Annotated in this window: 54 protein-coding genes and 1 tRNA gene (1 of these 55 running past the window's edge); 12 read left to right on the top strand and 43 right to left on the bottom strand. The window is 62.9% G+C overall.

Annotated elements, in window-relative coordinates:
- Positions 1-32 carry the 3' end of a tRNA 2-thiouridine(34) synthase MnmA gene (gene mnmA, locus JI748_RS01085; protein WP_201634064.1) on the top strand. 1,120 nt of this gene lie to the left of the window's left edge, so only the last 32 of its 1,152 coding nucleotides appear in the window; its start codon lies off the left edge, out of view; it ends in the stop codon at positions 30-32.
- Positions 33-248: 216 nt separating this feature from the next.
- Here the strand turns inward: mnmA and JI748_RS01090 are convergent, their stop codons facing one another.
- Positions 249-434, bottom strand: coding sequence for a hypothetical protein (locus tag JI748_RS01090; RefSeq protein WP_201634067.1), 186 nt, complete (start codon positions 432-434; stop codon positions 249-251).
- A 92-nt stretch (positions 435-526) separates the two neighbouring features.
- On the opposite strand from JI748_RS01090, the gene JI748_RS01095 reads away from it, so the two are divergent.
- Both JI748_RS01095 and JI748_RS01100 read left to right on the top strand, forming a co-directional pair.
- Positions 527-1,090, top strand: a complete 564-nt coding sequence (locus tag JI748_RS01095) for an RNA polymerase sigma factor (RefSeq protein WP_201634071.1) — start codon at positions 527-529, stop codon at positions 1,088-1,090.
- Positions 1,087-3,102 carry a vWA domain-containing protein gene (locus JI748_RS01100; RefSeq protein WP_201634074.1) on the top strand — a complete coding sequence of 672 codons (2,016 nt, stop codon included), beginning with the start codon at positions 1,087-1,089 and terminating at the stop codon, positions 3,100-3,102. Before JI748_RS01095 ends, JI748_RS01100 begins: the two co-directional genes overlap by 4 nt.
- A gap of 473 nt (positions 3,103-3,575) precedes the next feature.
- Here JI748_RS01100 and JI748_RS01105 read toward each other — a convergent pair whose 3' ends face one another.
- The 3 genes from JI748_RS01105 to JI748_RS01115 form a co-directional block, all read right to left on the bottom strand.
- The gene (locus JI748_RS01105; RefSeq protein WP_201634077.1) at positions 3,576-3,833 is read right to left on the bottom strand and encodes a hypothetical protein; all 258 of its coding nucleotides are present in this window, start codon (positions 3,831-3,833) and stop codon (positions 3,576-3,578) included.
- Positions 3,834-4,204: 371 nt separating this feature from the next.
- On the bottom strand, positions 4,205-4,546 hold the full coding sequence (locus JI748_RS01110) for a hypothetical protein (protein WP_201634080.1): 342 nt from the start codon (positions 4,544-4,546) through the stop codon (positions 4,205-4,207).
- A 54-nt stretch (positions 4,547-4,600) separates the two neighbouring features.
- Complete coding sequence (locus JI748_RS01115; RefSeq protein ID WP_201634083.1) at positions 4,601-4,918, bottom strand: hypothetical protein; 318 nt, start codon at positions 4,916-4,918, stop codon at positions 4,601-4,603.
- A 137-nt stretch (positions 4,919-5,055) separates the two neighbouring features.
- Here JI748_RS01115 and JI748_RS01120 point away from each other — a divergent pair, with 137 nt between their 5' ends.
- Positions 5,056-5,667, top strand: a complete 612-nt coding sequence (locus JI748_RS01120) for a zinc metalloprotease (RefSeq protein ID WP_201634086.1) — start codon at positions 5,056-5,058, stop codon at positions 5,665-5,667.
- On the opposite strand, the gene JI748_RS01125 is transcribed toward JI748_RS01120, so the two are convergent.
- The 11 genes from JI748_RS01125 to JI748_RS01175 form a co-directional block, all read right to left on the bottom strand.
- Positions 5,653-6,474 carry a substrate-binding periplasmic protein gene (locus JI748_RS01125; protein ID WP_201634089.1) on the bottom strand — a complete coding sequence of 274 codons (822 nt, stop codon included), beginning with the start codon at positions 6,472-6,474 and terminating at the stop codon, positions 5,653-5,655. The genes JI748_RS01120 and JI748_RS01125 overlap by 15 nt on opposite strands.
- Positions 6,475-6,536: 62 nt before the next feature.
- The gene (locus tag JI748_RS01130) at positions 6,537-8,315 is read right to left on the bottom strand and encodes a pyrroloquinoline quinone-dependent dehydrogenase (protein ID WP_201634092.1); all 1,779 of its coding nucleotides are present in this window, start codon (positions 8,313-8,315) and stop codon (positions 6,537-6,539) included.
- A 42-nt stretch (positions 8,316-8,357) separates the two neighbouring features.
- Positions 8,358-9,002, bottom strand: a complete 645-nt coding sequence (locus tag JI748_RS01135; protein ID WP_201634095.1) for a c-type cytochrome — start codon at positions 9,000-9,002, stop codon at positions 8,358-8,360.
- A 160-nt stretch (positions 9,003-9,162) separates the two neighbouring features.
- Positions 9,163-9,975, bottom strand: coding sequence for a substrate-binding periplasmic protein (locus tag JI748_RS01140; RefSeq protein WP_201634098.1), 813 nt, complete (start codon positions 9,973-9,975; stop codon positions 9,163-9,165).
- Positions 9,972-10,781 (bottom strand): ABC transporter permease, encoded by an 810-nt coding sequence (locus JI748_RS01145; protein ID WP_201634101.1) that lies wholly within the window; start codon positions 10,779-10,781, stop codon positions 9,972-9,974. The genes JI748_RS01140 and JI748_RS01145 overlap by 4 nt, the downstream gene beginning before the upstream one ends.
- A complete protein-coding gene (locus tag JI748_RS01150; protein WP_201634104.1) occupies positions 10,781-11,755 on the bottom strand; it encodes an ATP-binding cassette domain-containing protein in 975 nt (324 codons plus the stop codon). The genes JI748_RS01145 and JI748_RS01150 overlap by 1 nt, the downstream gene beginning before the upstream one ends.
- Positions 11,756-12,293: 538 nt before the next feature.
- Positions 12,294-12,370, bottom strand: a tRNA-Met gene (locus tag JI748_RS01155).
- Between the two features lie 64 nt (positions 12,371-12,434).
- Complete coding sequence (locus tag JI748_RS01160; protein ID WP_201634107.1) at positions 12,435-13,886, bottom strand: UdgX family uracil-DNA binding protein; 1,452 nt, start codon at positions 13,884-13,886, stop codon at positions 12,435-12,437.
- On the bottom strand, positions 13,886-15,121 hold the full coding sequence (locus JI748_RS01165) for a putative DNA modification/repair radical SAM protein (protein WP_201634110.1): 1,236 nt from the start codon (positions 15,119-15,121) through the stop codon (positions 13,886-13,888). The genes JI748_RS01160 and JI748_RS01165 overlap by 1 nt, the downstream gene beginning before the upstream one ends.
- Positions 15,122-15,277: 156 nt before the next feature.
- Positions 15,278-16,798 (bottom strand): PQQ-dependent sugar dehydrogenase, encoded by a 1,521-nt coding sequence (locus JI748_RS01170; protein WP_201634113.1) that lies wholly within the window; start codon positions 16,796-16,798, stop codon positions 15,278-15,280.
- Positions 16,791-17,204: a DUF2231 domain-containing protein gene (locus tag JI748_RS01175; RefSeq protein ID WP_201634116.1), complete on the bottom strand. Its 414-nt coding sequence runs from the start codon at positions 17,202-17,204 to the stop codon at positions 16,791-16,793. The genes JI748_RS01170 and JI748_RS01175 overlap by 8 nt, the downstream gene beginning before the upstream one ends.
- A gap of 181 nt (positions 17,205-17,385) precedes the next feature.
- Here JI748_RS01175 and JI748_RS01180 point away from each other — a divergent pair, with 181 nt between their 5' ends.
- Positions 17,386-18,336 carry a ring-cleaving dioxygenase gene (locus tag JI748_RS01180; protein WP_201634118.1) on the top strand — a complete coding sequence of 317 codons (951 nt, stop codon included), beginning with the start codon at positions 17,386-17,388 and terminating at the stop codon, positions 18,334-18,336.
- A 41-nt stretch (positions 18,337-18,377) separates the two neighbouring features.
- On the opposite strand, the gene JI748_RS01185 is transcribed toward JI748_RS01180, so the two are convergent.
- Positions 18,378-19,133, bottom strand: a complete 756-nt coding sequence (locus JI748_RS01185) for a Crp/Fnr family transcriptional regulator (RefSeq protein ID WP_201634121.1) — start codon at positions 19,131-19,133, stop codon at positions 18,378-18,380.
- A gap of 143 nt (positions 19,134-19,276) precedes the next feature.
- Here JI748_RS01185 and JI748_RS01190 point away from each other — a divergent pair, with 143 nt between their 5' ends.
- A complete protein-coding gene (locus JI748_RS01190) occupies positions 19,277-19,552 on the top strand; it encodes a DUF6894 family protein (protein ID WP_201634124.1) in 276 nt (91 codons plus the stop codon).
- Positions 19,553-19,558: 6 nt separating this feature from the next.
- Here JI748_RS01190 and JI748_RS01195 read toward each other — a convergent pair whose 3' ends face one another.
- From JI748_RS01195 to JI748_RS01240, 10 genes are all read right to left on the bottom strand, one after another.
- Entirely contained in the window at positions 19,559-21,265 is a 1,707-nt protein-coding gene (locus JI748_RS01195; protein WP_201634127.1) for a hypothetical protein, read from the bottom strand.
- A complete protein-coding gene (locus JI748_RS01200; RefSeq protein WP_201634130.1) occupies positions 21,262-22,398 on the bottom strand; it encodes a protein-glutamate methylesterase/protein-glutamine glutaminase in 1,137 nt (378 codons plus the stop codon). The genes JI748_RS01195 and JI748_RS01200 overlap by 4 nt, the downstream gene beginning before the upstream one ends.
- 7 nt (positions 22,399-22,405) lie before the next feature.
- Positions 22,406-23,272, bottom strand: a complete 867-nt coding sequence (locus JI748_RS01205) for a CheR family methyltransferase (protein ID WP_201634132.1) — start codon at positions 23,270-23,272, stop codon at positions 22,406-22,408.
- 12 nt (positions 23,273-23,284) lie between these two features.
- On the bottom strand, positions 23,285-23,743 hold the full coding sequence (locus tag JI748_RS01210; protein ID WP_201634135.1) for a chemotaxis protein CheW: 459 nt from the start codon (positions 23,741-23,743) through the stop codon (positions 23,285-23,287).
- A gap of 156 nt (positions 23,744-23,899) precedes the next feature.
- Positions 23,900-25,984: a HAMP domain-containing methyl-accepting chemotaxis protein gene (locus tag JI748_RS01215; RefSeq protein WP_201634138.1), complete on the bottom strand. Its 2,085-nt coding sequence runs from the start codon at positions 25,982-25,984 to the stop codon at positions 23,900-23,902.
- A complete protein-coding gene (locus JI748_RS01220; RefSeq protein WP_201634141.1) occupies positions 25,981-26,475 on the bottom strand; it encodes a chemotaxis protein CheW in 495 nt (164 codons plus the stop codon). Before JI748_RS01220 ends, JI748_RS01215 begins: the two co-directional genes overlap by 4 nt.
- Positions 26,472-28,439 (bottom strand): chemotaxis protein CheA, encoded by a 1,968-nt coding sequence (locus JI748_RS01225; RefSeq protein ID WP_201634144.1) that lies wholly within the window; start codon positions 28,437-28,439, stop codon positions 26,472-26,474. The genes JI748_RS01220 and JI748_RS01225 overlap by 4 nt, the downstream gene beginning before the upstream one ends.
- Positions 28,436-28,804, bottom strand: a complete 369-nt coding sequence (locus tag JI748_RS01230) for a response regulator (RefSeq protein ID WP_201634147.1) — start codon at positions 28,802-28,804, stop codon at positions 28,436-28,438. The genes JI748_RS01225 and JI748_RS01230 overlap by 4 nt, the downstream gene beginning before the upstream one ends.
- Before the next feature lie 12 nt (positions 28,805-28,816).
- A complete protein-coding gene (locus JI748_RS01235) occupies positions 28,817-29,137 on the bottom strand; it encodes an STAS domain-containing protein (protein WP_201634150.1) in 321 nt (106 codons plus the stop codon).
- A gap of 407 nt (positions 29,138-29,544) precedes the next feature.
- The gene (locus JI748_RS01240; RefSeq protein WP_201634153.1) at positions 29,545-30,594 is read right to left on the bottom strand and encodes an HD domain-containing phosphohydrolase; all 1,050 of its coding nucleotides are present in this window, start codon (positions 30,592-30,594) and stop codon (positions 29,545-29,547) included.
- A gap of 112 nt (positions 30,595-30,706) precedes the next feature.
- On the opposite strand from JI748_RS01240, the gene JI748_RS01245 reads away from it, so the two are divergent.
- On the top strand, positions 30,707-31,891 hold the full coding sequence (locus JI748_RS01245; protein WP_201634156.1) for a TIGR03862 family flavoprotein: 1,185 nt from the start codon (positions 30,707-30,709) through the stop codon (positions 31,889-31,891).
- Here JI748_RS01245 and JI748_RS01250 read toward each other — a convergent pair.
- The 3 genes from JI748_RS01250 to JI748_RS01260 form a co-directional block, all read right to left on the bottom strand.
- Complete coding sequence (locus JI748_RS01250) at positions 31,879-32,850, bottom strand: cation diffusion facilitator family transporter (protein ID WP_201634159.1); 972 nt, start codon at positions 32,848-32,850, stop codon at positions 31,879-31,881. The two genes, JI748_RS01245 and JI748_RS01250, sit on opposite strands and share 13 nt — an antisense overlap.
- A 331-nt stretch (positions 32,851-33,181) precedes the next feature.
- Positions 33,182-33,493, bottom strand: a complete 312-nt coding sequence (locus tag JI748_RS01255) for an ArsR/SmtB family transcription factor (RefSeq protein WP_201634162.1) — start codon at positions 33,491-33,493, stop codon at positions 33,182-33,184.
- On the bottom strand, positions 33,493-35,370 hold the full coding sequence (locus tag JI748_RS01260; RefSeq protein ID WP_201634165.1) for an ABC transporter ATP-binding protein: 1,878 nt from the start codon (positions 35,368-35,370) through the stop codon (positions 33,493-33,495). Before JI748_RS01260 ends, JI748_RS01255 begins: the two co-directional genes overlap by 1 nt.
- A gap of 96 nt (positions 35,371-35,466) precedes the next feature.
- Here JI748_RS01260 and JI748_RS01265 point away from each other — a divergent pair, with 96 nt between their 5' ends.
- Entirely contained in the window at positions 35,467-35,838 is a 372-nt protein-coding gene (locus JI748_RS01265) for a VOC family protein (protein WP_201634168.1), read from the top strand.
- A 98-nt stretch (positions 35,839-35,936) separates the two neighbouring features.
- Here the strand turns inward: JI748_RS01265 and JI748_RS01270 are convergent, their stop codons facing one another.
- The 3 genes from JI748_RS01270 to ilvA form a co-directional block, all read right to left on the bottom strand.
- Positions 35,937-36,638, bottom strand: coding sequence for a pyrimidine 5'-nucleotidase (locus tag JI748_RS01270; protein ID WP_201634172.1), 702 nt, complete (start codon positions 36,636-36,638; stop codon positions 35,937-35,939).
- A gap of 81 nt (positions 36,639-36,719) precedes the next feature.
- Positions 36,720-37,952: a hypothetical protein gene (locus JI748_RS01275; RefSeq protein WP_201634175.1), complete on the bottom strand. Its 1,233-nt coding sequence runs from the start codon at positions 37,950-37,952 to the stop codon at positions 36,720-36,722.
- 173 nt (positions 37,953-38,125) lie between these two features.
- On the bottom strand, positions 38,126-39,643 hold the full coding sequence (ilvA, locus tag JI748_RS01280) for a threonine ammonia-lyase, biosynthetic (protein ID WP_201634178.1): 1,518 nt from the start codon (positions 39,641-39,643) through the stop codon (positions 38,126-38,128).
- Positions 39,644-39,790: 147 nt separating this feature from the next.
- Here ilvA and JI748_RS01285 point away from each other — a divergent pair, with 147 nt between their 5' ends.
- The gene (locus tag JI748_RS01285; protein WP_201634181.1) at positions 39,791-40,393 is read left to right on the top strand and encodes a TetR/AcrR family transcriptional regulator; all 603 of its coding nucleotides are present in this window, start codon (positions 39,791-39,793) and stop codon (positions 40,391-40,393) included.
- Between the two features lie 9 nt (positions 40,394-40,402).
- Positions 40,403-41,884, top strand: coding sequence for a DHA2 family efflux MFS transporter permease subunit (locus JI748_RS01290; protein WP_233280586.1), 1,482 nt, complete (start codon positions 40,403-40,405; stop codon positions 41,882-41,884).
- Positions 41,885-41,937: 53 nt separating this feature from the next.
- Here JI748_RS01290 and argB read toward each other — a convergent pair whose 3' ends face one another.
- Positions 41,938-42,840 carry an acetylglutamate kinase gene (gene argB, locus JI748_RS01295; RefSeq protein ID WP_201634184.1) on the bottom strand — a complete coding sequence of 301 codons (903 nt, stop codon included), beginning with the start codon at positions 42,838-42,840 and terminating at the stop codon, positions 41,938-41,940.
- 155 nt (positions 42,841-42,995) lie between these two features.
- On the opposite strand from argB, the gene JI748_RS01300 reads away from it, so the two are divergent.
- Positions 42,996-43,547, top strand: coding sequence for a sigma-70 family RNA polymerase sigma factor (locus tag JI748_RS01300; RefSeq protein ID WP_201634187.1), 552 nt, complete (start codon positions 42,996-42,998; stop codon positions 43,545-43,547).
- A complete protein-coding gene (locus JI748_RS01305) occupies positions 43,544-44,248 on the top strand; it encodes an anti-sigma factor (RefSeq protein WP_201634190.1) in 705 nt (234 codons plus the stop codon). The genes JI748_RS01300 and JI748_RS01305 overlap by 4 nt, the downstream gene beginning before the upstream one ends.
- Positions 44,249-44,333: 85 nt before the next feature.
- Here the strand turns inward: JI748_RS01305 and tilS are convergent, their stop codons facing one another.
- The 10 genes from tilS to JI748_RS01355 form a co-directional block, all read right to left on the bottom strand.
- A complete protein-coding gene (gene tilS, locus JI748_RS01310) occupies positions 44,334-45,608 on the bottom strand; it encodes a tRNA lysidine(34) synthetase TilS (protein ID WP_201634193.1) in 1,275 nt (424 codons plus the stop codon).
- Positions 45,593-46,537, bottom strand: a complete 945-nt coding sequence (gene ybgF, locus JI748_RS01315; protein ID WP_201634197.1) for a tol-pal system protein YbgF — start codon at positions 46,535-46,537, stop codon at positions 45,593-45,595. Before ybgF ends, tilS begins: the two co-directional genes overlap by 16 nt.
- Before the next feature lie 152 nt (positions 46,538-46,689).
- Complete coding sequence (gene pal, locus JI748_RS01320; RefSeq protein WP_407644932.1) at positions 46,690-47,187, bottom strand: peptidoglycan-associated lipoprotein Pal; 498 nt, start codon at positions 47,185-47,187, stop codon at positions 46,690-46,692.
- Between the two features lie 188 nt (positions 47,188-47,375).
- The gene (locus JI748_RS01325) at positions 47,376-48,401 is read right to left on the bottom strand and encodes a peptidoglycan -binding protein (protein WP_201634200.1); all 1,026 of its coding nucleotides are present in this window, start codon (positions 48,399-48,401) and stop codon (positions 47,376-47,378) included.
- A 3-nt stretch (positions 48,402-48,404) separates the two neighbouring features.
- On the bottom strand, positions 48,405-49,391 hold the full coding sequence (locus tag JI748_RS01330; protein ID WP_201634203.1) for a flagellar motor protein MotA: 987 nt from the start codon (positions 49,389-49,391) through the stop codon (positions 48,405-48,407).
- A gap of 208 nt (positions 49,392-49,599) precedes the next feature.
- On the bottom strand, positions 49,600-50,394 hold the full coding sequence (locus JI748_RS01335) for an inositol monophosphatase family protein (protein ID WP_201634206.1): 795 nt from the start codon (positions 50,392-50,394) through the stop codon (positions 49,600-49,602).
- Positions 50,395-50,519: 125 nt separating this feature from the next.
- Positions 50,520-51,650, bottom strand: a complete 1,131-nt coding sequence (locus JI748_RS01340) for a tetratricopeptide repeat protein (RefSeq protein WP_201634209.1) — start codon at positions 51,648-51,650, stop codon at positions 50,520-50,522.
- Positions 51,647-52,252 (bottom strand): thiamine phosphate synthase, encoded by a 606-nt coding sequence (locus JI748_RS01345; protein WP_201634212.1) that lies wholly within the window; start codon positions 52,250-52,252, stop codon positions 51,647-51,649. Before JI748_RS01345 ends, JI748_RS01340 begins: the two co-directional genes overlap by 4 nt.
- Positions 52,253-52,406: 154 nt before the next feature.
- A complete protein-coding gene (locus JI748_RS01350; protein WP_201634215.1) occupies positions 52,407-53,435 on the bottom strand; it encodes a class I fructose-bisphosphate aldolase in 1,029 nt (342 codons plus the stop codon).
- An 82-nt stretch (positions 53,436-53,517) separates the two neighbouring features.
- The gene (locus tag JI748_RS01355; RefSeq protein ID WP_233280587.1) at positions 53,518-54,720 is read right to left on the bottom strand and encodes a phosphoglycerate kinase; all 1,203 of its coding nucleotides are present in this window, start codon (positions 54,718-54,720) and stop codon (positions 53,518-53,520) included.
- Positions 54,721-55,255: the final 535 nt, after the last annotated feature.

Genomic DNA, 55,255 nt, shown 5'->3' on the forward strand with positions numbered 1-55,255 from the left:
CCGAGGCCGTGCCGCAGGCGCTGGTCGCCTAGGGCCTCCTCATCCGCCCTTCGGGCAACTTCTCCCGCGAGGGGAGAAGGCGATGGTGCACCATCTCGAACAATCTTCGCTTCTCCCCTTGCGGGAGAAGGTGGCGCGGAGCGCCGGATGACGGGGATATTCCCGCAATTTCAGTGTTGTGGAGGATCCCCCTCACCGACTCGGCTGCGCCGAGCCACCTCTCCCCGAGGGGGAGAGGAATAGAGAGTTCAATTCCCGCCGAGCTGTTCCGCCGTCGGGTTTTTCGCGGCATTCGACGCTTCCTTGAGGGCGTTGTAATCGCCCAAACCCCCCATCATCATCGAAATGGTGATGAGCAGCACCAGCGCGCCCATGCAGAGCAGGAAAATGCGGGTGCGGTTGAGGCCAAGTGGGCCTTTGGGGTCGTCGCTCATAGGGGCCTCTAAGAAAATAGCCTGCCCACCCAAAGGAAGGGCGCGGCAGGGGCGTCTTAGGCTTAAGAATAGCCCGTCGAGCAAACAAGTGCATGCATGAAGTGTTGGGACTGACCGCCGCACCCAAGCCGGACCCTGAGGCGCTCACCCGAGCGCTGCTTACCCGCGCGTGCGGCGGCGATGGCACGGCTTTCGGCGAGCTGCTTGCCGGGCACTATGACCTTATATTCCGCGCCGCTTTTCGCTGGTGCGGCGACCGCAGCGACGCCGAAGATATCGCGCAGGATGTGTGCGTGAAGCTCGGATCAGCCATTGCCGGTTTTGATGGGCGAAGTGCCTTCTCCAGCTGGCTCTACCGGATTACGCTTAATGCCGTGCGTGATTTCCAGCGTGCCCGCAGCCGGCGCGGGCGCCACGCAGATGCCTTTGCCGAGATCACTTCGGCGGAGCAGGCGGCCGATCAGGAATCGACGGTGACCCATGGGCAGCTTTGGGCTGCGGTGCGGCGCTTGCCCGAGAAACAACGAGACGCGGTGCTCCTGGTTTATGCCGAAGAGCTCAGCCATGCCGAAGCCGCCACCATCATGGGCATCAAAGAAGCCACGGTCGGCTTTCATGTGCACCAAGCCCGCAAGACCTTGAGGGGGCTGTTATGAGCTTTCCCGACGACCACGATCCGTTCGACAGCCTGCGCAACGGGCCGGTCCCACCCGCGAGCGAAGCGGCGCGTGCGCGTGCCCTTGCACAAGGACAGGCGGCCTTCGAAGCGGCAAGAAAATCTGACGAGCCAACCAAAGAAGCAGCATGGGGCACGCGTCTAACTTCCATCATCACGTCCCTTAGGAGGATTTCGATCATGGAAATGCGTGTTCCCGTTGCCACGGCGGCAATTGCTCTTCTGGTGTTGCCGCTCGGCTGGCAGCTCTACAACTCAACGGCGCTGACCCCGGCCGGTGACCGGAGCCAACAGGTGGTTGTGCCGGCAGCCGAGGTCACGGAAGCGGAGGCGCCGGTTGCGGCAAAGCCAGTGCCGGAAGCGGAGATGGCTCGCGAGGAGGTGGCTGCGGTCACCCTGGATGCAGCGCCGGCTCCCGAGCCATTGGCCTTGCCTGCCCCAGCGGTTCCTGCTGCGCCATTGCAGGCGCAGGGCAGGGTGGCCGAAAGTTTTGCCGACCAAGCCATGCCTGTCGCGCCCCGTGGTATCTTGTTGGAAAGCGAAAGCTTTGTTCCGCCGGCGCAGACGGAGCCGTCTGGGGACAGCTTTGCAAGCTTTGACGAGCAGCGCCTCAAGGTCGCTGCGGAGGAGCCGGTCTCGACCTTTTCGATCGATGTGGACACAGCGAGCTATTCTTATGTGCGCCGCATGCTGGAGGACGGTTATGTGCCGGGGGCCGATGCGGTGCGCATCGAGGAGCTGATCAACTATTTCCCTTATGACTATCCCGAAGCGGAAAGCGCAGACCAGCCGTTCCAGCCAACGATCAGCGTTTATCCGACGCCCTGGAACAAGAAGACGCAGATCCTTCAGATCGGCATCAAGGGCTTTGAGCCGCCTGTAACTGACACCAGGAGCAATCTGGTGTTTTTGATCGACACGTCGGGGTCGATGGACGAGCCGGACAAGCTGCCGCTGTTGAAGCGCGCCTTTGCACTGTTGCTGGACCAACTGGGGAATGACGATACGGTGTCGATCGTCGCCTATGCAGGATCCGCGGGTGTTGCGCTGGAGCCAACCGGGGCGGACCAGAAAGCCAAGATCCTTGAGGCGCTGGACCAGCTTTGGGCGGGGGGCAGCACGGCGGGTGCGCAGGGGATCGAACTGGCCTATCGCCTCGCCGAGGAGGCGCGGATCGCGGGGGGCACCAATCGGGTGATCCTTGCGACTGACGGTGACTTCAATGTCGGGATCGACGATCCGGAGGCGCTGGAGGATTTCATTGCCGGCAAGCGCGCGAGCGGCATCTCGCTCTCGGTGCTCGGCTTTGGGCGCGGCAATCTCGATGACGCAACCATGCAGGCCTTGGCGCAGAACGGGAATGGCAATGCCAGCTATATTTCGAGCTTTGCCGAAGCGCGGAAGGTGCTGGTCGAAGAGATTGGCGGCACGCTCCATACCATTGCCAAGGACGTCAAGATCCAGATCGAGTTCAACCCGGCGCAAGTCGCGGAATACCGGCTGATCGGCTATGAGACGCGGGCGCTCAACCGGGAGGATTTCAACAATGACGCGGTGGATGCTGGCGATGTCGGTGCGGGCACGACCGTGACGGCGCTTTATGAGATCACCCCGGTAGGCGAGGGGCAGGTCGATCCGTTGCGCTATGGCGAGACCGTGGCGCCCCAGAGCTCGGACGAGATCGCGTTCTTGAAGATGCGCTTCAAGCTGCCGGAGAGCGATGTCAGCCAGTTGATCGATGTGCCGGTCAGGGCCGATGTTGTCTATGACAATATCGAGGATGCTGGGGTGGATACGCAGTTTGCTGCGGCTGTTGCGGCATTCGGACAGAAGCTCAAAAGCAGCGCCTATGGTTCTGCAATGACCTGGGACGAGATCGCGGACCTGGCGCGGGCTGGCCGGGGTGCCGACGATGGCGGCTATCGGTCCGAGTTCGTCCGGCTGGTGGACAGTGCCAGGCTCCTAAAGCCGGACACCGCGACGACGCGCTGATTTTTGTGTTAGGCATGCCTGGGAAGACCACTGGCGTGCCTGACACCGGATCGGCGGCGATAACGCTTTGCAGCCCATAGACCTCGTGGATCATGGTTTGGGTAATCACCTTCCGGCCATTCCAGACGGAAGCTCACTGGTCGCGCCTAAAGGGCAGAGGTAGCGCTATCTGCCGGCCAGATTGGCAAAAGCAGACGCCCTATCGGCGCAAAGAACTCCTGCGCGACTTGAGCCGACGACTATCACAACTGAAAGCTACGGCACAGAAGACGGGCTGAGCGGGTGGGCGCCGGTTATCGGCTCGAAAGGGGTAACTTGATCGGGCCGATGAAGGTACCAGCATGGAAGAATGACCGGTTTCGAGGATCAGGTGTCAGAACCTGAATGACCGAAATGCCCCATATCGGCCGATCGGGGGCTCAGGAAAATCCTGAAAGCCGCCATTGAGCTCCGGTTTAACGGCGTGTTCCTATTCAACGCCGCGAACCCTCACCAGTGGCTTGGAACTCGGCATTATCGCTATCTCCCTTCCCGAAATTGATAAACTGGCAGACGACCTGAAGATTGCCGACCTTGTAGTGGCCTGAGTCGTCGACCCGATCGAGCAAGGGCAATAGGTTTTTGTCAGCCGTGGGGCTGAGGAACTCGAAGGGGATACCCGTTAGGGCGCAGCGATTGTCCTGGAGATCGAGAAGAGACGCGATCAACGTCTCCAGCTCGGCCGTGGTCATCCGTAATTGCTTATTCTTCAGGACGCGCTGGACAAGCTGGCCATTAGCGTTCTTGACGGTGTTCTCGACGGATACGGCCCCCTAAAGGCCATCGCGTCTTCCACGATCTGCTGTCTGCTTCTGACTGCGCCACCAAAAGCCGTCAGTCCGCTTCCGGCCCCAATGCTCGCCTTGAAGTTGGAATGCGAACGGCAAAAATGGGGTGGGAAGCAGATCGTCTACTCCTGGAGCATTATGCCTTCTATGGGCTTATATCAGGGTCCCTTACGCATGCGGGCATGCTTCCGCCTACTGACTTTGGCCTGAGCTGTTTCGTCCGTAAGAACTTGAAATATCACCAAGACGAGATAGAGCGTGCAACGGGGGCGGGCCTAATTTGGAGCGCTCAATTGGAAGTTGCCTTCGTCACACAGCTCGAGAGAAAGCTTCATCGGATCTATTTGTCCGTTCTCGCTCCAGAGCTCTGCTGCAAGGTCGACAGCAGTGTCTTCGGCGGCCTCGGCTGCCGCTTCATTGCTGTCTTCATCGTAGGCGGCTTGCGCTACGGGCGAAGCAACCTCGCCCTGTCGCATGGCGTCGCACTGCTCCTGAACTTCAGCAATTTGATCTTCGGGAACTGTCTTGCCGCCGATCCGATGCTCGACGTCTTGAGCAAGAACCGCGCTTGACAACATCAATGTCGCGCCAATCATCGCGATAGTTTTTGTAAGCATGATCTATCTCCTACCTGGATAAGATGAAGGGCTCGCCAGGCGAGCCCCCTAAGTTCAATCGCCTTCCTGATCGGTGAGGCCGGCGTCCTGGCACTGCTCAAGGGTGACGGTGTTCAGATCGATAGCGCCTTCGATCGCCTCGTCCATGTCGCCAGCGGCGGTTTCGGCCTGCTCTTCGGTCATCGTGGATTCAGGTTCCTGAGTACCGGTCAGCCCTTGCTGGGCCTGCAGTTCCTTGCACCAGTCCTCGACAATGGTCATCTGTTCGGCGGGCACGACTTGCTCGCCCAGGGTGACTTCCTGTGCCGATACGGCAGCCGGAACCATAAGGGCTGCAAGGGAAAAAGAGGCTGCAATTGCGAGCGTTTTCATCGTGGTCTCCTCGATAGCGTGTCCGGCTCAACGGCTATGGCTCCAGCTTGTTGCGAAGTTTTTCACGCTGCAAAGAGATGCCTATCGCCTGAGGCGCCAAGACCCTAAAGGTGTGCGTCTAATCAGCGGGTGGCGGCGTGCAGATACTTGGAGAGCTCAGCATCGGCGGCATCGTTTCGCGCCTTGCCGCGGTGCTGCTTTATGCGACCCTGCAGGGCGCGATCCTTGCGGCGCTGGCATGGAGTTTAAACGACCGGCGGCCTCAGCACGATGGGAGGCTGACGCTCAATCCTTTTGTTCACATTACGGCCTGGGGCGCGGCGATGGCGGCGCTGTTCGGAGTCTCCTGGATACGCAGCATCTGGTATGAGCCGCGATCCAACCGGCTCGGCCGTTGGGGCGTGATCCTGGTCGTCGTCGTGGGACTGGCGCTGATCCTCGCCGTCATTCCGGCGGTCGATCTTGCGCGCCGGGCTGCGCTGCTGCTGCCGCCAACCGGCGCCTCGGCTGCGCTATTGGTCCTCGCCCAGCTTCAGGCAATCATCCTGAGCTCAACCCTGCTGAACGTTTTGCCGATCCCCGGCCTGATCGGCGGCGGCATGCTTCAGGCCATTTGGCCCGATGCGGAACGGCGCCTGCGTCGCGCCGAACCGATCTTTATCGGCCTCGTCATTGTCGCCATCGTCGTCTTTGGCTTTCCCGATCCGGCCAAGCTCCTTGCGGGCATGACGCAGCTATTCGCCCGCTGACCCCTCGTAGCCATACTCGGCCATCAAGGCGTCGATGGTGCCATCCGCCACAAGCGCATCGATGGCCTGATCCATTTCGCTGCGCAAAAATCCGTTGCGGCTCGAGACCAGCGCACCAACGCTGACGGCAGCACCCGGTATCGGCGCGCTGTCGATGATGCGCAGCGCTTCCGTCTCCGGCCGCTCGGCCTGCAACCGTGCCAGAGCGGGCTGCCAGAGGATCATGCCGGCAATGGTGCCATCGAGCACGCGCGTCGCCATCTTGATCGGATCGGGATAGGGGTAACGCACCCAGCTCTGCCCTTCCGGCTGCTGTTGCGCCCAGGTGATATATTGCATCTCGCCCATGCTGGCCATGGCAGTGCCGAGCGGACGGTCCTTGGGAATGTCGCCAAGGCTCTGCCATTCGGGGTCGCTGACCGCAAGCACGAAGGGAATGGTCGCATAGGGCCGGGTCAGCGAAAAGGCTTCGGAAAAAGGCGAGTTGGCCGAAACGCTGACACCCATGAAAACGTCGCAGGTATTATTCATGGCAAGCGTCAGCTCGTCCATGAAGCCATCGCCATTAAGCGGAAAACCGCCGAAACCTTCGACAACGTTGACCTCAAGGAACAGCGCGTCTCCTATTGCCTTGGCGACGGCTTCGTCGAACGGGCGGCCGAGGCTCGTGACGTCGAAACAGGCATTGATGCTGTTGCCGGCCAGGCGCCGCGTATTGGTGAGCTCTTCGGGGGGAATGCCGGCAGTCTGCGCCTGGGCAGCGGTGGCGCTCAAAAGCGTCAAGGCAACGGCTAGAAAACGGAGCATTGAATAATCCTCATAAAAGCGAAAAGGGGCCGAGGCCCCTTTTCTTGCCGTTTCAGCCCGCCTTAGTTGGCGCTGGCCGTGGTCGTGTCGCTTGGCAGCTTGAACACGAAGATCGAATTGCCCGAACCGGTCGGCAGCGGGATCTCCGGGAAGGCCGAGGAGATCGAGCTTGCCGAGTTCGAGTAGCCCGTGGGGACCACCAGATACTGCTCGCCATTAAGCGCATAGGTCATCGGGTAACCGCCGATCGGCGCGTTTAGGCGCTGCGACCAGACGAGTTCGCCGGTTTCCTGATCCCAGGCCTTGATCTCGCGGGCGGCGTCACCGCCGAACACGAGGCCGCCGGCCGTGGCCAGCACAGAGCTGGTCGGGCTCGGGCGGTAGCGGTACTGCCACTTGCTTTCGCCCTGTTCCGGGTTGATGTCGAGCGCCTGCATCAGGCCGGCATCGGTGATGCCTTCGGGCAGGACGCGCGGGCCGAACTTGACCGAACCAACGGCATTGCCGGCGGTGAATTCGGTCTGCGTCGGAGCGACGGTGTTGCAGGCTTCGGTCAGCGGAACGAAGAAGGCGTTGGTCATGGGGCTATAGGCACCTGCCTGCCAGAGTTTGCCGCCGGAAACCGACGAGCAGACGAGGAATTCTTCGCCCAGGGCGTTGAAGATCAGGTCTTCGTTCGTGTGCACAGTACCGTCGTCGTCGATGCTGGAAACAACGTTCTGGACGATGGTTTCCTTGCTCCAGAGATATTCGCCGGTGTCGCGATCGAGCGCGAAGGCAATGCCGTTCTTGCCCGGCACGGTGACCAGCATCTTGTGCATGACGCCGTCGATTTCCTGGTCGACCAGAACGCGCTCGAACGGCGAGTCGAGATCCCAGTTATCGCGCGGCAGGTGCTGGTAGTACCACTTGAGTTCGCCGGTGGCCGCATCGAGCGCCAGCGTCGAGTTGGTGTAGAGCACCGAGCCATCGCCTGAACCGCGGATCAGCTCGGCATAGGGGCCTGGCATGCCGATGCCCCAATAAGTGGTGTTGGTTTCCGGGTCATAGGCACCGGTGGTCCACGGCGTGCCGCCCCAACGGTTTTCCGGCGGAACGCCGCCCCAGCTGGCCTGCTGTTCGGGATTATTGGGATCGTCGATGGTGTTGAAGCGCCAGACTTCGTCGCCGGTTTCGACGTCATGGGCCATGATGTAGCAACCACCGGCAGTGCCGGCGATCGAGCAGCCCGAAATGGCCGAGATGATCTTGCCATCGGCGATCTGCGCACCGACGGTGTAGCTATAGCCCAGGTTATAGTCGAGAACCTGCTTTTCCCAGGCGACCTTGCCGTCGGCGGCGTTGAGCACGACGATCTTGGCGTCGACGGTGGTGAGGATCACCTTGTCTTCGTAGAGCGCGATCGAGTTCTTCTGGCGGCGGGCCTGGTTGGCCTGGTAGCTCCAGCTTGCCGGGATCTCGGCAACCGGGTGACGGTACTGCCAGATCAGGTCGCCGGTTTCGGCGTTGAGCGCTTCGACGATATTGTTGTTGGTCTGCAGGAACATGATGCCGTCGTGAACGAGCGGCGCGGTTTCCTGAATACCGGCTTCGGCCATCGGCCAGGCCCAGGCGAGCTCAAGGTCACCAACGGTGTCCTTGTTGATCATGTCGAGCTCGGAATAGCCCTGGTTGTTGTACTTGCCGCGGAACATCAGCCATTCTTCGGCCGGCGGGTTGGCGAGCATTTCGGCGGTGACGGGCGCGTAGTCCTCGATCACGTTCTGGGCAAAAGCCGGGGCCGAAAGCGTCGCAAGAGCGGTACTGGCGGCCAGCAGGGCAGGCAAAATTCTGCTTTTCATTTTAGGTCCTCAAAAAAGGTGGGGCGGCTTTAAAAGCGCCCGTTAGTTTGCGCCGGCGGCCGGCAATTGCTGACCCCAGGTATAGGCCTGTGGAACGGTGGATGCCGGTGTGGCAGGTTCGGTGGCAGCCGGAGCTGCAGGCGCGGCGCCGCCCGGAAGCTGCGTGCCCCAGGTATAGGCTTGCGGAACAGCCGTGGTTTCTTCCGCGGGTGCAGCATCGGCAGCCGGAGCGGCAGCGGCGCCACCGGCATCCAGAGCTGCAGCGGCCTGGCTAGCAGCGCCGGCAGAGGTTTCGGCCACCAGCGAGACGGCATAGTCGCGATCGGTGGTCAGTGGCGTGTCATCGGGGACGGCGCCATTGAACTGCATGATATAGGCGACGATGTTGACATAGGTCTCCTCACCCAACAGGCCGGGTGCGGATGGGGGCATGGCCACCGAGATGAAGTCGTAAAGACCGCCGGCGGAGTCCCAATTGCCCATGACGTCCTGGCCGGCGAGACCGGGCGCATCGGGGCCTTCGAGCTGACGCCCATGGCACTGCGCACAATTGCTGTTATAGGCCTGCTGGCCGGCCGCGGCCTGTTCGGCCGTGAAGTTGCCGGCGAAAGCCGGCGTTGCGATCAACAAACCTGCGAGCATCGGAATGACTGCGCGGGCGGTGATCCTTTCGGGGCGTAAAGGCACCGTGACCTCCCTTTAGACAAATATTTTCAAAAACACCCCCGTCACAAAGCGCGCGAAGCGGGGGCGAGGGAGAAGGCCACTATTTCACACACACTGTGACAGCGCAACGAAACTCGCGGCGAAAAAGCGGCGAATTCGTTATCGATATCATAATCTTAGTTCATGATGACAAAGCAGTATCAACGCCATAGCTGTCGCGCAGGCGCTCGGAAAACCCACTCTGTTCAAGCTCTCCAAGGGCCGAATCGACAGCCCGTTTGAGCGTTTGATCGCCTTTCCAGAGCCCCAAGGCCATAGGCACGGAGCCAAAACCAGGAGCATCGAGCCAAAATGGCTGAAAGGCATTTTCATCAAGGTCAATGCCGCTGACGAGAAAACGCTCCGTGATTGCTGCCTGCGCCGTGCCACTTTCGAGTGCCTGGCTCAACTCGGCCGGGTTGCGCACCAGGACCGCTCGCAGATCTTGGCTGCGCAGCCACGTCGAAAGCGCCACGCGATTAAGGCCGGACGTGCCGGGCAGAACCGCAACGCTGGAGCCAGCCTCTGGCAGGGTTCCGGTCGCGGAAATGCCCATCCAGCCGGTGCGTGCCTGTGTCGGAATGGTTTGCAGAAAGCTTTGCGACTGCACCGAGTCGGCGACGCCGCCACCCACGAGATCGCATTGCGCGCGGGTCAGCGCCCAGTTGCGCGGATTGAAGTCGCGCCCGATCGACGGCAAGCGGTTAACCTGCAGCCGCAACTCCATTTTCCCGGCGATTGCGCCGGCCAGTTCGACATCATAGCCCGGCGCCGCCGCATCTTCGGTCACCAGAGGCGGAAAGCTTTGCGGCACGCAAAGCTTCAGCACCCCCGACTTTTGCCGGTCACCAAGCGACGTGTCGGGTGGCAGAAAGGTAGCTGCGCCCAGGAGCAGGACCATGGCGCCGATATTGATCGCCGCCAGGCGCCAGCGATGCGGAGGCCGCGTGCTCATGAGCGGGAAAAGCCGATCATCGCCACGACGAAGAAGATGCCCGCCATGCCGAAGATGACGCCCAGGCCATAGGACGGTGGAAACTGGTTGAACCCGATCAGCACACCGCGCAGGGCATCCACCGCATAGGTGATCGGATTAACCTGCATCATAAACACCAGCCACTCGGGATAGGTCGTGACCATCTGCGTGCGGGTCAGCGACGGATCGAGCGGAAACACCGAGGACGAGGTGAAGTAGAGTGGCAGGATAATGGTGTTGGAGAAAACGCCAAAGCCTTCGAAGCTGCGAATGCGCGCCGCAAGGATCACGCCAAAGCTGGTCAGCCCGAATGCCAGGACGAACATCAGCGACAACGCCGTCAGCATATCCGGGATCGTAAGGGTGACGTCGGCAAACCGGGCCAGGATCAAGACCAGCCCGCCATGGAGGGTCGCAATGGTGCTGCCACCCAAGACCTTGCCCAGAAGGATCAACGGCCGCGGCATGGGCGACACCAGCACTTCGCGCAAGAAGCCGAATTCGCGATCCCAGATCACGGACACCGCGAACTGGATCGAGGTGTACATGATGTTGAGGACGATCACGGCCGGAAACAAGAATTGCAGATAGGTATAAGGAATGACGAAGCGCACTTCGCCATAAACCTCGCCCCGGAAGTAGGGATTAAAGCCCACGCCCAGGATCAGGAGCCAGATCAAGGGCCGGCTGACACCGCCGATAAGTTGCGCACGGTCGCGGGTGGCGCGGGTGACCTCGCGCAGCCAGACGCCGTAGACACCGCGCATAAGCATGATGGGTGTCATCAGCGCCGCCCTCCGCGCCGTCCGGCTGCCTTGTCCGCATCGCGTTGTCCATCTGCACGATCGCGCAACTCCTTGCCGGTTAGGGACAGGAATACGCTTTCGAGCGTCGGTTGCTGGAAGCGAACCTCAAGCAAACGGTCGCGAAACTCGGTCAGTAGCGCATCCACCTGATCATCCTTGTCTGCCGGAACGGCCAGCGCCGCGCTGCCCAAGGCTTGTGCCTCCGGAAAGCGGCTCTGAACAATTGCCAGCGTCTCTGCGTCCCGCGGCGTAAGATGAAGCCAGCGCTTTCCATGCTGACTCTTGAGGGTCTGCGGCGAGCCTTCGGCAATGATCTTTCCGCCATCGATGATGCAGACGATGTCGGCGTCCTCGACTTCCTCGATGTAATGGGTGGTAGTGAGCACGGTAAGGTTCCGCTCCTGCCGCAGCCGGCCCAAATAGTGCCAGATATGCTGCCGCGTTTGCGCGTCGAGGCCAACCGTCGGCTCGTCCAGAAACAGGATCTTCGGCTCGTGCAGCAAGGCGCGGGCGATCTCGAGCCTTCGCCGCATTCCGCCCGAGAAACTGCGCACCACCTCATGCGTCCAGTCTCCGAGCTCAACCAGCTCGAGCACCTGCTCTATCATCATCCTACGCCGCTTAGGCGCCATGCCATAGACAAGACCGTGAAACTCGAGGTTTTCCCAAGCGGTCAGCCGATCATCGAGGCTTGAGTCCTGAAACACGACGCCTATCGATCGCCGCGCTTCGGTAGGGCTTTTCACGACATCCGCCCCGGCTACCCGCGCCGAGCCTCCATCGGGACGGCGTAGCGTCGAAAGAATGCTGACCAGAGTGGTCTTGCCAGCCCCATTCGGCCCCAGCAGCGCAAAGTGCGTTCCCGCCGGAACATTCAGGCTTACGCAATCGAGCACCTGCTTGCTGCCATAGGCCGCGCTCACCTCCGAGATGATGATAGCCTCTTCGCCCATACTGGAATGTCCTAGCCCATGCGCAGATCGCAATTTACTGCTTGATGAACCATCGGGAGCAATTTGCAAACGCTCTAAGTTCTTGGGTGAGCGAACCAGAACATTCTTGTTCAGAGTCCCGCCACCGCCGCGAGCCAGAAGAAGCGCCTTCCCGCTAACAGCTGCTAGGCCTAATCGTCATCCGCAGCAGTTCGCCAAACAGTTAGGGAGCGTGATCAAGGTCAACTGGATCGAGCCGCGTTTGCTGCTCCTTACTTCGTTACTCCGGTCCACCATAAATCCCCAGTAAGAATCGAGTTGGGCCGTTTGCTGCCGGCCCCCGTCAGTAAAATTTATAGACGGACATGAACAGGAGTCCGTTGCCGGGCACCAATGTGCGAGGAAAGCTTAGCATGTAACTTCCATCGGGACCGGCGCAGCTCACATACCTCTGCGGCGATCACCGTGCTGCTACCTGTATGCTACTTAGCCCGTGTTATTTCGGATAATAGCGAATGAGACTAACAACAAAAAACCCCCGGTTTCCCGGGGGTTTGATTGGTAGCGAAGCCCAGATTTGAACTGGGGACACACGGATTATGATTCCGCTGCTCTAACCAACTGAGCTACTCCGCCATAAGGCTGATCGGTGTTTAGCCGATGAGGGTGATTTAGTTTTGGCTGCCGGGGCTGTCAAGCGTTACGGCGTTTTTTCCAAGGCGGCGATGGCCTCGCGGACCATGACGAGATCGGCTTCGAACTTGGCGCGTTCGCGGGCCTTACCTTCGGCGTCGGGGATGCGGAGCAGGTAGGAGGGGTGGTTGGTGATGAAGAGGACGGTGCCGTCCTCCATTTTGATGGGCGCGCCACGCATCTTGCCGATGGTGACGCTGGCTTTGCCGAGTAAAGACTGGGCGGCGGTGGCGCCCAGGGCGACGATGACTTTGGGCTTGACGTATTCGACTTCAAGATTGAGCCAGAACTTGCAGGCCTGGACCTCGCCGCCGTCGGGGCGCTGGTGGATGCGGCGCTTGCCGCGCGGCTCGAACTTGAAGTGCTTTACGGCATTGGTGACATAAACGCGCTTGCGGTCGATGCCGACTTTTTCAATAAACTCGTCAAGCACTTGTCCGGCGGGACCGATGAAGGGTTTGCCGGCCAGATCCTCCTGGTCGCCGGGCTGTTCGCCGACGAACATGACTTCGGCGTGTTCCGGACCTTCGCCGAAGACGGCCTGCGTCGCGTGTTCGTAGAGGGGGCAGCGGTGGCAGGACTGAACCGCCTCGCGGGCTTCGGCAAGCGAGGTAATCTCTTGAATTTGCTGCGGTTCGGGCTTGCGGGCCTCGCGGCGCATGTGATGGGCCGGGGGCTGGGTGGCAGCGCGCTCGATCATGTCCTGCTCCATCGCCTTGGCGTTGCGGATCAAAGGAGCAATGTTTTCTGCTTCGGGCAGGTTGCGCCAATACTTGACCGGCATTTCTGATTTCATCATCGAGACTTTGAGGCGTGCCGGATTGAAGATCGAGGCGTAGTAGGTTTTCCAATCGTCCTCGACGGCGTCTTCCGCAGGGACGTCGGACTTGCGGCCGCCGGGGCCAAAACTTAGGTTTTCTGTGTCCCACCAGGCACTTGCATAGGGGGTGACGATGCCCCAGTTCATGCCGGCAAAGCGGCGGGCGAAGAAGGAGGCGGTGGCTTCGAGGACGTAGTGGTCGGGCTCAAACCAGGCGATGAAGCGTTCCGTCTCGCCCTCGAACAGCGAGCGGAAGCGCACGAAAGCTTTCATTTTGTGCGCATCTCGCCGCACCGCAGAGGCCATGCGTGCCAGATCGGTGTTGTCACTATCGCCTGCATTTGAGAGCAGTTGATGGTCCTTCTGCAAACGCCAGAGCACACGATAGAGACGGGCGAAGCGTTCCGGATCGGAATGCTGGATGACGCCGGCGGCGAGCTCCATGAACTGTCGGGGGACGGTGCCGACCGGACCGTCGGGGGTGGGGAGCATTTCGTCGCCGCCTTCGAAGAGGCCGTTCTCGTCCGAACCGGTGCGCCAGACGATCTGGCTCGGCTCCATACCGGCGGCGAGCAGGCGGCGGGCCTTGCCGCGCCATTCGTCGAGGTCGTTGAGCTTTTCGAGACGGATGGCCAGCATCAGAAGAGCGAGAGTTGCTTGGGCTGCGGCGTCAGCTTCTGGCGCAGGCGCTGATCGTCGATGGCGCCGCCGGGGGACCAATCGCCGGTGACGATGAAGGGGCGGACCTTATCAATGGAGGCGGTCATGCGCGCGACATCGGCAAGGGTCAGGCGATGGTGGCGGCGGGAGCGGATGATGCGATCGACGGCGTTGATGCCGAGGCCGGGGACGCGCAGCAGCATTTCGCGGTCGGCGCGGTTGACGTCGACTGGAAAGCTCTGGCGTTGCTTGAGAGCCCAGGCGAGCTTTGGATCGATGGCAAGATCGAGATCGCCATTTTCGCCACCCTGGACGATTTCGGGAACATCGAAGCCATAAAAACGGATCAGCCAATCGGCCTGGTAGAGGCGATGTTCGCGCATCAGCGGTGGTGGCCGCAGCGGCAGCTTGGAGCTGGCGTCGGGAATGGGCGAAAAGGCGGAATAGTAGACGCGCTTCAAGTTATAGCCGGAGTAGAGGCCGGCGGCGCGGGTCAGAATGGCGGAGTCGTTAGCGGCATCGGCGCCGATGATCATCTGGGTCGATTGGCCGGCAGGCGCAAATTTTTGCGGCTTGGCCTTCGGCTTGCCCTCGGGCTTGGCTTCATCGAGCTTGCCCCGCAGACGGGCCATGGCCGTGCGAATTTCCGCCGGTCGCTTTTCGGGTGCGAAGTGCTCGAGCGCCGTATCGGTGGGAAGCTCGATATTGGTGGAAAGGCGATCGGCCCAGCGGCCGGCTTCGGCCAAGAGTTCCGGGCTGGCATTGGGGATGACCTTGAGGTGGATGTAGCCCTGGAAGAGGTGCACTTCGCGCAGGGTGCGGGCGACGCGGACCATTTCTTCCATCGTGTGGTCGGGCGACTTGATGATGCCGGACGAAAGGAAGAGCCCCTCGATGTAGTTGCGGCGGTAGAAGTCGAGGGTGAGCTGCACGACTTCGTCCACGGAAAAGCGGGCGCGCTGCACATTGGAGGACGAGCGGTTGATGCAATAAGCGCAGTCGTAGATGCAGAAATTGGTCAGCAGCAGCTTGAGCAGGCTGATGCAGCGACCGTCCGGAGCGTAGGAGTGGCAAATGCCGCTGCCTTCGGTCGAGCCGATGCCCTTGGTGCCGGCGCTGTTGCGTTTTTCGCTGCCGCTCGAGGCGCAGGAGGCATCGTATTTGGCGGCGTCGGCCAGGATCGCGAGTTTTCGCGTGAGAGTGAGAGCTACCATCGTTCGTCCTTTGTTCTGTGTTTAGGACATGAAGAGGGGGATTGCACATCACAATGTTGAACGGAGGAAAGAGGCCCACAGCCGCCGGAGAGACCCCCACCCGGCCTCCCCCTTTAGGAGGGGGAGGAGTGGATCGGGGGTGGGGAGGGGCTGGTGCTATTGCGCGGGAGGGGTGGGGGCGCCGTTTGCGGGGCCGACGGCGGGGGCGATGTCGGTTTGCGGTGGCTCGGGGGTGCCTTCGGTTGGGACAGCTGGGGTTGCTGCAGTTGCCGGAGCAAGAGCGGGTACCTCAGCTGCCGCAGCGGGCGGGGTCACGCGGTCGGTGGGGATCACTTCGGCGATAGCGGTGCCGCCTTCAGCGGCGACGCGCCAGACGGTGTTGCCGGCGTCGTCGGCAATCAGCAGGGCGCCGGTGCCGTCCATGGCAAGGCCGACGGGACGGCCGTGGGCATTGTCGCCATCGAGGAAGCCGGTGACGACGTCGATCGCGGGGCCGGAAGGCCTGCCATCGGTAAAGGGCACATAGATGACCTTGTAGCCGTTGAAGTGGTCGCGATTCCAGCTGCCGCGATTACCGATGAAAGCGCCATTGAGGTATTGCTCGGGCATGGCGCTGTCGTCGGTGAAGGCGAGACCGAGGGCGGCGACGTGACTCGAAAGCGCGTAATCGGGCTTGATGGCGGTTTCGACGAGATCGGGGCGCGGCGGGGAGACGCGCGGGTCGACGTTCTGGCCGTAGTAGCTGTAGGGCCAGCCGTAGAAGCCGTCTTCCTGCACCGAGGTCAGATAATCGGGCACGAGGTTGGGGCCGAGCTCGTCGCGCTCGTTGACCACGGTCCAGAGTTCGCCCGTGTCGGGGTGGAAGTTGAGACCATTGGGGTTGCGCAGGCCGGAGGCGAAGACGCGGGAGGCGCCGGTTTCGCGATCGATCTGCCAGATGGCGGCGCGGCCTTTTTCGGCTTCGATGCCGCGTTCGGCGGCGTTGGAGTTGGAGCCGACCGAGGCGTAAAGGAACTGCCCGTCCGGGCTCAGTGCCAAATCCTTGGTCCAATGGTGGTTGATCGGGCCGCCGGGCAGGGGCGAGAGCACGGTGGGTTCGGCGGTGATCTCGGTATCGCCCAGGGCATAGGGGTAGGAGATGACCGCATCGGCTGCGGCGACATAGAGAGTGTCTTCGTACCAGGCGACGCCGAAAGGCGAGGTCAGGTCGCGCAACAGGTCGAAGCGTTCGTCGACCGTGCCGTCGCGATTGGTGTCGCGCAGCAGGGTGATGAGATTGGTTTCCGGGGGCGGTTCGCCGCCACCGCCGCCCGAGGCGATGGACATGATGAAATCGCGGATGATGTCCTTGGGGCGCTCGACCGGCTTGCCGGGAGGAGCCTTGGACTGGACAACAAGAATGTCTCCGTTGGGGAGGGTATGAACAGTGCGCGGGTTGGCGAGATCGGTCGCATAGGCGGTTACGACCAAGCCTTCGGGCACGGTCGGCGTCTCGCCGTCTTCCCAGCCCACGACTTCGGCGACCTTGAGGTCGGGCAGGAGGGGCTGTTCTGGAGCCGGCAGAACCGGATCGGCACCGATCTGCGATGCCGTGTCGAAGGGTTCGCTGCTGCAGGCTGCGAGGAGGGTTGCGGTGCCGACGCCAAGGACGAGGGTGGATGCAAAGCGCTTAAGCATGGATTTCGCCCTCCCGGCCGAGCCAGGCGGTCAGCAGCATGGCCAAAACGGTGGCAGCGGACAGCGTCAAGCCCATCGGCACGACGGCGGTCCAGCCATCGGCGGTGTGAACAAGATTGTTGATGAAGGCGAGAACGAAGATGACAACGCCCATCAAGACGGCGGGCCAGGCGGGGCGTAGCTTGCGGATCGGCAGTTCGATGAGGCTGAGCAAGAGATCAAAGCCGACGCCAACGATGCCCACCAGCAGCAGCCATTCGGAAAAATGTAGCCAGAGCAAGTTCGAGGTTTGCACATAGGCAATGTCGGTTGCCAGGGCCATGGTGAAGGCCGTTATCGGCAGGGCGCGCAGGAAACCATGCGCCAGCCGCAACAGCCAAGTTGAAAAGGATATGTGTCTCGCCATTTGCGCCCTCCCCACGTGATGTCAGAAAAAAGCGCCGTTCGGTATTTTGGTTCCAAGCTGGCGCAAGCTGTTCAAGGATCGGCACCAATCCGTTGTGATTAGCGCGGTATCTCGCCCGCCGCTTCTGCCCTACATTCCACTCGAACACGGCGCCCATCGCGCCGCACGAGGAGATTTCCAAATGACCCTTGAACTTGGCGGCATCCACCATCTGACAGCTGTGACTGCCGATGCGCCGCAGAACCTTAAGTTTTACACGCAGACGCTGGGCATGCGGCTGATCAAGAAGACGGTGAACCAGGACGACACCACGGCCTATCACCTATTTTATGGCGACGGCGTTGCCTCGCCCGGTGCGGACCTCACCTTTTTCGATTTCGACACGCTGCGCGAAAAGCGCGGCAACCACACGGTAGGCCGGACCGGCTTGCGGGTGGACAGCGAAGAAACGCTAAAATGGTGGAAGGAACACCTTCAGACCAACAATGTCGGCACCAGCGCCATCAAGGAGCGCAATGGCCACCTTTCGCTCGACTTCGAGGATTTCGAAGGCCAGCGTTTCCGGCTGGTGGTCGATCCGGCCGGCAAGGTCGTGCCTTGGGCGAAATCGCCGGTGCCCGCCGATAAGCAGATCGTCGGGCTTGGCCCAATTACGCTCTCGGTGCCAAAGCTCGAACCGACCGAGGCCATGCTGACGCGGGTCATGAACATGCGGCAGGTGCGGCATTATCCGGCGCGCGAGCGCAATGGGGAGACCTTCGTGTTCGAGATGGGTCCGGGCGGTCCGGCAGCCGAGCTTCATGTCGTGGTCGACCCCAGTCTTGGGCGGGCGAGCCCCGGCGCCGGTGGCGTGCACCATGTCGCTTTCCGCACGCCGGACCAGGACAGCTTGCGCGAATGGGTTCGTCACGTGAACGGGTTTGGCATCCGCTCTTCAGGCGAAGTCGAGCGGTTCTATTTCACCTCGCTTTATTTCCGCGAGCCGAACGGCATCCTGTTCGAGATTGCGACCGACGTTCCCGGCTTTGCGGCGGATGAGCCAATGGAAAGCCTGGGCGAAACGCTGAGCCTGCCGCCGTTCCTGGAAAGCCGGCGCGCGCAGATCGAGGCTGGCTTGAAGCCGCTGGTTTGATCAAAGACAGGGCCGTCACCCGGGCAATCCGGGTGGCGGTTTCAGGCGGCGGACTGGTCCGCCGTGAGCAGTTTGGGGCCGCGCAGGTAGGTCGGATCGAACTCGGCGATATCGACCAGACGGTCCCAATCCACGATCGTGATCTGATCACGCTCCCAGCGGATGACGTCGTCCTTGCGCAGCATTTGCACCACCCGGTTGGTGTGCACGGTGGAAAGGGCAAGGCATTCGCTGAGGAGGGTCTGCGTCAGCGGGAGTTGGAAGCTCCAGCCATCGGTGAGGCCCACCTGCTTGAGGCGCAAATAGAGTTCGCAGAGGAGATGGGCGAGCTGCTGGTGGCCCTGGAGGCTTCCGAGCGCGACGGCCCATTTGCGGTGGATGCCGCCATCGACGAGCGTGCTGAGCCAGAGCAGGCGGGTGAGGTGAGGGTGCGTCTCGGTGATACGGGTGAGCCCGGAATGGGGTACGACCGCGATCTGGCAGGGGGTGAGAGCCGTGATGCTGTGATCCATCGGGCGCATCAGGAAGCTGTGTAGGTCTACGAAGTCGCCGGAGATGTGAACGGCGGTAATCTGCCGGCGTCCCTCGGCTGTCACATTGTAACGTGCGGCAAAGCCGCCCAGCAGCAGGGTGCTGTGTTCGGGCGATTCTCCTTCGACGACCATGTCTTGGTTGACGTCGATCTCGCGGATGGAAGAGACCGCAGCTTCGAGGACCTGCTCCTCTTCTTGGGACAGGGCATCGAATTGACGAAGCTTGGCGGCAAGGGGCTGAACGGCAGATTGGATTGAAGCCATGGTGTTTTCCGATTTAGCCAAGAAGCAACGCAGCTGTTCCCTACTCGCTCCCCTTTACACATACCCATATCGCAGCGGAACGGAAGTGGCAGGCAACTTCCCGCTCAAAGCGCCGTTGGCGCATGGCAGGAACGGAGCCAAAAATGCCAAGGTATTTCTTCCACGTGGTCAATGGCGAGTTTCTTCCCGATGCCGAGGGAATGGAAATCCACGAGCTCGATCGGGTCAAGGCCGAGGCTATCCGCGTTGCGGGAGAGATGATCCGCGACCAGGGTTTCAAGCTTTGGCAGACGGGGCGCTACGACATGTATGTGGTGGACGAGCACAACCGGACGCAGCTCAAGCTATCGTTCGAGGCCGAGGACCTCACTGGAGAGCTCAGCGGCGAACCGGACACGGGGCTGAAGGGCACGGGCTGACTTCCCCTAGAGCATGAAATCGGAGAGGTCATCCTCCGGTTGACCGCCGTTTTCGTTTGCGGGGGCGGCGGCGATGACCTGACCGAATAGGCGGGCATGGACTTGGCGCTCGGACTCCATCGTATAGGTCTTGCGCAAGGTTTCGAGCAGGGCGTCAAGGCTTGGCGAAAGCTCGGTGGGGAGCGGCGCATCGGTGAGGCTGGCGATGGCGAACGTGATGTCGTCGAGCGTCTCGGCGAGGGCGGCCTGGCCGGACAGACCCCGGGCGGCGGTCTGGAGCAGGGTGATGACCTTCGGGCCATCGGTGTTGAGCTTGCCCAGCGCTGCAGCAATGGTTTGATCGAGTTTGCCGAGAATTTCTAGCGCCAGATTGGCCTGATCCTCCAGTGCGCCGACGGCTGAGTTGTCGCCGGCCGAGGCGAAGGCGCCGGCCAGGGCTGCCGATTGATCGAGCTGGCGCATGGCGGCTTCCGCGGCGACCACGGTCTGGGTGGTCAATTCGCGCAGCTGCTGGGCGATGACGGTGAGCGAGGCGCCACGTGGGCCGAGCTGGGCGCAGCGGACGGCAGCGTTAAGGCTCACAAGGCGCATGTTGTATTCGATTTCCTGCACCGCCTCGACGTGTTCGAGGAGAATGCGGACCGTGCCTTCGACGGCGCTGGCGACGGTTTCGAGCTTGCCGCGCTCGGCTTCGAAATCCTTGAGGATGGTGACGGCGGCGCGCAGCTGGGCATTGAGGCTGGCGATGGCGGAGGTCTTGACCCCATCCTTGCCGTGGAAGTCCCGGCTTCGGGACATGATGGTGCCGGCGTCGGCGGCGAGCTCGCCGAGCGCCTCATCGGCGAGAGCGACGTCGTGGAGGAAGCTCGTGGCGGTTTCGCTGAGCTGGCTTTGTTCGAGCGTTACCAGGGCAGCGATTGCAGCGGGGAGGTCGTCGCCCTCATAGGTGCCGGTGGCAAGATCGGCGAGGCGGGCGAGGCCGGTTTCGACATGTTCGAGGCGCTGGCGGGTCGCGTCGCCGACCTGGAGGGCCATGACGGCATTGCCGATGCGGCCAACAATCTGGCGGGAGATGCGGCCGGTTTCGGCGCTGCTGTCGACGGCGGAGCTGCGTTGCTGGGCGATGGCGCCGATAGTGTCGGCGAGGCTTTGCGCGAGGCCGGTGAGGGTATGCGCGTGGGCGGCTTCGAAGCGGGCGCGCTGGGCGGCGGCGCGGTCGACTTCGGTGGTCAGCTGGCGATAGACCTGGGCAAAGTCCTGGATGGTGCGGCTGGCACTATCGGAGAGCGTCGCGATATCAGTGGTGAAGACGGCAAAGTCTTCGTTGTCGCCGACAATGCCGGCTGCGGTGACGCGGGCATTGACCGAGACGATGCCCATCATCTTGACGGTACGGCGGAGGTCCGAGATCGGCGAGTTGGCGGCGGCGACGACTTCGGTGAGCTTTTGAAGATCGGCTTTTTCCTGCGCGAAGGTGTCCGAAAGCGTTGCGGCGCGGGTGGCGACGGCGTGGAGGTGTTCGACGGCTTCTTCCACTTCTGCGCCTTGGAGGGCGGTGGGGAGCGCGTCGAAAAGCTTGCTCAGGGTGTTGAGCATGGCAGCGCCTTCGGTGAGGCGGGCGCCAACGGAGACAAAGGCGTGCTCGATGGCTTCGCGCGGGCGGGCGAGGTCCTCGAGCAGACGATGAATGCGGGCGGGGTCGATTTCGGTCATGCCGTGGCTCCCAGGGCGGCGCGGCGGCCGAAGGTGGTGATTTCGGCCGCCATCTTGCTCAGTGGCAGGGTGCGAGCGGCAGCGCCGCGGGCGATGGCTTCCTTGGGCATGCCGAAGACGACGCAGGAGGCTTCGTCCTGAGCGAGCGTGGGGCTGCCCATCTGGCGCATCTCGAGGAGGCCACGGGCGCCGTCATCGCCCATGCCAGTAAGTATCATTCCAAGCGCATTGGCGCCGGCGGCCTGCGCGGTGGAGCGGAAAAGAACGTCGACCGATGGGCGGTGGCGCGAAACATGCGGGCCGTCGGCGATCTTTACGGTGTAGCGCGAGCCGTTGCGAACGAGGAGCATGTGGAAGTTGCCGGGGGCGAGCAGCACCTGGCCGGGTTGAACGAGATCACCGTCTTCGGCTTCCTTGACCCGGACGGCACAGGTGTTGTCGAGGCGGCGGGCGAAGGCGGAAGTGAACTTTTCCGGCATGTGCTGGACGATGAGAATAGGTGGGCTGTTGGCGGGAAGGGCTTCGAGCACTTCGCGCAGGGCTTCGGTGCCGCCGGTCGAGGCGCCGATGGCGACGATCGGTTCGGTCACCGGCATGCGGGCGATAAGGCTCTGGCGGCGGTGCTCGGAGAGAGGCGGCAGGATTTCGTCGGCGCTGAGCTTGGCTTCGACCTTGAGATCCGGGGTCGGGGTCGGCGCCTCACGCTTGACGCCGCGCATCCTCGCGTGGGCGGCGCCCTTGGCGGCATCGCAGATGCGCATGCGCGAATCCTGGAGGCGCTGGGCGGTATCGATGCGCGGCTTGGCGACGACGTCGACGGCGCCGGCTTCGAGCGCCTGCATGACGGTGTCGGAGCCTTCCTGGGCGAGGCTGGAGCAGATCACGACCGGGATGGGTCGCTGTGACATGATCTTCTTGAGGAAGGTGATGCCGTCCATGCGGGGCAGTTCGATATCGAGAAACATGACATCGGGCACTTCCTGGCGGATGCGCTCGACGGCGATATAGGGATCGGCGGCGGTGCCCATGACTTCGAGGTCCGGGTCCGAGCCGATGATGTCGCTGAGCGTGGTGCGCACGGAGGCGCTGTCGTCGACGATAAGGACGCGGATCTTTTTGGCTGAACTGGTCATGGCGAGCTCAAATCTTCTGGAACACGGCCGGCGCGATCTGCCGCATGCTGATCGACGTGCCGATCATGGACTCCGAATGACCAAGAAGAAGATAACCGCCGGGCCTTAAATGTCCGACGAGGCGGGTGATGACCTTGGCCTGATCGACCTTGTCGAAATAGATCAGCACATTGCGCAGGAAGATGATGTCGACGTCGCGGTCGATGCCGTAGTTCTCGGCCATGAGGTTGAGGCGCTGGAACTGCACGAGACGGCGGAGTTCCGGTACGATGCGCACTTCCGGGCGGGCCCCCTGGCGGCGCGCGAACATCAGATAGCGCGACTGCATGCCGGGTGGGACCGGGGCAATGAGCTCGGCGGGGTAAACGCCGGTGCGGCCCTGTTCGAGCACATCGGTGGAAATGTCGGTGCCAAGGACGGCAAAGCGGAAGTCGTGGCGCTGGGCAGCCTGGTCGGCAAGGACCATGGCGGTTGTGTAGGCCTCGGCGCCGGTGGAACTGGCAGCGCTCCAGACCTTGATCAGCGGATTGCGCTCTCGTTTTGAGATCAGCTCGGGCAGCAGCAGCTTTTCGATAATTTCGAAATGCTCGGGCTCGCGGAAGAAGTCGGTCTTGTTGGTGGTGACGGCGTTGATCAGGAAAGGCAGTTCGCTGTCGAGCCCGCCCTTGCGGAAGAGGTAGTCGCCGTAAGCGCCGAGATTTGCGAGCTTGAGCGTGCGGACGCGCTTCCGCAGGCGACCCTCGACCATCAGCCGCTTGGCCGGGGGCAGGCGAATGCCGACTTCGCTGCCGATCAGCGCCGAGATGCGGTTGAAATCGGTGAGGCTCAGGTGATCGTCGTCGGTGTCGGTCAGGGTGCGGGCGAGGGCGGTCACGGCAAACTCCGGTCAGGCGGCGGCGAGGTCGGGCATGTCGCCCAGGAGACGATCGAGGTCGAGAACGGTGACGAAGGCCCCGTTGCGGCGGCCGATGCCCAGCATGCAGTGGTTGCTCCAGTTAGCGCTTACGGCAGGAGGCGGGTCGAGCACGTCGCTGTCGAGCACGGTGACCTCGTAGACGCGGTCGGCACGGAGGCCGAGGGTCACGGGATCGACGGGGCCATTGACGGTCAAGACGACGATGCGGGTGTTTTCTGTGTCCGCTGCATCGGGGAGGCCGAGAGTCTGGCGCAGATCTAGGACCGGAACGCCCTGGCCGCGGACGTCGATCATGCCCAGGAGGTTGCTCGGCGCGCGGGGCAGGCGAGCGATCGGTTGCATGTCGAGGATTTCCTGGACCTTGCTGACCGGGGCAGCAAAGAGCTCACCGGCGACGCCGAGGGTCACGTATTGGGAGTGTTCGGGCATGTTTGTTCCCTGTTGCGCGGGCGTGTGGCTGATTTCAGCCTGCCCACTGCGTGTCACCCCGGCGAAGGCCGGGGCCCATCTTGAGATCTCAGGATGGGCCCCGGGTCGAGCCCGGGGTGACAGCAGGTGGGTGGAAAGGCTTTGATGGTCAGGCCCTTAGGCCGAGCGGCGGGTGAACTCGCTGTCGAGGTCGTCGCCGTCGCCGCCCAGATCGAGGTCGAAGCCGCCGCCGGTTGCCATCTTTGGCTTGCTGCTCTTGCGGGGGGCCATGTGCGGGGCCTGGGCGAAGATGGCGCGCTTGAGATCATTGGCGGGCTTGTCGACGATGGCTGCGACCGTGGATGGTGCCGAGGCATCGGTGCGGAAGTAGCTGATGGCGGACTGCAGCTGTTCGGCCTGGCTCGCGAGCTCTTCGGAGGTCGCCGACATTTCCTCGGCGGCCGAGGTGTTCTGCTGGGTGACCTTGTCGAGCTGCTGGATGGCGGTGTTGATCTGCGCGGCGCCGGCATTCTGCTCCCGCGAGCCGGCGGAGATTTCTTCCACCAGTTCGGCCGTGCGCTGGATGTCGGGCACGAGCTTGGAGAGCATTTCGCCCGCAGACTGGGCAGCCTTGACCGTGGTGCCGGAGAGCGTCGAGATTTCGGCGGCGGCAGCCTGCGACCGCTCGGCGAGTTTGCGCACTTCGGAAGCGACGACCGCAAAGCCGCGGCCATGTTCGCCGGCACGAGCGGCTTCCACCGCAGCGTTGAGAGCGAGGAGGTCGGTCTGGCGGGCGATTTCCTGCACGACCATGATCTTTTCGGCAATGGTCTGCATGGCCGTGACGGCGTTGGTCACCGCTTCGCCGGAGGCGATCGCATCGGCAGCGGACTGGCGAGCGATCTTTTCGGTCTGCGACGCATTGTCGGCCGACTGCTTGATGGTGGCGGCCATTTCTTCCATCGAGGCGGAAGCCTCTTCAGTGGAGGACGCCTGTTCGGTTGCGCCCTGGGAAAGCTGTTCGGCGGTGGCCGACATTTCCTGCGAGCCAGCCGCGACGTTGCGGGTAGCGGCGGTCACTTCGCTCACCACTTCGCGCAGCTTGGTGGTCATGGCGTTGAGCGCCTTGATGAGGTCGGTGACTTCATCGTCGCCCTTGACCGAAGCGGTGGCAGAAAGATTGCCGTCTGCCACTTCGTTGGCGAGGCGCACGGCGCTCGACATGGCACGGGAGATCGAGACGACGATCCAGGTGGCGGCGATGGCAGCGATGACGGCGGAGCCGACCAGAAGCGCAATCAGCAGCATCATGGACTGGCTATAGAGGGCGTCGGCCTCGATGTCGGCTTCCTGCAGCAGCTCCTTGTTGCGCTCGACCATGGAGTCGAGCAGATCGTCGGCAGCGGTGCGGATGGTGGCGGCTTCATCGGCCAGCACATTGGCGTTGTAGTCGGACTTGGTCAGCGCGACATCGACGGCCTTGTTCATGGCAAGGACGAGGTTTTCGTAAGCGGACCTCGCATCGTTGAAGAGCGCCATTTCGCCCATGGGCATGGCGCGCTGCAGCACGGGGAGGGCTTCGTTGATGCTAGCAAGACCGGTGACATAGTCGGCGTGCCACTTGTCCTGGAGTTCGGGATCATTGGCGGCGAGCAGGATGTTGCGCTGCTGGCGGAAGATGTCGGTCATGGTGAGGAAGCTGTCGGTCGCCATCTGGTAGGCGAGGAACGCTCCCGGTTCACCAGCAGTGGCGCGGGCGGCGAGGGCGGTCTTGAGCGCGCCCATGGTTTCTTCGACCTGGCCCAGGGCATCGCTGCCTTCCGAGCGGGAAATGGCCAGCGAAACGGTATCGCTGTTCTGGACGGTCAGCGCCTCGATCTGCGGAATCATGGCGCTATACTGATCGAACTTGAGCTGAAAATCGGCGAATTGCTGGCGCACGGTCGGATCGGCGATATTGCCATCGAGCTGGTCGACGGAAGCGGCAATGGTCGAAAGCCTGCTGTCGATGATCGCCTTCTGCTCGTTCATGACCTCGACGTCGTTGGTGATGATCATGGCGCGGAGGCGCGAACCGACGCTTTCGAGCGAGGTCTGCACATCGGACATGGCGATAGTATTGGCAGCGCGCACATCGACGATGGTGCCCAGCGAGTCATTGAGCTTGCCCAGGCTCTGGATGGCCAGGAACATGCTGGCGCCGGAAAGCGCGACGACAACGGTGAACACCGTCGCCAATTTTGCCTTGATAGTCAGTCTCACGATGCAGACCTTTCTTCTGATGCTGCTGCGGGCGCGCTTCTGCCGCCTTGTGTTTCAAAAATTCGCCCCAGATCGGGGATGATGATGAAGCCGCCATTGCGCTTGCCGATGCCGCGAACGAATTCGGGGCGCCAGCGCATGCCGACCTTGGGGGCTTCCTCGATGGAGTCGGCCTCGATGTCGGTGACGTCATGGACCTTGTCGGCGAGGATGCCGGCGATCATGGGCTCGCCGTCGAGGTCGAATTCCATGACGACGATGCGGGTGTCCTGATCGGGCTCAGGCTGCGCCATGCCGAACATGACGCGCAGATCCGCGAGCGGCACGACGCGGCCGCGGACATTGATGAGGCCGCTGACGAAGGGCGAAGCGTGCGGCACTTCGGTGACCGGCACGAGATCGAGGATTTCGCGGACTTTTGAGGCTTCGACGGCGAAGAGTTCGTCTTCGAGGCGGATGGTCAGCGCCGTTATGGGCGTGGCGGCGGTCATGCGGCTTTCCCTTCGATGGTGCGATCGACATAGGACTGGCCGGAAGCGACCAGATGCGCCGTATCGAGAATGAGGGCGACGGTGCCATCGCCGAGGATGGTTGCGCCGGAGAAGGATTTGATGCCGGAGTGAAGTTTGGAGAGCTGCTTGATGACGGTCTGGTTGTTGCCGATGATCTGATCGACCACGAGACCGATGCGGCCTTCGCCGGAAGAGACGATGACCACCTTCTGGTGCAGTTCGGCCGGGCCGGGCGTGGCGAAAACTTCACGCAGGCGAAGATAGGGGACGAGGCTGCCGCGAATATCGAGGAAGTTGCGGCCCCTGGCATGGGCGGCGGCGTTTTCGGGAAGCTCGACGCATTCTTCGACGGCGGCAAGGGGGATGGTGTATCGGCCCTTGCCGACACGGACGAGCATGCCGTCGATGATGGCAAGGGTCAGCGGCAGGCGCAGGGTTGCAGTCGTGCCCTGGCCGGGGACGGTCGAGAGTTCGATAGTGCCGCGGAGGCCATCGATGGTGCGCTTGACCACGTCCATGCCGACGCCGCGGCCGGAAAGCGAAGTCACTTCCTTGGCGGTAGAAAAACCGGGGGCGAAGATCAGCTGGTAGAGTTCTTGTTCGGTGAGCTTGGTGTCGGCGGTAATGAGGCCATTTTCCTCGGCCTTGGCGCGGATGCGGGCGGTGTCGAGGCCGGCGCCGTCATCGGAGACGGAGATCGCGACTTCGGCGCCGGAGTAAACGGCGGAGAGGCGAACGGTGCCCTTGGCCGATTTGCCTGCAGCGGCGCGACGGTCGGCGCTTTCGAGGCCATGGTCGACGGCATTGCGGATGAGGTGGACCAAGGGATCGGCAAGGCGCTCGATCATGGTCTTGTCGAGCTCGGTATCTTCGCCGGTGGTGATGAATTCGATGGGCTTGCCGAGTTCGCCGGAGAGGTCATGAACCAGGCGCCGGAAGCGGGAGAAGAGTGTGCCGATGGGCACCATGCGGATGCCCATCGTGGTGTCGCGGAGGCCGGAGGAGAGGCGCTCGAGCTCTTCGGCGATGGTCTTGAGCGCGGTGTCGGAGCTCAGGGCCGCGATCTGGCTGAGGCGGGCCTGGGCGATCACCAGCTCGCCGACGCGGTCCATGAGCTCGTCGAGGCGTTCGGCGGGGACGCGAAGCGAGGTGGCGGCAGGGCGCTCGACGGCTTCGGGTTTTTCGATGAGCTTAGGGAGTGCGGCGATCAGTTCGGGCGCGGCTTCGATGACGGGTTCTTCGGCCGCCAATTCGGTCAGCGTCAGTTCCATGTTGTCGCGCAGGAACAGGAAGACGTCGTCGATGGCGGCTGCGGGATCGTCGGCGACAATGTCGACCTGCCAGCCGATATGGGGGACTTCGGGGTCGAGGGTTTCGAGCACCGGCACCCGGTCGGTGAGCGCGGTGACGGTGCAGGGGCCGATCTGCGCCAGCTCTTCGAGCAGCAGCAGGGGATTGGTGCCGTAGACCAGGGCATCAGCAGGAAGGAAGAAGACAAGGCGCCAGGTCTTGGCAGCGGAGGCGGGCTTTTCGGTCTTTGCCGGGGCTGGCTTTGCGGTGGGAGTGGGTGTGCCGCCGTCGACGACGATGCGCAGGGCCGCAAGGATTTCCGAGCCACCGGCGATCTGGGCTTCGGGCGTTTCGATGAGGCGGTGGATGTGGTCCTTTGCGTCGAGGGCAATGCCGATCAGCGCCGTATTGGCCTGGCTCTGGCCCTTGCGGACGCGATCAAAGGCGGTTTCGAACTCATGGACGAATTCGGCGACGGCGGTGAAGCCGAACATGGCGCCCGAGCCCTTGATGGTGTGGAGGGCGCGGAAGGTGGAGTTGATGAGGCTCGAATTGGACGGGTCCTGTTCGAGATCGAGGAGGCCGGCTTCGAGCTGGTCGAGCAGCTCGCGCGCTTCCTGCCGGAAAGTTTCGGTGGGGTCGGCGATGTTCATGCGCCGGTGACCTTCTTGATGATGGCGAGGAGCTGGTCCTGCTTGAAGGGCTTTACGATCCAGCCGGTGGCACCCGCTTCCTTGGCCTGGCGCTTCAGGTCCTCGTCGGATTCGGTGGTGAGGAGGATGATCGGGATGCCCTTGGAGGAGGGGTGCTGGCGGTATTTCCTGATGAACTCGATGCCGTTGAGGACGGGCATGTTGAGGTCGGTCAGGACCGCATGGACAGTATTGGCCACGGCCTTGTCATAGCCGTCGGCGCCGTTGACGGCTTCGATGACGTCGAGGCCGGCGCCGGTCAGCGTCATGGCGACCATCTGCCGAATGGAGGCGGAGTCATCGATGGTGAGGATGGTCTTGCTCATGCGATAACGTCCCTATGCATGGTCTGAAGATGCGGCCCAGAAGGCGCGATGTGGCTGTGCCGGCGCGAGAAAGCCTGCGGCGTCGAGGAGCGAGCGCAGGGGCGGTCCGAGCGGAGCGAGAAGAGAGAGCGTCTTGCCGGCGGCTGCGGCACTGGCACGGGCGGAGAGCAGCGATTGCGCCGTGGTGAGGTCGGCGGCGGTCAAAGCCTGCGTGTCGATCTCGATGTGATCGTGCGCGGCGAGCGCCTGCTTGAGGCTCAAGGCGATTTTGGCGGCGGATTTGATGCTGCCATCGCCCGAAAGGACAAGGGTATGCGGTCTTGTACCGGCCATTGCTATGGCCGTACGCAAAGTACTAGGGGGGACATAAGGTGGTCTCTACCGAGAACGAGATACTGGGAAGCGGTAGGCGAAAATGTTATCGCGGAGCGCAGCTCGCTATGCTGAATGGTTCAAACTGACTTCGCCGTATTCCCATCCGGCTTAGTATCTAGAATGGCAGCTTCTATTTAACCGATGGTTACGCTGACACTATTTGTGTCAGCTCATGCCCAGATGGCGGGATCTATACTGAGCAAGTAGATCGTGTGCATGCAGGTAAGATTCAGAAGGGGGCTGAATCGATTCGCTTGATCGCAGAATCCCGGCATGGTGACTCTGAGTCTTCGTGGAAGAACAGGGAGGCCAATACTGTTTGTTTGATTGTCGCTGCCGTTGAATAGGCGGCAGAAATCCTGTGGCTAGAAGCCGACAGCTTGCTTTGGCTCTTCGGCCTGCATGATCGCGCTGATCTCAGTCCACTTGGCGCGGAAAGCGGCAACGCAAGCTGGATCGAAATGGCTGCCGCTGGAGCGAATTATTTCTGCATAGGCCTTATCGATCGGCCAGGCCGCTTTATAGGGGCGTTCAGAGCAGAGGGCGTCGAAGACATCGGCGATGGCGACGATGCGGGCCTCGATGGGGATATCGGTACCGGAAAGCTGGTCGGGGTAGCCGCGGCCGTCCCACTTTTCGTGATGGCTCTGGGCGATCAGCTCGGCTGTGCGGATCAGGTCGGAGCCGCCTTGTTCGAGGATGCGGGCGCCGATGGTGACATGTTCGCGCATCACTGCCATTTCGCCATCGGTCAGCTTGCCGGGCTTGGAGAGAATGGCGTCGGCGATGCCGATCTTGCCGATGTCGTGCAATGGCGAGGCAAGATAGATCATGCGGCAGCGATCGGGCCCGAGGCCGATGCCTTCGGCAATCAGCTGGCTGATCTGGGCGACGCGGGAAACATGTTCGCCGGTACCGCCGTCGCGATATTCGATGGCGCGGGCGAGGCGATAGATGATCTCTTCCTCACGGGCGAGAAGGTGGGCGGTGGCGCGCTCGACTTCGCGGGTGAGCCACTGGGCGCGATCGGCCAGCTCGACCTGGGCCTGGCGGAGAGCAAGGAGATTGGCGACGCGCGCCTGCAGCTCGGTGGGATCGAATGGCTTGTGCAGGAAGTCGGTGGCGCCGGCCTTGATGGCTTCGATGCGAACATTCTTGTCGCTGTCGGAGGTCACCATGATGACCGGCACGGTGCGATATTCGGCGCGGCCCCTTAGGGCAGCGGTGAAATGGACGCCATCCATTTCGGGCATGATGTGATCGACGACGATCAGGTCGAACTGGGTATCGGCGCAAAGCTCGAGGGCCTTGAGCGGGTTGAGGCAGAGCTCGACCTCGCCGGTCACCGTTTCCCTGACAATGGCGCCGATCAAGGCAAGGCTCGATCGGCTGTCGTCGACTATCAGCACGCGCATCCAAGAGACCCCCGCCCGTGGTTGGCCACGTTAGGCCACAGGTCTTATGCGAAGCTTAATTTCTGGCCGCGAAGGCGGCGGTGGGTTAAGCGAGGCGAAACGGAGTTTCTTCATGGGCCAGAGCCGCATCGGCATTATCGGAGGCGGACCGGCGGGGCTGATGGCGGCCGAGGCTGCGGCAGGGCAGGGCGCGGAGGTCGTGGTGTTCGAAGCCATGCCGACGGTGGCCCGCAAGCTTTTGATGGCCGGCAAGTCGGGGCTCAATATTACCCATGGCGAGGAGCATGCGCTCCTGCGCGGTCGGTTTGGGGCGGCGGGCGAGCGACTGCAGGCGGCGCTGGATGTATTCGATGGCGCGTCGCTGAGGGAGTGGTGTGCCGGGCTTGGGGTCGAGACCTTTGTGGGGTCGTCGGGCCGGGTGTTCCCCAGGCAAATGAAGGCGTCGCCGCTGTTGCGGGCTTGGCTGGCGCGGCTGGCGGAGCAGGGCGTCGAGATCCGGACGCGCTGGCGTTGGGCTGGGTTTGCGGGTGACAACCTCGTATTCGAGGGCGGAAGGCAGGAGCGGTTCGACGCGGTGGTGCTGGCGCTCGGTGGCGCGAGCTGGCCGCGGCTCGGATCGGACGCGGCCTGGGTGCCGTGGCTGGAAGGGCGCGGCGTCCACGTGTCGTCGTTCCAGCCGGCAAATGTCGGGTTCGAGGTGAACTGGAGCCCGGTCTTTGCGGAGCGCTATGCGGGCGAGCCGGTCAAGGCGGTCACGGCCAATGGGGTGGCTGGCGAGTTCGTGGTGACGCGCTGGGGCATCGAGGGGAGCCTCGTTTACGCGCAGTCGGCAGCGTTGCGCGATGGGTTGGAGCAGAATGGAGCGGCAGCGCTGACGCTCGATCTGGTGCCCGGGCGGACGGTGGAGCGCTTGGCCAAGGATCTGGGGCGGCAGCCGGCCAAGGCAAGTTTTTCCAACCGGCTGCGCAAGGGTGCGGGGCTCGATGGCGTGAAGCTGGGCCTGGTGCGGGAGCTTTTACCGGACGCGGCGCGCCTCAGCGCCGATGCGCTGGCGGCGGCGCTCAAGGCGTTGGTGCTGCCGGTGGCGCGGACGCGACCGATCGCGGAGGCGATTTCATCGGCAGGGGGTGTCGACTGGGCCGGAGTCGACGAGCGCTTTATGCTGCGGGAACTGCCCGGGGTTTTCGTGGCGGGGGAAATGCTGGACTGGGAGGCGCCGACGGGTGGGTATCTGCTCACCGCGTCGTTTGCGACCGGCCGCGCGGCCGGGCTGGCGGCTGCCGCTTATGTGGGGTGAGCGGAGACCGGACCGGGGCAGCCGGCACAGGCGCCGGACCAGTCGATCTCGATGGTGGCGTGGCTGATCTTTTCGGCCAGTAACGCCGAGCGGGTTTGCGCGGTGACCTGAGCCGGATCGGCGCCCGGTTGCAGGGCGATATCGAGCGTTGCCATCGCCTGGCCGGAGGACAGCGACCAGACATGGAGGTGGCCGACGCTGGCGAGGCCGGGCACGGCGGCGAGCAGCGTGTTGCGTAAGGCGGTGGGCTCTACGCCTTCGGGCGCGCCTTCCATCAGGATGTTGAAGGTGCGGGTGAGGAGCGCCCAGGCGCTGCGCAGGATCAGGAGGCTGACGACGAGCGAGAGGATGGGGTCGATGGGCATCCAGCCGGTGAGCCAGATTATCACCGCAGCGACGATGGCGCCGACGGAGCCGAGGAGATCGCCGAGTACATGGAGCAGGGCGCCGTGAATGTTGACGTGATCCGCATCGGCGTTCGAAAGAATGCGGAAGACGAGGAGGTTTATGACGAGGCCGATGACCGCAACGACCAGCATGGGACCGGCAAGCACTTCCTCGGGCCGGAAGAAGCGCTGAACGGCTTCGTAGGCGATCCAGCCGACGAGGGCGAAGAGGCTGAGTGCGTTGATGAGGCCGGCGAGCACTTCGAGACGGGAATAGCCAAAGCTGCGGCGTGCGTCGGCGGGGCGGCGGCCGAGGCGGAAGCCGAGCCAGGCGAGGAAAAGGGCGACGGTGTCGGTCAGCATGTGACCGGCATCGGCGATCAGGGCGAGCGAGCCGGAAAGGACGCCGCCGAAGACTTCGGCCACCATGAAGGTGCCGGTGAGCACGAGACCGATGAGGACGGCGCGTTCGTTGCCGGCGCTGACGGACGGGGCGTGGCTATGGCCGGCATGGTCGTGATCATGGTCGGCATGATCGTGATGGCCGTGATCGTGTGTGTGGTCGTGCGCCATCGTGGTCCTCGAGTGGGAGGAGATATGAACATGTATTCATATGATGGTCAAGGGGTGGATGGTCAGTGAGCGGATGACGGATTGTGGGTAGAGCAAGCATGGGTGTCTTGCGGAGACGCCCACACCCCCTTCCGAGTTACGCTAAGACGCTTTGCGCCTAAGCTTCGCTTGCCTTCCCCTCAAGGGGGAAGGTGACATCGCGGTTTGGCACGGTCCTTCAACATCCACTGGGTCTACCTTCCCCCTCTGAGGGGAAGGCAAGCAGAGCTTGGCGAGGGACGAGCCTAGCGGCGCTCGGAAGGGAGTATTTTCTTATTCTGGATGACCGGTGTCAGTCTTCATCGCCTTCCCCGTCTTCCATGGCATGCGCGACCATGTCGGTGAGCATTCGGGCGATGTGTTCGTCGGCGGCTTCGTAGAAGACTTGCTTGTTTTTTCGGGTGCCGCGGACGAGGCGGGCGGCTCTCAGCAAGCGCAGGTGGTGGCTGACGAGGGATTGGCTGGCACCCGTGGCTTTGGCGATGTCGCCGACGGCGATGGGGGCTTCGAGGCAGGTGAGGAGCACGCGGAGCCGGGTCGGGTCGCCGAGAAGGCGGTAGGTCTCGGCAATGACGGTGATGTGGTTGTCTTCGGGCAGCGCCATCAGCGGTATCCTGCAGCTTGCAGTTCGAAGAGTTCGGCATAGCGGCCGCCCAGCGCAAGCAGTTCTTCGTGGCTGCCGGCTTCAAGGATCGCGCCATTGTCGAGGACGAGGATGCGATCGGCCATGCGCACGGTCGAGAAGCGGTGCGAGATGATGACGGCGGTCTTGCCGGCAGCGAGGCCCTTGAAACGCGCGAAGACTTCGGCTTCGGCCTTGGCGTCGAGGGCGGCGGTGGGTTCGTCGAGGATGATCAGCTCGGCATCGCGCATATAGGCGCGGGCGATGGCAACCTTTTGCCATTCGCCCCCGGAAAGGTCGCGGCCCTGCTTGAAGAGGCGGCCGAGCTGCTGGTCATAGCCTTGCGGCAGCTTGTCGATGACGTCATCTGCAAGGCTCTGCTCGGCGGCGCTTTCGATGCGGGCTAGGTCGTCCTTGGCCTCGATGCGGCCGACGCCGATATTATCGCGGGCGGTGAAGCTGTAGCGGATGAAATCCTGGAAGATGACGCCGACATGGCGATGAATTTCGTTGGCCGTCATGCTCTTGAGGTCGACGCCGTCGACGGTAATGCGGCCTTCGCTGGGATCGTAGAGGCGGGTCAAGAGCTTGACGATTGTGGTCTTGCCGGCGCCGTTCTCGCCGACCAGCGCCAGGGTTTCGCCGGCGGCAAGGGTGAAGCTTAGATCGCGCACGACCCAGTTTTCGCTTTCGGGATATTTGAAGCCGACGCCTTCGAAGCGGATGCCTTGGGTGATGGGCGCGGGGAAGGGGCTCGGGTTGGCGGGCGCCAGGATGGTGGGCTCGATCTCGAAGAAGGAGAAGAGATCGTCAAGATACATGGACTGGCCGGCGATGGCGGTGAAGCCCAAAAGGATGCGCTGGAAGAGGCCGTTGAGGCGCAGGAACGAGCCGGAGAGGAAGGCGAGATCGCCTAGGGTGAATTCGCCGGTAATGGTGCGCCAGACGATATAGGCATAGGCGGCGTAATAGGCGACGCTGGCGATGGCGGCAAAGACCGAGCCCCAGGTGGCACGCAGCGTCGTGACGTGGCGATTTTCGAGGTAGATGGCGTGGGCCAGGGACTTGAAGCGGGTGATGAGATAGTCGCCGAGACCGAAAAGCTTGACCTCCTTGGCGGTTTCGGCGCTGGCGCCGATGTGGCGGAGATATTCGAGTTCGCGCCGCTCAGGGGTGCGCCAGCGGCTCATCATATAGGCGAGCGTGTTGAAGCGGGTTTCGCCCCAGATCGAGGGAATGAAGCTCAGCGGCAGCAAAAGGATCAGCCAGGGCGCGTAGACGAAGAGGCCGGCTGCGAGCGTGGCGACAGTGAGGATGTCCTGCGCCTGGCCGAACATTTGGCTCAAGAGCGCATTGCGGCCGGCGGCCTGGCGGCGGGCGCGTTCGAGGCGGTCCTGATATTCGGCACTTTCAAAATGCATGAGGTCGAGCTTGGCCGCGTGGGCCATGAGTTCGACGCTGACCTGATTGGAATGCAGTTCGGAGAGAATGGAGTCGACGAGGCCGGTAACGCGCATAATGACGTCGTTGGCGAGCACCAGGGCGAATTCGAACAGCAGCAACAGCAGCATGTGTTCGAGGAGACCGGCATTCCACCAGTCGAGGATGGAGGGGCCGGGGGCTTCCAGCGCGGTAAGGCGGACCACTTCGTCGACGATCAGCTTGGCAGCGTAGAGCACCGCGACGGGCTGGAAGGCGGCGATGACGCGAAGGCCTATGGAGGCGGCGGTCAGCGGGCGGCTGGTGCGCCAGATCTGCGCGACGAGGCGCCCGAGATGGCGCAGGTTTTCGAGGCGCTCGCGGAAAGTTGGGGTGCTGTCGGGAGTTGGCGGCGGACGGCGGCCAGGAAGATCGGTCATGGGGACAATGTAGTGCGCGGAAGGGGTCGGCGGGAATAGGCTGCGGTTGCAACGCGCGGAATGGGCGGGCGTTCATCTTCTTTCAGGAGGACGAAGATGCTCAAGGACAAAGACAGTGCCGCAATCGTGGCGGTGAAGGACCTGGCGCGGGCCAAGGCGTTTTATGCCGATGTGTTGGGGCTGGAGCAGGTGAACGGGCAGGACGAGCAGGTGGCGGAGTTCCGCACCGGGAGCACGAGCCTTGTCGTCTATGTGTCCGAGTTTGCCGGGACCAATCAGGCCAATGCGGTGGTCTGGGGTGTTGGTGAAGAGATCGACGCGATCGTTGCGGCGCTACGCGAGAAGGGTGTGCGGTTCGAGCGATATGAAGGGATGAATTTTGCGGATGGGATTCATAGCGCCGGCGGGTTCAAGATGGCTTGGTTCAAGGATCCGGACGGCAATATTTTGCATCTGAACAATATGTAGGGGGGCAGATTACCCCCACCCTAGCTTCGCTAAGCCTTTGGCTAAGCTGCGCTACCCTCCCCCTGAAGGAGGGGGAGGAGCCGGTCGAGCCGTGAGAGCTAGGGCAGGTTGCGGAGGAAGCCGGCGAGGTCGGCGGTGATGTGGTGGACGTGGGGGCCGGTGGAGCGGCCGAGTTCCCAGCTGTCGACCTGGTCGTGGAGGAAGCCTTCCTGCGGGACGACCTGGACGGTGGACATGCCGACTTCGTGCGGGACGACGAGGTTCTTTTCGAGATCGTCGAACATGGCGGCGCGGGTGGGGTCGATGGCGTGCTTCTGGAAAAAGCCGTCATAGGCCTCGCGGTGTGGCTTGGGCACGAAGGTCATGGCGCGGATGTCGTGCACATGCTCGAAGAGATGGTCACCGCCGAGGCGCATCAGGACGTTGCGGGCGTGGCCCACATCGCCATTGGTGAGGATGAACTTGCGGCCGGGAAGCGCGGTGATGGCGTCGATGAGTTCCGGGTGCGGCGCGACCGGGGTGTAGTCGATGGCGTGCACGGTGTTGAGGAAATGGTCGGCGTCGATCTCGTGCCGGTGCATAAGCCCGTTCAGCGTCGTGCCGAAGTCGCGATAGTAGCCCTTCTGCAGATCGCGGGCGGCGGCGAAATCGAGCTTGGTGACGTCCATCACGTAGTTGGTGATCAACGTGTCGATCTGCGCGAAGAGATTGCACTCGCGCGGATAAAGGGTGTTGTCGAGGTCGAACACCCATTCGGTGACGTGATCAAAGCTGGAGCGAGGCAGGGGCAGTGCGGTCATAGGGTGACCATGACAGAAAAAGGTGAAGGCTTCATCTGTGTGCCAAAAGAGTGAGGGCCCGTTGCCGGGCCCCCATCAGGATTACTGGTTGGCGGTGACCGTGAGGCCCAGCGCCTGGATCAGGCCAGCCGGGTTGGCGGCGGCGGCAGCCAAGACGAGGAAGCTCGTGGGCGAGGCCGGAGCCACGGCAACCTCGAAGCTCTGCGGATTGTCGAGGAAGGCGTTGACGGCGGGGACGACAAGATCAACCAGTGCCGGGGCGTTGAGGTCGGCCATCATGGCGGGGACAACCGGCTTGATGCCTTCGACAAAGGCGGCGCGATCCGTGCCGGACTGGGCGGCAAAGAGGTCGAGCAGCTTGGGAGCAAGGCCGGCATCGTCGTAGCGGATGGTCGCGCCGGAGATCGACAGGGCCTGGGCCATTTCCATGCCCATCATCATCTGCTGGGCCTGGCCTTCCTCGGTGGTCGGGTCAATGTCGCTCCCATTCATCGCATAGATCTTGTCGAGCACTTCGGTGGTGAAGCCCGTGATGTCGAAGGTGAAGTTGAGCTTGCCGACATTGGCGAAGTCGAGGAGCGATTCTTCGAGCGCCAGGTGGCCATCGGCGAGGGTCCAGGTGCCGGACTGGCTGATATTGCCATCGATGGTCGTGAGGCCGAGGGCTTCAATCACGGCACCGGCTCCGGGCTGTTCTTCGCCAACGGTCGAAAGGTCGGCCCAGATGTTGGAGACAGTGAAAGTCGAGCTGATGGATTCAAGGGCATCCTCAGCGTCGAAGGCGAATTCTGAGCTGTAGTCGAGCCCGTCATAGCGGATGACTTCCTCGCCGGCGCGGCTGACGACCAGCGGGCCGGTGGCGACACGTTCGACGGTCTGCAGCAGGAATTCGGCACCGGTCTCGCCTTCCGGCGGCAGCCAGAGGCCTTCGGCGACCATGCCGGTGAGGCTCACATGGCCGACCGGATCCTGAGCGAACTCGGTGTCGATATCGGGGACGGTGAGCTGTTCGGCATAGTAGCTGCCGTCTTCATTCTCGACGACGCCGGTAAAGGTCAGTTCGACGTCGAAAGTGGTGGGTTCCATGCCTTCAGCGTCCGGGCCGGCAAAGCCAACAGTGACGCCATCGACGGTGACCGTATCACCATTGAGGGTGGCGGTGCCGAAATCGAGATCATAACCCATGACCGCATAGACGGCCTCGAAGCGATCGATGAAGGCCTGCGCTTCGAGCGCGGAAGCGGGCTGCATCAAGGCGAGTGTCGTCAGGCCGCTAGCAAGCATCAGGCCGGCGGTCTTGGTGGTCCGGATCATGTTCTTCTGTCCCTTTATTTGTAGATTTTCGCCTTTGGTGCACCCCAAAGGCCGATGATCAAATGCAAATTGCTCCAGGCCCGACCAATTGCAACTGGTTCGGGGCGGAAATACGTCAGGTGGTGTAGATGCGGTTTATTTCAGAATGAAGTCGCCGCCCATTTGGGTGGGGACTATTGGCGATCGAGGAATTGACGGTAAGCGGGATTGTCGGTCTCGTTCCAGTAGGGGAAGCCGATTGCATCGATATGGGCAAAGAAGTCCCCTTGTGTCTCAGCTGGCACCTGGATGCCGACCAGCACGCGTCCATAGTCGGACCCATGGTTGCGATAGTGGAACAATGAAATGTTCCAGGCATCGTTCAGTCCTTCGAGAAATTTTAGGAGCGCGCCAGGACGTTCGGGGAACTGGAAGCGGAAGATCATCTCGTCATGGAGGCCGCCGACGCGGCCGCCGACCATGTGACGGACGTGGAGCTTTGCGACTTCGTTGTCGGTCATGTCGGTGACATCGAGACCGTTGCTGGCGAGCAGCTCGATGATTTCGTGCTTTTCGGCATCACCATTGGCAAGCTTGATGCCGACGAAGATGCCGGCGCTGTTGCCGGGGGCGAAGCGGTAGTTGAACTCGGTGATGGCGCGGGCGCCGAGGAGGCGGATGAAGGCGCGGTAGGAGCCGGGGCGCTCGGGGATGGTGACGGCGAGGAGGGCTTCGGCGCGTTCGCCGATCTCGGCACGTTCGGCGACATAGCGCAGGCGATCGAAATTGACGTTGGCGCCGGAGTTGATGGCGATCAGGGCGCCATCGGGGGCGGTGCCGTTGTCGATGTCGCGGCGCAGGCCGGCGAGGGCGAGGGCGCCGGCGGGTTCGGTGATGGCGCGATGGTCGTCAAAAATGTCCTTGATGGCGGCGCAGATTTCGTCGGCAGTGACGGTGACGATGCCGTCGAGAAGATCGCGGCAGAGCCGGAAGGTTTCGTCGCCCACCTGACGCACGGCGACGCCATCGGCAAAGAGCCCGACTTGGTCGAGCGGCACGGGCTTGCCGGCGGCGATGGCGGCCTTCATGGAGGCGGCTTCTTCGGGCTCCACACCAATGATGCGGATCTCGGGGCGGAGGAACTTGACGAAGCTGGCAATGCCAGCTGCGAGGCCACCGCCCCCGACGGGGATGTAGATGGCGCCGATCGGCTCGGGGTGCTGGCGCATGATTTCGAGGCCGACCGTGCCCTGGCCGGCAATGACATCGGGATCATCGAAGGGGTGGACGAAGACGTAGCCATTTCGCTCGGCAAGAATCGAGGCATGGGCGGGGGCCGCGTCGAAACCATCGCCGAAGAGCACGACCTCGCCTCCAAGACGACGCACCGCGTTGACCTTGATCACCGGTGTCGTCGTCGGCATGACGATGACGGAGCGGATGCCAAGGCGGGTGGCGGAAAGGGCAACGCCCTGCGCGTGATTGCCGGCAGAAGCGCAGATGACTCCACGGGCGCGTTCTTCAGCGGTGAGATGGACGATGCGGTTATGGGCGCCGCGGATCTTGAAGGAAAAGACCGGCTGGAGGTCCTCGCGCTTGACGAGAATGTCGTGGCCAAGCCGCGTGGATAGCAGTTCCATGCGGTCGAGCGGGGTTTGCTCGGCGACGTCGTAAACCGAGGACGTCAGGATCTTTTTGACATAGTCGGTCATGGCCGCACTCCGTATTTTGCGGTGATGGACGCCTGCTGACAGCAAATGTCAACCGCAGGCGCTAGCACGAGTCATGCAGCGGCTGCAGGGCAACAATGCCTCAATCAAGTGATTGATTATGTCTTGCCTGAGGCGTAGAGCGGCGGCATGAGTGTAGAACAACAAAAGCGTGGATCGGGCGACGACCGGCGGGCGGCTATTGGCCGAGCGGCCCGTGAGATCATTGTCGAGAAAGGACTCGAAGGTCTGCGCACACGGGATATCGCGGCGCGGGTCGGCATCAATATCGCAACGCTGCATTACCACGTGCCGAGCAAGGAGGCTCTGGTCAGCCTCGTGGCGGAAACCATCCGCGACCAGTTCAAGCAACAGGCCGCGCGTCACCCACGCGAGGGCAAGACGGCGCTCGAACTCCTGCGCATGGAGTTCGACGACTTTGCCGAAACCATGGACGAGGCGCCCGACCTCATCATCCTATTGGCTGAACTTACCGAGCGGGCGCGCCGGGATGTCGCTATCTCTGCCATCATGGCGCCGATGGGCAGCTACTGGCGCAGCCAACTGGCCGATATCCTGCGGCTCGGGATCGAAGACGGTTCGTTTCGCGCCGACATCGACCCTGTCTCAGGCGCACTTCTGATCACCGGGGCGCTCTCCGAACTAGCCCGCACGCGCGGCAAGTTCGGCCCGGCACCCCAACTTTTCGCTGAAATCGAGCGCGCCTTCGTGCGCCCGTCCAACAAGTCTTGAGGGACAATCATGTCTAGCTATGGGGCCGCACCGGCCACTCCACCCGATCCGCGGCGCTGGCCGGCGCTGATCGTTCTGCTGATCGCCAATTTCATGAATCTGATCGATGTGACCATCGTCAACGTCGCCTTGCCATCGATGCGGGCTGGCCTGGGCGCAAGCGACAGCCAGATCGAATGGGTGGTGGCCGCTTTCGTCCTCGCCTTCGCATTGGGCCTGCTGCCGTTTGGGCGCCTGGGCGACATCGTGGGCCGCACCCAGATGTTCCTCTGGGGTGCAGTGGCCTTTACTGCGGCCTCGGCGCTGTGCGGCTTTTCGGGTTCGATCGAGATGCTGATCGCGGCGCGCGTGCTGCAGGGCCTAGCCGGCGCGATGATGGCGCCGCAGGTTTTGGCGATCGCGACCGTCACCTTCCCCCCGGAAGAACGCGGTCAGGCATTCTCCCTCTTTGGTCTTTCGGCAGGTCTCGCCGCCGTTTGTGGCCCAATTTTGGGTGGCGTGTTGATCGATGCGCAATTGTTTGGGCTTGATTGGGAGCCTATTTTCCTCGTCAACGTGCCGATCGGCCTGATCGCCATCGTTGCCGGCTGGCTGGTGATCCCGCGCGTGCCTGGTCACCGGGAAATCCGCAACGACTATGTCGGCATCGGGCTTTTCGGCACCGGCATCGTCGCCATCGTCTACGGCATCGTCGAAGGTGAGCCTCTGGGTTGGCCGCTGTGGATCTGGGCGCTGATCGGCGCCGGTCTCGTGCTGATCGGCATGTTCTACCTTTGGCAGCGCCATAGGGCACAGCGCAACGAGCCGCAACTGCTCAACTATAGCCTCCTGCGCAACCGCGACTATATGTTCGGCGCCTTTGTGGTCACGATCTACGCATCGGGCATTCCGGGCATGTTCCTCGTGATCTCGCTGCTGCTGCAATCGGGCTTTGGCTTTACGCCGCTTGAATCGGGCCTCACCAATACGCCGTTCTCGGTGGGTGTGCTTCTGGCGTCGTTTATCGCTGCGCGCTTCGGGTCGCATTATCTGCGGGCTCGTGTGGCGGTGGCGGGTGCGATGCTGGCGGGCGGCATTTTGTGGCTGCACTTCATCATCGACAATGCTGGCGCCACCATCGATAGCTGGAGCTTCTTGCCACCGCTGTTGATCGCAGGTGTTGGGCTTGGTACCGGCTTCTCGTCCTTGTTCCAGCTGGTGCTGCGCAATGTGCCGCCGCGCGATGCGGGTGCCGGGTCGGGTGCGTTGCAGGCGTTCCAGCAGGTGGGCGGCGCGGTGGGCGTGGCCGTGGTCGGACAGTTGTTCTTTACCCAGCTTGCTAGCAACTTTGCCGCTGGTGCAGCACCCAATGCGGCCTTCGCCGACGCCGCGGCGCTGGCGCTCTGGTATCAGGTCGCGTCCTTCGTCGTGGTGCTTCTTCTGGCCTTCCGCTTCCGGCCTTCCAAGCCGCAGGAACATGGCGGGCCAGCGCCGGTCGTGGTTGAAGCCTAAACAAAAGGGCCGCTTCAAGGAGCGGCCCTTATTCATTGGTGAACTGGATAGTCCTAGCGGACGATCAGGGTGCCGGCGCCGAATTCGGTGAAGAGCTCGACAAGCACCACATGCGGCTGCTTGCCGTTGAGGATGACGACGCCTTCGACGCCGTTATCGAGGGCTTCGAGGCAGGTTTCGACCTTGGGGATCATGCCGCCTGAAATGGTGCCATCGGCGATCAGGGACTTGGCTTCGCGCACAGATAGCTCGGGGATGAGCTGGCCGTCGCGATCAAGGACGCCGGGCACGTCGGTGAGGAACAAGAGGCGCTTGGCGCCGAGCGAGCCGGCAATGGCACCGGCAAAGGTATCGGCGTTGATGTTGTAGGTATTGCCGTCGCGGCCGGGAGCGACCGGGGCGATCACCGGGATCATCTCGGAACGGGCAAGGAGATCGAGGAGAGTGCGGTCGACTTCAACGGGCTCGCCGACAAAGCCAAGGTCGAGCACGCGCTCGATGTTGGAGCCGGGATCGCGAATGGTCTTTTCGGCCTTCTTGGCGAAGACCATGTTGCCGTCCTTGCCGCAAAGGCCGATGGCCCATTCGCCTTCGGCATTGATCAGGGCGACGATTTCCTTGTTGATCGAGCCGGCCAAAACCATTTCCACCACTTCCATGGTGCGCTGGTCGGTGACGCGGAGGCCGCCCTCGAACTTGGATTCAATGCCGAGGTTCTTCAGCATCGAGGCGATCTGCGGACCGCCGCCGTGGACGACGATGGGATTGACCTTGGATTGCTTGAGCAGGGCGATGTCGCGAGCAAAGGCCTGGCCGAGCTTCTGGTCGCCCATGGCGTGGCCACCATATTTCACCACGACGGTCTTGCCCTCGTAGCGTTGCATGTACGGCAGGGCCTGGGCCAGGATGCCGGCATCATGGCTGAAGCGGTCCGTTTCGGAGGCGTCGTTGGACATGGGCGGGGGGAGCTCCGGTTGGTGGGCCGCTGGGGTGAAAGCGATCTAAAACATTTTGGGCGACGATGAAATCGTCTTTGCCGACATTTTCATGGCGGGATGATCCCTTTTTGCGCCCGGTGCGTTATGCTCGATATCCGGGAGGGCAATCCCACATGCCAACGTCATCCGCCAGCGCGGATATCGCTGACCTTATCACGCGCTGTTCGCTGCGCGACCGTGGGGCGTTTCGCACCCTCTATAACCGCACCAGTGCGAAACTTTTCGGCGTGGTGCTCCGTATCTTGAGGGACAGAGCGGAGGCCGAAGAGGCGATCCAGGAAGTCTATGTCAAGATCTGGCAGCGGGCCGATCGGTTCGTTGCAGGACAGTACAGCCCGATCAGCTGGCTCGTGGCGGTGGCGCGCAATCATGCGCTCGATATCGTGCGGGCGCGGCGGCCGGCCAGCCAGGAGCTCGACGAGGCGATGGAGATCGCCGACGAAGGGCCAAGCCCGGAAACGCTGGTGGGTGCCAGCGAAGATGGGCAACGAATAGAAGCCTGCATGGCTCAGCTGGAGCCGGACCGGGCGGAGGCCGTAAAGGGTGCTTACCTTGACGGCTATAGTTATGAAGAATTGGCAGAGCGCTATGCTGTGCCCTTGAATACGATGCGAACCTGGCTGCGACGCAGCCTGATCAAACTGAGAGAGTGTCTGACGGCATGAGCGACGAGCGGGGCATAGACGGGGACGAGGGGCGCCACACGATGGTCGCCGAATACGTCCTGGGCCTGCTCGGGCCGGAAGCGCATCGGCGCGCCGAGCGCCTGATCGAGGCCGATCCGCGGCTTAGGGCGGAGCGGGATTTCTGGATGGCGCGGTTTTCGTCGTTCGATGCGGATTACGCGGAAGCTGCGCCGCCGGCGCGGGTGATCGAGAGGATCGAGAGCCGACTGTTTGGCGCCGAACGCAAGACCAGCTGGATGGACAGCCTGATGCTGTGGCGCGGGCTGGCAGCGGGGGCGCTCGCGGTGGCGGTGATTGCCATCGGCGTCAACGTCATGGAGCCGCGGCAGGATGTTTCGGCATTGACAACGCAGCTTGTCGCGGCCTTGCAGGCCGAGGGCAGCGATGTGCAGTTCGTCGCGCTTTATGATGGCGCTGGCACGGTGCGGCTAACGGCGCTTTCGGGCGAGCCGGTGGATGATCGCGACCTCGAACTTTGGGCGATCCAGGGTGGGAACGATCCGATTTCCATGGGTGTGATCCCGGTGAACGAGCGGTCGTCAGTGCCGCTGAGCGACACCGTGAGGGCAGGCTGGGGCGAGGGGTCGGTGCTGGCGATTACGCTGGAGCCAAAGGGCGGCGCGCCGGGCGGCATTCCGAGTGGGCCGATCGTGGCGTCCGGCGAAGTGCATCAGATCTAGTCGTTTGAGTGCCACGCCCTCGTCCTTCGAGGCTACACTGCGCTTCGCACCTCAGGATGAGGGCTACTCGCGGTTGAGTAGGGCATCAGTCGATCAAAAGCTCGACTTTTACCCGCTCGTCGAATGACCAGCCGCCCAGGGCCAGCATGCTCCCTTCGGCGTCGCGGACCAGGGGCGCGGTGCGGATGGCTTCGGCTGGGGTCGTGACCTTGAAGCCGAGGACGTCTTCGAGGCGGTGGCGCGGGAGATGGTCGGCGGCCGCAGCCGTGAGGCCGATTTCGTCGGACGTGTTGGTGATGAGGAAACGCTGGTCCCAAACGAGCTGGCTGCCCGGGGGAAGGGCGGCGTCGGACGGAAGGGCGCGGCCGGGCTCGCGCGAGATGACGATGTGTTCGTCCTTGAGCCGGGTAACGGCGCCGAGCAGCGTGGCGGCACGGGGAAGATCGTTGGCGAGGATCTGGTCGTAGAGGCGCTCGACCTGACCCAGGGCACGTGGTTTTTGGCGACCACCGACGATGTTGAGCACGCGGCCGAGCACACGGCGCCCGATGGCGGGGCTGAGCGCGGCGAAGGTGTCGCGGGCGAGCGAAGCGGCACCGAAACCGTCGAGGGTGACCATCTGCGTGAAAGCGAGATCGGTCACCTGCGCAAGGGCGGCATCCGCTTCGGCCATGCGGCTGGCGAAGCGGGAAAGAGCCGCGCTATCGAGACCTTCGGCGGCAAGGCTGGGCAGGAGTTGGCGCCAGCGGACGCGTTCATAGCTGGGGTCGTCATTGCTGGGATCGCGTGCCGGGCTGAGGCCGGCAGCGTCGACAACGGCGGCCAAGGCGGTGGGCTCTACGTCGAGTAGGGGACGGAAAACGGGAACGCCTTCAACCGCAGAAAGTGCGGTCATGGCCTTGAGGCCCTCGATGCCGCTGCCATGGGCCAGGCGCATCAGCACGGTTTCTGCCTGGTCGGCACGATGATGTGCGGTCAGCAGCATGGTGGCGCCGTCCGCAGTCATGGCCTCCGCGATAAGGCGGTAGCGCGCCTGGCGGGCAGCTTCCTGAAGGCCGGTCTGGGGCTTTTCGCCGGTCCATTCCAGACCGCGGGCGGGGATGCCGAGAGATGCGGCGGCGGCGAGAACCATGGCAACTTCGTCGCGCGCTTCGTTACGGAAGCCATGGTCGAGGCTATAGACGAAAACTTGCGGCGGACGGTCGACACTTGTGGCCCAGCGTTGCGCCAGGAGCATCAGCGCCAGGCTGTCTGGCCCGCCGGAGACGGCGAGGCCAATGGCCCTCTGGTTGGCGGCCGGCGCGAAGAGGCGCGCCAGCACATCGATGTCACCCAGGTCGGGTGTCAGGCTGGCGGGCATTCGGCCTTGGCCTTTTCTTCGGCGAGGCGGGCCTGGAACGCTGGGATGATTTCGGGATAGCGCGTGCTGACCTCGGCAAAGGTGCGGCAGGCGGTTTCGCGTTCGCCGACGCCGGCCAGCGATACGCCGAGCTTCATCAGAATATCGGGGGCACGCGGATGGTCAGGCGCTTTTTGGTAGGCTTCTACCAGAACGTCGGCCGCCTCGGCATAGGAGGATTGGGCGATCAGGGCCTCGCCCCGCCAATTGGCGGCGTCGACGAGCTGCGGATTGTCCGGATAGAGCTCCATGAACTGGCCGAACTGCTCTTCGGCGAAGTCATAGTCACCGGCGACCAGCGCTTCGTAGCCAGCGCGGAATTGGGCGTCGGCATCGGCATTGCCGCTGGGATTGGCTGCGGGATCAAAGGCGAGGTCGAGCGGTTGGCCGGTGGCCAGATCAACGCCGCCGGCTGCGTTTGTGCCGACAAGCGGATCGGCCGATTCGCCGGCAGTGCCGTCATCGAAGGTCGGGTCGAACTCCACTTCGCCGGGGAGGGGCTGGACGCCTTGGGCAGGAATTTCGGTGGCGGGCGCAGCATCGTCCGGGGAGGCCGGTGTCTGCGGCGCGGCGGCAGGCTGGGAGGCGGCTGCGCCGTTTTGTGCTTCCTGCAGGCGGTTGAGGATTTCCTGCATCTGGGTGAGCTGGAAGGTCAGCCCCTCCATCTGCCCGTTGAGCGAACGGATCTGCTCTTCAAGCTGCTGGACGCGCACCATGAGCTGGGCGCTGTCGGCCTGGGCGACAAGGATGCGGTCGCCATTGGTGAAACTCAGGCCGCTCAGCTCCCCAGGAAGGTTCTGAGCCATTGTGGCCTGGGCACCAACGCCGAAGGCCATGGCCAGCGCGCATAAGGCGGCGCGGCCCTTTCTTGCGAGGGGATTTGCGATCAAGCCGGCCTCCGGAATTGTTGATCATCAGCAGATGGGTGTTCGGGGCTCGGCGATAAAGAGCAATCAAGTCAAAAAGAAAGCGCCCGGACCATTTTGTGGTTCCGGGCGCTTGCGGGGTTCCAGCTTGGCTGGAAGGATGCTCCGGGAGGAGCTTACTGGACGACGGTGACAGCGCGGCGGTTCTGGCTCCAGCAGGAAATGTCGTTGCAGATGGCAACCGGACGTTCCTTGCCGAAGGACTGGCTGGTGATGCGCTGTGCATTGACGCCGCGCGAGGTCAGGTAATTGACGACCACCGAGGCGCGGCGGGCGCCCAGCGCAATGTTGTATTCGCGCGTACCGCGTTCGTCGGCATGGCCTTCGATCATGATGCGGTAGTTACCGTACTGGTTGAGCCACTGAGCCTGCTTGTCGAGGGTAGCCATGGCTTCGGTGGTGAGCGAGCTGGAATCGGTGGTGAAGAAGACGCGGTCACCGACCGAGACGATGAATTCCTGCTGGCTGCCGGGGGCGCCGGCGCCGGTATTGCCAACGCCGGTCATGCCGACCTGATCGGTGGAAGCGCTGCGCGAACAAGCAGCAACAACCACGACAAAGAACATCATCGCGACAGCGCGCAAAACGGTATTGAGTGGGGCGGGGAGGACCACGGGCGGCTCCATAAAAGGCAACAATCTTAAGCGCAGCATTACCGCGCTTATTCTTAAGGCCCGGTGTGCCGACGTGGTTAATCTTGTCTTATTGGGGCGGGGATGTGGCCGGAATCCGGGCTTTTCTGTGACGTGGCCTTTTGGGCACAGCTTACGGGTGTGATCACGTTAAGGTTAAGTCGTGCCGGCTAGCCTTCGGTCAGCTTGAACTCGATGCGGCGATTGCGGCGATAGGCTTCTTCGGTATCGGCCGGGTCAAGCGGGGCAAATTCACCAAAGCCAGCAGCAACGAGGCGTGCGGGGGCGACGCCGCGGCTGACCAGATATTGGGCGACGGAGATGGCACGCGCCGCGGACAATTCCCAGTTCGAGGGGAAACGGGCATTGCTGATGGGCCTGACGTCGGTATGTCCGTCGATGCGCAGTACCCAGTTGATATCGTCGGGGATTTCTTCTTCGAGCTGGAGGATCGCATCGGCCAAGGCATCGAGGCCTGGCAGGCCCTCGTCGGTGATTTCGGCTTGGCCCGGATTGAACAACACTTCGGACTGGAAGACGAAGCGATCGCCAACGACACGGACATCAGCGCGATTTTCGAGGATCTGGCGAAGGCGGCCGAAGAAGTCGGAGCGATAACGCGACAGGTCCTGCACGCGCTGCGCCAGGGCAAGGTTCAGACGGCGCCCCAGATCGGCGATCTGAGTGCGTGATTCAGTGTCCCGGCTTTCCGAAGCTTCAAGCGCCGTTTCCAGCGCACTGATCTGGGTGCGCAAAGCGGCGAGCTGCTGGTTTAGGAGGGCGACTTGCGCATTGGCCTCGTCGGACAGGTTTTCAGCTGCAAGTAATTGCGATTCCAAGCCGGAAATTGTGGCATCCCGATCACCGAGGCCCGCGCCGATTCCGGCGAGCTGACCGGCTAATTCGTCGTTTTCGGCCTCGGCACCGGCCAACGTTGCGGTGAGGGAGGCGAGCTGTGAGGTCAGATCGTCGGAATTGGCGCGTTCAAGCTGCAGCAGGTCGGTCAGCTCGGCGATCTGCGAGTTGAGGCGCGACAGAGCGGTATCGCGGCCTTGCAGCTCCTGGCCCAGGAAAAACTGGGTGAGCATGAACAACGACAGCATGAAGATGATGACGAGCAGAAGGCTCGACAGGGCGTCGACAAAGCCGGGCCAGTAATTGGCCTCCTGCCTGCGGCGGGAACGGGCGCCCGGCATGGTTTAGTTCCGCCGCTCGTTGTCGGCTTCGTTGAGCATGGCCTGGATCAGGTCGCGCAGCTTGCGATTGGTTTCGCCCTGCTCGTTGATATAGGCGCGGAGGTCATCCTGCTCGGTGCGAATATGCTTGACCAGGCCGTCAATGCCGCGCGCCAGTTCGGCCATGGCGCGGATGGCGTTCTGGCTCGAGTTCTGGTTCTGCATATTGGCGCCGAGCCGTTCGATGGCGGCCGTCATGTCGGGACCGCCGGCATTGGCCTGCATGGCGCTGACCGGATGGTCGAGCTCGGTCATCGAGGTCATCCAGTCCTCAAGATCGGTATAAAAGGCGTTCTGCGCCTGACTAGTCTGGAGATCGAGGAAGCCAAGGATCAGCGAGCCCGCAAGACCGAACAGCGAGGACGAGAACGCCGTGCCCATGCCACCCAGGGGAGCGGCCAGGCCTTCGCGCAGACTAGAGAATTGCGACGCTGTATCGCCGGATGACACATCGAGCGCGTTGATGACGCCGGCAACGCTGCTGACGGTTTCGAGAAGGCCGTAGAACGTGCCCATCAGGCCCAAGAACACCAGAAGGCCGGTGAGGTAACGCGACGTGTCCTTGGCTTCATCAAGACGGTTACCGACGGAATCGAGGATGGAACGCATGGAGGAGGGCGTGATCACCGCTTCGCCGATGCGTTCGCGCAGGAGGCCGGCGACGGGGGCGAGAAGTACCGGGGGGCGGACGTTGGAGACGTTGCCGTCCTGGAGCGAGTTCACCCATTTGACTTCGGGAAACAACCGATAGAGCTGCCGGAAGCTGAGGAAGATGCCGATGGCTAGGGCAAAGAAGATCATCGAGTTGATGAACGGATTGGCCCAAAAGAAGGTGACGATATTGGTGAAGAGGATGGCGGCGACCAGGCCCGCCAGCACCAGGAAGATGATGATCTTGACCAGATAAACGGACGGGGTCGCGAGATGGTAGGGATCGTAGCCTTGCGTCATCGTCTTTGCGTGTCGCCCTTGGTGCGGCAAATCATGGGGCGAAGAGTAGAGGCGGGCGATTGGCGTGACAATGGAAAAGGTTAACGGGCCGAATTAAAGCCCCCACCCAACCTCCCCCGTAAGTCGGGGGAGGAGCACGGCCGGTGGTTGAAGCTTGATCGAACTCCTCCCCCTGCTTCGGGGGGAGGCCGGGTGGGGGTCTTTCGACCTACTGGATGGGCCGCAGGGTCTTGAGCAGCTGGCTTTGCAGGGTTTCGTTGCCGGCAACGATCTGGCCGTTCCAGACGGACCCCTGCGCGCCGGCAAAGTCGGTGACGACGCCGCCGGCTTCCTTGACGAGAAGTTGGCCGGGCGCCACGTCCCAGGGTTTGAGGCCGGCTTCCCAGATGCCATCGAAGCGGCCGGCAGCGAGCCAGGCCATGTCGAGGCAGATCGAACCCGAGCGGCGAATGCCGGCGACGGCGGGGTTGATCTCGGCAAGCTGACGAAGCTGCAGCGTATCGTTGGCGGTGCCTTGCGTTTTGATGCCGGTGCAGATCACGGCGTCGGAAAGGTGGCGGCGGTCGGCAACGCGGAGGCGCTTGCGGTCGGCCAGCCAGGCGCCACCGCCTTTTTCAGCAGTGAAGAGTTCGTCCATGATCGGGTTGAAGACGACCGAAGCCACGATGTCTTCGCCGCGCTGCAGCGCGATCGCGACGGCAAAGAGCGGAATGCCATGGAGGAAATTGGTGGTGCCATCGAGCGGGTCGATGATCCAGGTGTGCTGGCCATCGGTGCCGGAGACCTCGCCGCCTTCTTCCATGAGGAAGGCGAAGGTGGGGCGGGCCTTGCGCAGTTCGTCGAAAACGATCTGCTCGGCGCGCAGGTCGGCCTTGGACACGAAATCGGCCGGGCCCTTGCGTGAGACCTGAAGATTTTCGACTTCGTTGAAGTCCTTGGACAAGGAGCGGCCGGCCTTGATGGCGGCATTGACCATGACGTTGAGAAGGGCTGACCGTGCCATGATGAGTGCTCGCTAGCTCATGCGGCCCAACGAGCGCGACGTGTTCCGCTGCCCGCTTGCATGGAGCCTGGCTCCGCCGCTGGATTGATGTGTGGCGGGCTTATTGCCCCAGATGCGGTTGCGGTTCAAGGGTCTTGGGCTGCAGGTGCCTCTGGTGTCAGCTCTGCGGGTGCGGCAGGCGCCGTTTCGGCAGCGGTTCCCTCGGCGGGGTCGACCACCTGGCTTGGCGCATTTTCGGGATCGACCGGCGCGGGCAGGACTGGTCCCTCGACCGGCGCGATGCTCGGTACCGTGGCAACGGTCTCGATATTGAGGGGCGTCGATGGCCAGAAGCGCGCACGTTCTTCGGCACGCGCCAGCGTCTCAGGGGGAATGGACACCAGGAGGCGATCGAGGTCCGGATCGACAAGACCCTGCCGGCGGGCAAGGGCGCGCCACATGGCAGCGTCTTCAAGGTTGGCCTCGATGCCTTCGCCGACGGCAAGGAGCTTGGCATAGCGGTTTTGGGCTACGGCGCTGCCGCTTTCGGCGGCGCGACCATACCAGAGGGCGGCGTCCTCGACGTTCCGCTCAACACCCTGACCGAGATAGAGCAGGGTCGCAAAATCGACTTGGGCGTCGGTCAGACCCTGGCGGGCGGCAAGCTCGATATAGCGGGCGCCTTCCTCATTATTTGGGGCGACGCCGGCGCCTTCAAGCAGCATCGATCCATAGTCATATTGGGCTTCGGGAAGCTCGGCTTCGGCGGCTTCCCGCATCAGGGTGGCGGCCGTGACAAGGCTTGGCTCGGCATAGATGCCTTCGACGTGGAGCAGCGCCATGTTATATTTGGCGGGAACATATCCGGCGTCGGATGCGGCTTTGAAAAGCTCGGCCGAGCGTTCGCGGCTCTTGGGGACGCCGAGGCCGGCCTGGTAGAGCATGCCGAGTTCAAAGGTTGCCAAGCGGTCGCCGTTGCGCGAGGCCAGTTGGTACCAACCGGCAGCACGCTCGTGATTTTCCGGAACGCCCAGGCCCTTGGCGTAGATTTCGGCGATAAGGGTTTGCGCGGCGGCATCATTTTGCTCGGCGCGGGGAAGGGCAAGTTCGAAGGCGGTGAGATAGTAGCCGCGCTGGAAGGCGCCGAAGGCATAATCCACCGGCGCGCGCGGCCCGAGTACGGCCTCGCTGATCTGGTCGGCCGGTGTTTCCTGCGCGAGGGTGGGCAAGGAGGCGAGGGCGGCCACAAGGGCAAGTACGGGCAGGGGGCGGATCATGCCGCTTCCTTTGCCGCGCGGTCGAAGGCAGCCATGGTGGCGACCGGGTCGGGGGTGGACCAGACGCAGTCGGAAACGGCCAGAAACTCCGTGGCCAAGATACCCACTTCTGCTGCATTGGCATTGGGATCAGAAAGCACCGCCGGCACTTCGAACGTTTCCGCCCACCACTGCGCCAACTCGCTCGCTTGCGCATCGCGCTCACCCCCAAGGGGGCCGAACATCACGTAATCGACGTCGAGTTCACCATAGCTCATGGCATCATGACGGGAGTTAATACCGCCGACGCCGACAATGCCGTCGGGCTTCAAGGCCTCGATGGCAGCGCGAATGGCTTTTGCACCGCCCCGGGTGACGTGGACGCCGTCGGCACCAGCGCGGCGGGCGAGGGCGACGTCGTCTTCAACGAGAACGGCGGCGCCGGAAGCCTGGCCGATCTGCACGAGACGTTCGACGAGGTCGGCATAGGCGGTGTCGTCCATGTCGCCACGGCGGACCAAGAGGGCGGCGACTTCGGGGCCGGTCAGCACGGCCATCAGCTGGCGCGGGAAGCGCTCGAGATCGGGATCAGCCGGAGTAATCAGATAAAGCTGGGGGGCCATGGCCGTCCTATGCGTCGACGCGTTGCTCCCTATGAGCGGATTTTGGCGACAAAGGGACGGACCTCAATAGGGCGCCGGGGCCATGGCTGCAAGAAGAGACGCGCGCCCCGGAGGAGGCGCGCGTCGTTGCGACGTTGGGAGCGTCGGTAACCTCTTAGGCGGCGCGGTCGACCGCGTTGGTCCATTCGCCGGTGGCGGCGAGGGAATTCATGTGAGCGCGGTGGGCGAAGGCCTGGCGCGCCTGGGGGAAATTCTCGCGGCGGCCGGCCCAGGTGCGCAGGGCGACGTTCTGGAGGGCGCGGCCATAGGAGAAGGTCAGCGGCCACGGTTTGCCTGGGATGCGGTTCATCGCCGAAAGGTGCGCGGTGGCTTCCTCGTCGGTCTGGCCGCCGGAGAGGAAGGCGATGCCGGGTACGGCGGCGGGGACGTGCTCCTTGAGCACGGCAACGGTGCGCTGCGCGACTTCCTCGACGGTGGGGCGGTCGCGGGAATTGACGCCGGGAAGGACCATGTTGGGCTTGAGCAGCATGCCGGCAAGGTCGACACCGGCGAGGCGGAGTTCCTTGAACACGTTTTCGAGCACGTCACCGGTGACCTGGGCGCAGCGTTCGAGCGAGTGGTTGCCCGGCTCGCCATCGCCGACGACTTCCGGCTCGACGATGGGGACGATGCCGGCTTCCTGGCAGAGCATGGCGTAGCGGGCCAGGGAATGGGCGTTGGCGCGGATATTGTTGCGGGTGGGGGCGATGTCGTTGATGGTGATCACGGCGCGCCACTTGGCAAAACCGGCGCCCAGATCTGCATAGGCGGCGAGGCGCTGACGAAGGCCATCGAGGCCTTCGGTGATCTTTTCGCCCGCTTCGCCCGGCATGGGGAAGGCGCCGCGGTCGACCTTGATTCCAGGGATGACGTCGGCATCGGCGAGGATGGCGCGGAAGGGGGTGCCGTCGGCGGCGGATTGCTTGAGCGTTTCCTCGGTGAGAATGACGCCGGAAATGTAGTGGCGCATGGCGTCGGTGGCGCCAAACAGCATCTCGCGATAGTCGCGGCGCAAATCAAGCGTATTGGGCAGGCTGATCTTGTCAAAGCGCTTGCCGATCGTGCCTTCGGACTCGTCGGCAGCAAGGATGCCCATGCCGGGGGTCATCAGTTTTTGGGCGATGGCATTGAGCGACTTGGTCATCGAGATCCTCGGTGGTTAGGACCCGACCTTAGACTTTCGTCAGCTGCGTTTCGATTAGACCTCCGGATATGCGACTAACGTTCTACTTCTTGAGTGCCTGAACGCCGGGGAGGGGTTTGCCTTCCATCCATTCGAGGAAGGCGCCGCCGGCGGTGGAGACGTAGGTGAGCTTGTCCTTGACGTCGGCATGGGCGAGGGCACCGACGGTGTCGCCGCCGCCGGCGACCGAGACGAGGTGCCCATCATGGGTGCGCTTGGCGACGTGCTTGGCGATGGCGACGGTGCCGGCATCGAAGGGGGTCATTTCGAAAGCGCCGACCGGCCCGTTCCAGACCACGGTATGGGCATCGTCGATGGCGCCATTGATGCGCTCGATCGATTGCGGGCCGATATCGAGGATCATGCCATCGGGGTCGATCGAGTCGACGCCATAAAGGCGGGTCGGGGAATTGGCCTTGAAGTGCCAGGACACGACGGCGTCGACCGGCAGGATAATGGCGCAGCCGGATTTGTCGGCCTTGTCGAGAATGCGGCGGGCGGTATCGGCGAGGTCCTTCTCGCAGAGCGACTTGCCGACCCCATAGCCCATGGCGAAGAGGAAGGTATTGGCCATGCCGCCGCCAATGACGAGGCCATCGACCTTGGTGACGAGGTTTTCGAGGAGGTCGATCTTGGACGAGACTTTTGCGCCGCCGACAATGGCAACGACGGGCTTTTTCGGCTTGCCGAGACCGGTTTCGAGCGCCTCGAGCTCGGCCTGCATCGCAAGGCCGGCGGCGGAAGGCAGGAGGTGGGCAAGGCCTTCGGTCGAAGCATGGGCGCGGTGGGCGGCGGAGAAGGCGTCGTTGACATAGAGGTCGCCGAGGCTGGCCATCAGCTTGGCGAGTTCGGGATCGTTCTCTTCTTCGCCGGGATGGAAGCGGGTGTTTTCGAGCACGAGGACGGAGCCGGCCGGGGCTTCGTCGATGGCCTGCTTGGCGGCCGAAACATCGACCCAATCGGTGGCAACGAAGCCGACCGGGTGGCCGGTGGCGTCGGCAATGGCGGCGCAGACCTGTTCGAGCGAGAATTCGGGATCGACCTTGCCCTTGGGGCGGCCGAAGTGGCTCAGAAGAATGACCTTGGCATCGTGCTTGACGATTTCGCGGATGGTGGGGACGAGGCGCTCGATGCGGGTGGCGTCGGTGACCTTGCCATCGGCGACCGGCACGTTGAGATCGGCCCGCAGGAGGACGCGCTTGCCGGAAAGGTCCAGTTCGTCGAGGGTCTTGAAGCTCTGGCTCACGGGTTTGTCCTCCGGCAGGGTTGGTCGTTCCCGTGGGGTAGCAGAGTGGCAAAGCGGGTGGAAGCGGGGACCCATGAAAAAGAGGCGTGCGGAAGCGCCGCCCGGCCGGATCGGCGGGGCGGTTCAAGCACGGTGAGAAGCGGCTTTCGCCCCGGATGGTTGTATAGTGAAGAGGCGAAAGCCGCTTCGCACGATCGGGATTTTTTGCGCATGCCTCGGGCAGCCCACCATAGGGGTGACGGCGATCGTTGAGGCTTAAGGCGGGTGCGCGAGTTCCCATCTCCCCAAGCCAGAACGCTCCCCTGGCCGGCGTCGGCATCCACGCACTCCCTCAGGCGACCCCGAAAGACCCGTCCCCCCGCCCGATGCTTCGTCGGCACCGCGTGTGCGGCGGGAATGAGGGGAGAGTAGCGCAAGGTTTTGGGGGAGGGGATAAGGGGGATAAGTCAGGAATTGGTCGGCAAAAGAGCGCTTTGCAGCCGTTAGCAAAACCGGACTTCAAAAACACTTATCGGCGTCGTTATTCGAAAACCCT

Origin of the sequence: Devosia rhizoryzae, from assembly GCF_016698665.1 — a bacterium.
GTDB lineage: Bacteria > Pseudomonadota > Alphaproteobacteria > Rhizobiales > Devosiaceae > Devosia > Devosia rhizoryzae.

Bases quoted from the DNA above. Each gene is read 5' to 3' on its own strand.
- JI748_RS01090 (WP_201634067.1), bottom strand. From the start codon at position 434: ATGAGCGACGACCCCAAAGGCCCACTTGGCCTCAACCGCACCCGCATT.
- JI748_RS01095 (WP_201634071.1), top strand. From the start codon at position 527: ATGCATGAAGTGTTGGGACTGACCGCCGCACCCAAGCCGGACCCTGAG.
- JI748_RS01100 (WP_201634074.1), top strand. From the start codon at position 1,087: ATGAGCTTTCCCGACGACCACGATCCGTTCGACAGCCTGCGCAACGGG.
- JI748_RS01105 (WP_201634077.1), bottom strand. From the start codon at position 3,833: ATGACCACGGCCGAGCTGGAGACGTTGATCGCGTCTCTTCTCGATCTC.
- JI748_RS01110 (WP_201634080.1), bottom strand. From the start codon at position 4,546: ATGCTTACAAAAACTATCGCGATGATTGGCGCGACATTGATGTTGTCA.
- JI748_RS01115 (WP_201634083.1), bottom strand. From the start codon at position 4,918: ATGAAAACGCTCGCAATTGCAGCCTCTTTTTCCCTTGCAGCCCTTATG.
- JI748_RS01125 (WP_201634089.1), bottom strand. From the start codon at position 6,474: ATGCTCCGTTTTCTAGCCGTTGCCTTGACGCTTTTGAGCGCCACCGCT.
- JI748_RS01130 (WP_201634092.1), bottom strand. From the start codon at position 8,315: ATGAAAAGCAGAATTTTGCCTGCCCTGCTGGCCGCCAGTACCGCTCTT.
- JI748_RS01140 (WP_201634098.1), bottom strand. From the start codon at position 9,975: ATGAGCACGCGGCCTCCGCATCGCTGGCGCCTGGCGGCGATCAATATC.
- JI748_RS01145 (WP_201634101.1), bottom strand. From the start codon at position 10,781: ATGACACCCATCATGCTTATGCGCGGTGTCTACGGCGTCTGGCTGCGC.
- JI748_RS01150 (WP_201634104.1), bottom strand. From the start codon at position 11,755: ATGGGCGAAGAGGCTATCATCATCTCGGAGGTGAGCGCGGCCTATGGC.
- JI748_RS01160 (WP_201634107.1), bottom strand. From the start codon at position 13,886: ATGCTGGCCATCCGTCTCGAAAAGCTCAACGACCTCGACGAATGGCGC.
- JI748_RS01165 (WP_201634110.1), bottom strand. From the start codon at position 15,121: ATGGTAGCTCTCACTCTCACGCGAAAACTCGCGATCCTGGCCGACGCC.
- JI748_RS01170 (WP_201634113.1), bottom strand. From the start codon at position 16,798: ATGCTTAAGCGCTTTGCATCCACCCTCGTCCTTGGCGTCGGCACCGCA.
- JI748_RS01175 (WP_201634116.1), bottom strand. From the start codon at position 17,204: ATGGCGAGACACATATCCTTTTCAACTTGGCTGTTGCGGCTGGCGCAT.
- JI748_RS01180 (WP_201634118.1), top strand. From the start codon at position 17,386: ATGACCCTTGAACTTGGCGGCATCCACCATCTGACAGCTGTGACTGCC.
- JI748_RS01185 (WP_201634121.1), bottom strand. From the start codon at position 19,133: ATGGCTTCAATCCAATCTGCCGTTCAGCCCCTTGCCGCCAAGCTTCGT.
- JI748_RS01190 (WP_201634124.1), top strand. From the start codon at position 19,277: ATGCCAAGGTATTTCTTCCACGTGGTCAATGGCGAGTTTCTTCCCGAT.
- JI748_RS01195 (WP_201634127.1), bottom strand. From the start codon at position 21,265: ATGACCGAAATCGACCCCGCCCGCATTCATCGTCTGCTCGAGGACCTC.
- JI748_RS01200 (WP_201634130.1), bottom strand. From the start codon at position 22,398: ATGACCAGTTCAGCCAAAAAGATCCGCGTCCTTATCGTCGACGACAGC.
- JI748_RS01210 (WP_201634135.1), bottom strand. From the start codon at position 23,743: ATGCCCGAACACTCCCAATACGTGACCCTCGGCGTCGCCGGTGAGCTC.
- JI748_RS01220 (WP_201634141.1), bottom strand. From the start codon at position 26,475: ATGACCGCCGCCACGCCCATAACGGCGCTGACCATCCGCCTCGAAGAC.
- JI748_RS01225 (WP_201634144.1), bottom strand. From the start codon at position 28,439: ATGAACATCGCCGACCCCACCGAAACTTTCCGGCAGGAAGCGCGCGAG.
- JI748_RS01230 (WP_201634147.1), bottom strand. From the start codon at position 28,804: ATGAGCAAGACCATCCTCACCATCGATGACTCCGCCTCCATTCGGCAG.
- JI748_RS01235 (WP_201634150.1), bottom strand. From the start codon at position 29,137: ATGGCCGGTACAAGACCGCATACCCTTGTCCTTTCGGGCGATGGCAGC.
- JI748_RS01240 (WP_201634153.1), bottom strand. From the start codon at position 30,594: ATGCGCGTGCTGATAGTCGACGACAGCCGATCGAGCCTTGCCTTGATC.
- JI748_RS01245 (WP_201634156.1), top strand. From the start codon at position 30,707: ATGGGCCAGAGCCGCATCGGCATTATCGGAGGCGGACCGGCGGGGCTG.
- JI748_RS01250 (WP_201634159.1), bottom strand. From the start codon at position 32,850: ATGGCGCACGACCACACACACGATCACGGCCATCACGATCATGCCGAC.
- JI748_RS01255 (WP_201634162.1), bottom strand. From the start codon at position 33,493: ATGGCGCTGCCCGAAGACAACCACATCACCGTCATTGCCGAGACCTAC.
- JI748_RS01260 (WP_201634165.1), bottom strand. From the start codon at position 35,370: ATGACCGATCTTCCTGGCCGCCGTCCGCCGCCAACTCCCGACAGCACC.
- JI748_RS01265 (WP_201634168.1), top strand. From the start codon at position 35,467: ATGCTCAAGGACAAAGACAGTGCCGCAATCGTGGCGGTGAAGGACCTG.
- JI748_RS01270 (WP_201634172.1), bottom strand. From the start codon at position 36,638: ATGACCGCACTGCCCCTGCCTCGCTCCAGCTTTGATCACGTCACCGAA.
- JI748_RS01275 (WP_201634175.1), bottom strand. From the start codon at position 37,952: ATGATCCGGACCACCAAGACCGCCGGCCTGATGCTTGCTAGCGGCCTG.
- ilvA (WP_201634178.1), bottom strand. From the start codon at position 39,643: ATGACCGACTATGTCAAAAAGATCCTGACGTCCTCGGTTTACGACGTC.
- JI748_RS01285 (WP_201634181.1), top strand. From the start codon at position 39,791: ATGAGTGTAGAACAACAAAAGCGTGGATCGGGCGACGACCGGCGGGCG.
- JI748_RS01290 (WP_233280586.1), top strand. From the start codon at position 40,403: ATGTCTAGCTATGGGGCCGCACCGGCCACTCCACCCGATCCGCGGCGC.
- argB (WP_201634184.1), bottom strand. From the start codon at position 42,840: ATGTCCAACGACGCCTCCGAAACGGACCGCTTCAGCCATGATGCCGGC.
- JI748_RS01300 (WP_201634187.1), top strand. From the start codon at position 42,996: ATGCCAACGTCATCCGCCAGCGCGGATATCGCTGACCTTATCACGCGC.
- JI748_RS01305 (WP_201634190.1), top strand. From the start codon at position 43,544: ATGAGCGACGAGCGGGGCATAGACGGGGACGAGGGGCGCCACACGATG.
- tilS (WP_201634193.1), bottom strand. From the start codon at position 45,608: ATGCCCGCCAGCCTGACACCCGACCTGGGTGACATCGATGTGCTGGCG.
- JI748_RS01325 (WP_201634200.1), bottom strand. From the start codon at position 48,401: ATGCCGGGCGCCCGTTCCCGCCGCAGGCAGGAGGCCAATTACTGGCCC.
- JI748_RS01330 (WP_201634203.1), bottom strand. From the start codon at position 49,391: ATGACGCAAGGCTACGATCCCTACCATCTCGCGACCCCGTCCGTTTAT.
- JI748_RS01335 (WP_201634206.1), bottom strand. From the start codon at position 50,394: ATGGCACGGTCAGCCCTTCTCAACGTCATGGTCAATGCCGCCATCAAG.
- JI748_RS01340 (WP_201634209.1), bottom strand. From the start codon at position 51,650: ATGATCCGCCCCCTGCCCGTACTTGCCCTTGTGGCCGCCCTCGCCTCC.
- JI748_RS01345 (WP_201634212.1), bottom strand. From the start codon at position 52,252: ATGGCCCCCCAGCTTTATCTGATTACTCCGGCTGATCCCGATCTCGAG.
- JI748_RS01350 (WP_201634215.1), bottom strand. From the start codon at position 53,435: ATGACCAAGTCGCTCAATGCCATCGCCCAAAAACTGATGACCCCCGGC.